Genomic DNA, 56,297 nt, shown 5'->3' with positions numbered 1-56,297 from the left:
ATGGCCAAGGAACTGACGGAAGCCGGCTTGAATGTCGTTGCCCTGGAACGTGGCCCTATGCAGGACACCTATCCGGACGGCAACTACCCGCAGGTCATCGATGAACTGACCTACAGCGTGCGCAAAAAGCTCTTCCAGGACATCTCCAAGGAAACCGTGACCATCCGCCATAGCGTCAACGACGTGGCCCTGCCGAACCGCCAACTGGGTGCGTTCTTGCCGGGCAAGGGCGTGGGCGGCGCAGGTTTGCACTGGTCGGGCGTGCACTTTCGGGTCGACCCCATCGAGTTGCGCATGCGCAGCCATTACGAAGAGCGCTACGGCAAGAAATTCATCCCCGAAGACATGACCATTCAGGACTTCGGCGTGACGTACGAAGAACTGGAGCCGTTTTTCGACTTTTCCGAGAAGGTATTCGGTACCTCCGGCCAAGCCTGGACCGTCAAGGGCCAACTGGTCGGCGATGGCAAGGGCGGCAACCCTTATGCGCCGGATCGCTCCAATCCGTTCCCGCTTGAGTCGCAGAAGAACACCTATTCCGCGCAGCTGTTTCAGAAAGCCGCCAACGAAGTCGGCTACAAGCCCTATAACCTGCCGTCGGCCAACACCTCGGGGCCTTACACCAACCCGTATGGCGCGCAGATGGGCCCTTGCAACTTCTGCGGCTTTTGCAGTGGCTATGTTTGCTACATGTATTCCAAGGCCTCGCCGAACGTGAACATTCTTCCGGCGCTGCGCCAGGAGCCCAAGTTTGAACTGCGCACCAACGCCCATGTGCTGCGCGTGAACCTGGACAGCACCAAGAAAAAAGCCACCGGCGTGAGCTACGTCGATGCCCAGGGCCGCGAGATCGAGCAACCGGCCGACCTGGTCATCCTGGGGGCGTTCCAGTTCAACAACGTGCGTTTGATGCTGCTGTCCGGCATCGGCAAACCCTACGATCCGAAAACCAATGAGGGCGTGGTGGGCCGCAACTTTGCCTACCAGAACATGGCGACCATTAAGGCGTTCTTCGACAAGGACGTGTTCACCAACAACTTCATCGGTGCCGGTGGCAACGGCGTGGCGATCGACGACTTCAACGCCGACAACTTCGACCATGGCCCCCATGGCTTCGTCGGTGGTTCGCCGATGTGGGTCAACCAGGCCGGCAGCCGGCCGATTGCCGGCACCTCCAACCCACCGGGCACGCCGGCCTGGGGCAGTGCCTGGAAGCGCGCCACAGCCGACTACTACACCCACCAGGTGTCGATGGACGCCCACGGCGCGCACCAGTCCTACCGCGGCAATTACCTGGACCTGGACCCCACCTACAAGGATGCCTACGGCTTGCCGCTGTTGCGGATGACGTTCGATTGGCAAGAAAACGACATCAAGATGAACCAGTTCATGGTCGACAAGTTGAGCAAAGTCGCCAAGGCCATGAACCCCAAGTCCATCGCCCTGCTCGGCAAGAAGGTTGGTGAGCACTTCAACACCTCGGCCTACCAGACCACCCACCTCAATGGTGGCGCGATCATGGGTACCGATCCGAAAACCAGTGCGCTGAACCGCTACCTGCAATGCTGGGACGTGCACAACGTGTTCGTGCCGGGTGCTTCCGCGTTCCCACAAGGCCTGGGCTACAACCCTACTGGCCTGGTGGCGGCGCTGACTTACTGGTCGGCCAAGGCCATCCGTGAGCAGTACCTGAAAAACCCAGGCCCGTTGGTACAGGCATAAGGAGCGGTGACCATGAAAAACCTGTTTATCGCTTCGCTGGCCGTGGCCAGCATGCCCCTGTTCGCCGCCCAGGCGCCCGACAACAGCCTGATCAAGCAAGGCGAATACCTGGCGCGCGCCGGCGACTGCGTGGCCTGCCACACCGCCAAGGGTGGCAAGCCTTTCGCCGGTGGCCTGCCGATGGAAACGCCGATCGGCACGATTTACTCCACTAACATCAGCCCGGACAAGCAAACCGGTATTGGTGACTACAGCTTTGAAGACTTCGACCAGGCCGTGCGCCATGGTGTCGGCAAAAGCGGTAGTACCTTGTACCCGGCCATGCCTTACCCTTCCTACGCACGTGTCAGCGACGACGACATGAAGGCGCTGTATGCCTACTTCATGAAAGGCGTGGAACCGGTTGCCCAGGAAAACAAGGCGGTGGATATCCATTGGCCACTGAGCATGCGCTGGCCCTTGGCGTTCTGGCGTGGCATGTTTGCGCCCAAGGTCGAGCCCTTCAAGGCGGCGGGTACGGACGAGGCCGTCAATCGCGGCGCCTACTTGGTTGAAGGCCTGGGCCACTGTGGCGCTTGCCACACGCCGCGTGCCCTCACCATGCAGGAAAAAGCCCTCAACCCGGCCGATGGCAAGGAGTTCCTGGCTGGCAGTGCGCCGCTGGAAGGCTGGATCGCCAAGAGCCTGCGCGGTGACCACAAGGACGGCTTGGGCAGTTGGAGCGAAGCCGACCTGGTGGCATTCCTGAAAACTGGCCGCAGTGACCGCAGCGCAGTGTTTGGCGGCATGAGCGATGTAGTCGAGCACAGCATGCAGTACATGAGCGATGCCGACCTCACGGCCATTGCCCGCTACCTGAAAACACTGCCGCCCACCGATCCGAACGACAAGCCCCAGGTGTACGACAAGCAAGTCGCCGACGCTTTGTGGAAAGGCGACGACAGCAAGCCGGGCGCCTCGGTGTACATCGACAACTGCGCCGCCTGCCACCGTACCGACGGCCATGGCTATACTCGCGTGTTCCCGGCCTTGGCCGGTAACCCTGTGCTGAACTCGGCCGATGCCACCTCGCTGATCCACATCGTACTCAAGGGCGGTACCTTGGTGGCGACGCACACTGCACCGTCCAACTTCACCATGCCGGGTTACGCCTGGCGGCTGTCGGACCAGGAAGTGGCAGATGTGGTGAACTTCATCCGCACCAGTTGGGGTAACCAGGGGTCCGAGGTCAAGGCGAGCGACGTGAAAAGCTTGCGTACCGACGACATGAAGAACACCTCCGGGGATGACTTGGGGCAGGTGACTTCGCATTGATCCAATAGAGCGCTGCGTATGATTCGCGGATCAATCCGCTCCTGCACGGGCTGCCTGTAGGAGCGGATTGATCCGCGAAAAGGCCGACGCGGTGATGGATGGTGCTCCTTTCTTCACGGCAGCCCCTATACTGTACATAGATACAGTATCGAGGTTTGCCTGATGTCTACCCCTATCCCCCCACGCGGTCGCGGCACTGCCACCAACCCCCACAACCGTTTCGCGCCCAACCGTTCGGTGGCTGAGGATGACGGCTGGTATCAGGAAGTACCGCTTACCCAAGGGACCGAGGTGCGTTTCGAAACCTCAAAAACTATCATCACCCGCAATACTTCTCCCGACCTGCCCTTCGACCGCTCGATCAACCCCTACCGCGGCTGTGAGCATGGCTGTATCTACTGCTATGCAAGGCCCAGCCATGCCTACTGGGACATGTCGCCGGGTCTGGATTTTGAAACCAAGTTGATTGCCAAGACCAACGCCGCCGAGTTGCTGGAGCAACAGCTAAGCAAGCGTGGCTATGTGTGTGCGCCCATCAACCTGGGGTCCAATACCGACCCTTACCAGCCCATCGAACGCGAACAACAGCTGACCCGCAGGTTGCTTGAGGTGTTGCTGCGCTATCGTCACCCGGTCACTATCGTGACCAAGGGCTCGCTGATATTGCGCGATTTGGACCTGCTCAAGGAGTTGGCCGAACAGCGTTTGGTGTCGGTAATGATCAGCCTGACCACGCTGGATGACGAGCTCAAGCGTATCCTTGAACCTCGCGCCGCCGCACCCAAGGCGCGTTTGCGAGCCATACGGGTGATGCGAGAGGCAGGTATACCCGTGGGGGTACTGTGTTCACCGATGATCCCGATGATCAATGACAGCGAGTTGGAAAGCCTGCTGCGCGAAGCCAAGGCGGCTGGTGCCTTGACGGCCAATTACATGATGCTGCGCCTGCCCCTGGAAGTGGCGCCGCTGTTCGAGGAGTGGCTGCATGCGCATTATCCGCAGCGAGCAGAGCATGTACTTAGCCTGATCCGGCAGAGCCGTGGTGGCGAACTTTACGACAGCCGGTTTGGCGCGCGCATGCGCGGTGAAGGTGTGTTTGCGGATCTGTTGGCGCAACGCTTCAGTGCCGGCATCAAGCGTTACGGGTTGGATCGTCGGGAAGGCTATTCACTAGATTGCACGGTATTTTGCCCACCAGGCGGCCAGCTGTCGCTGCTATGAGGTAGTGGCCAGTGATGCTTATTTGATATTGTTTTGATGGCCTTGTTTGGCTTGAAAGCTGCAGGCTAGAGCCTTCGATTCAGGTTCAGTTAAGTTTGGGCAGTTAACGTAGATCACGAATGACTGGATAGTCACTATCCTTCAGATGTCATCTCGCAAGGCATGCGTTATTGGAGCGTTTACCCGGTAAAATGGGAAATATCCTTAAACCGTCAAAGAGGATGCACCATGAGCGATAAGGATCAATCCCAGGATGGTTCGCCACCCGAGGCCGAGTCTGCCGAGCAGGCGTTGAAGACGCTGGTCGATGGGTTTTTGCATTTCCATCATGAGATCTTCCCCCAGCAGGAAGAGCTTTTCAAAAAGCTCGCCACGGCTCAGCGGCCGCGGGCGATGTTCATTACCTGCGCAGATTCGCGCATCGTGCCCGAATTGATTACCCACAGCTCGCCCGGCGACCTGTTCGTGACTCGCAACGTGGGTAACGTTGTGCCTCCTTACGGCCAGATGAACGGTGGCGTTTCAACCGCCATCGAGTACGCGATCCTGGCGCTGGGTGTGCACCACATCATTGTCTGTGGGCACTCGGACTGCGGCGCCATGCGCGCAGTACTCAACCCGCAAAGCCTGGAAAAAATGCCGACGGTCAAAGCCTGGTTGCGCCACGCCGAAGTGGCCAAGATCGTCGTGGAAGACAACTGCAACTGCGCTAATGAAGCCGAAAGCATGCAGGTGTTGACCGAAGAAAACGTCATCGCCCAACTTCAACATTTGCGCACGCACCCCTCGGTGGCTTCGCGCATGGCCAGCGGGCAGTTGTTTATCCATGGCTGGATCTACAGCATCGAAACCAGCGAAATCAGAGCTTACGACGCTGAACGCGACTGCTTCTTGCCTTTGGATGGGATTAATCCAACGCCAAGTGCCACGCCTAAAGGGCGCTTCTAGCGTTCTGTAGAGCACCTCAAAGGGCCTCGTAGCCGCCAGGATCAGGCGGCCGGGCCCGCGACCGTTTTGGAAAATGTGAACATCCGGGTGAGCTTTCGCCAGGCGGCTTCCGGCTGCCCGAAAAATGCCCGGGACGCAGTTTTTCCGGGGCGGCCACGGGCTGGGGCCTGACTTGTCATTCAGGAGAACCGACATGAATTTTGCGCAAATCAAAGCGGCGTTACCGCGGGAACTGCTCGCTTCGGTGGTGGTGTTTTTGGTGGCCTTGCCGTTGTGCATGGGCATTGCCATCGCTTCGGGCATGCCACCGGCCAAAGGTTTGATTACCGGGATTATTGGCGGTGTGGTGGTGGGCTTTCTGGCTGGCTCGCCGTTGCAGGTCAGCGGCCCTGCGGCAGGGCTTGCGGTGTTGGTGTTCGAGTTGGTGCGCCAGCATGGCATGGCCATGCTCGGGCCCATTTTATTGCTGGCCGGTTTCCTGCAATTACTGGCCGGGCGCTTCAAGCTGGGTTGCTGGTTCCGTGTCACGGCGCCAGCCGTGGTGTACGGGATGCTGGCCGGCATCGGCGTGCTGATCGTGCTGTCGCAGGTGCATGTGATGCTCGACAGCGCTCCGCAGCCGGCAGGGTTGGATAACTTGCTGGGCTTCCCTGCGGCGTTGGCCCAGGCCATGCCGAGCATCAGTGGCGGGGTAGGTTGGCAAGCTGGCCTTTTGGGCCTGCTGACCATCGCGATCATGTGGACCTGGGAGCATTACCGGCCCAAGTCATTGCGCTTCGTGCCAGGCGCGCTGCTGGGGGTGGGCGTTGCCACGGTGATCAGCCTGGTGCTGTCGTTATCCGTCAAGCGTGTGCAGGTGCCCGACAACCTGGCCGAGGCGATCGATTGGCTGCGCCCGGCGGACCTGCTCAACCTGGCAGACCCCGCGCTGTTGATCGCGGCGTTTGCCGTGGCCTTTATCGCCAGCGCCGAAACCCTGCTCTCGGCGGCAGCGGTCGACCGGATGCATAGCGGGGTACGTTCAGATTTTGACCGGGAACTGTCTGCCCAAGGTGTAGGCAACATGCTGTGTGGCTTGCTAGGTGCGCTGCCGATGACCGGGGTGATCGTGCGCAGTTCGGCCAACGTGCAGGCAGGTGCGCAAACCCGAATGTCGGCGATCTTCCATGGGATATGGCTGCTGGCATTTGTGGTGGCGTTGTCCAGCGTGCTGCAAAGTATTCCGGTCGCGAGCTTGGCGGGTGTGTTGGTGTACACCGGGGTGAAGCTGGTGGACATGAAAGCGTTTCGCGGCCTGGGGCGCTATGGGCGCATGCCTATGTTCACTTACGCGGCAACCGCATTGGCGATCATCTTCACGGACTTGCTGACTGGCGTTTTGCTGGGTTTTGCCCTGACCTTGCTAAAGCTTGCCCTGAAGGCGGCTCGATTGAAAATCAGCCTTGTCAGCCGTGAAGAAGAGAACGTGATGGAGTTGCGCCTGACCGGTGCGGCGACCTTTCTGAAGGTGCCGGCGTTGACCCAGGTGTTGGGCACTGTCCCGGCCGGTACCACGGTGCATGTACCGTTGGCAGGCCTGAGCTATATCGACCACTCCTGCCTGGAGTTGTTGGAGGAATGGGGCCGGGCGAACCAGGCCAAGGGCTCGCGGTTGATCATCGAGAGCCGAGGGCTGAAGCGGCGGACCGAGGGGCGCTTGCGTACCACCAATGGCTTTGGTACATAGGGAGAGATGTCTATGACATCTATCCCATACACGCCGCAGATATGCCTGTAGGAGCGGATTTATCCGCGAAGGCTGCACTGCGGTGTGCGTGATGCACCGTGTTGATTTTTTCGCGGATAAATCCGCTCCTACAAATTTAAGTCCACACCCAACTGCCGCGACATGCACGGCCACTTTTTCCAGGCCTCACCGGTCTCGGCACTGGTCAGCTTGTCACGGTACTGCTCGACCGACTCGCGGGCGAAGCTGTCTTCGTTGAGCAAACTGTCTACCGAATGATGCACCGCTTCGTCCAGTTGGTTGGCGAACGCTTCGCCAATCAATTGGTGGGCGATCAGGCTGGCCATGGTGGTGTCCAGCGGGATCAGCGGCTGCTTGAATTCGCGGATGTACAGGTCATTCACCTCCTCGACCAGCCGATGCGCCAGGTAGGCCTCATCCAGCAAGCTGTCCAGCCCCACGTGCCCTTCCATGACCTTGGGTGGCTGAATGAAGTATTGCTCGGCGATTTTCAGTACCGGTTTGATCTGCGACTCGATACCGGCCTTGATGGCGACGTCATTGGCGGCATCAAGCATGTCGGGTACTTGCTCGATGTAGGCAGTTACAAAACGAGTTAATACACCCTTGGCATCGCTGTCTGGCAGCTGGATGGCGGGGTGCAGGTGTGGCAGTTGTTTTTCCAGTAGCAACGTCAGATGGCCAGTCTCGGCCTCATGTTGGTGGGCACGCTGGATCTGCTCGCGCAATGCGGCGGTGTTCATGGAGTCTCCAGGGGAAGGGGCTGTATCGGGGAAAGTCTAAGATAGCTCGATTTGAACGTTTGCTAAGACGCATTTGTAATAATCGCGTAATCGTTTTATGCATCTAGCTATAAGACGAAATCAACTTCGGCTACAGGCCACGGATTGCGCTTAGCTCAAGAGCGCGGGCTGCGTGCAAAATTTCATTTTAAGCCCGCGCGTTGCGAGGTACAGGGTGCTGACTATACTCGGGTTTGTAACCGATTTAGCTGATGAGCCCGACTGCCTACGCAGCGAAGGCCCCGGCCGTTGAAGTTCGCAGTCTTGACGCCGCTCCCTTAGCCGCAGGCCTTGGCCTCCGGGATAACAAGAACGATAAGGGGAACCCGCAATGATGCGACATCCACACGTCTGGATGGGCCTTCTGTTGTGGTCGATATTCAGCCAGGCCAACGCCGCCTGGACTGTGAATATGACTCAGGGCGCGACTCAAATCAGTCACGACGTCTACGACCTGCACATGACCATTTTCTGGATCTGTGTGGTGATCGGCATCCTGGTGTTCGGCGCGATGTTCTGGTCGATGATCGTTCATCGTCGCTCCACCGGCCAGCAAGCGGCGCACTTTCACGAACACACTGGCGTGGAAATCCTCTGGACGGTCATCCCCCTGATCATCCTGGTGGTGATGTCGGTGCCGGCCACGCGCACCCTGATAAAGATCTACGACCCTAGTGAATCGGACCTGGATATCCAGATCACCGGCTACCAGTGGAAGTGGCACTACAAATACCTGGGGCAAGACGTCGAGTTCTTCAGCAACCTCGCCACCCCGCAAGAGCAGATCCATAACCAGGCGCCCAAGGACGAGCATTACTTGCTGGAGGTCGACCAGCCGCTGGTGTTACCGGTGGGCGCGAAGATCCGGTTTCTGGTGACCGCCGCCGACGTGATTCACTCCTGGTGGGTGCCGGCCTTCGCGGTCAAACGCGACGCCATACCCGGATTCGTCAACGAGGCCTGGACGCGCATCGACAAACCCGGCATCTACCGTGGCCAGTGCAGCGAGTTGTGCGGCAAGGACCATGGCTTCATGCCAATCGTGGTCGAGGCCAAGACCCAGGCCGACTTCGACACCTGGCTGGCCGAGCGCAAGGCCGAGAGTGCCAAGCTCAAGGAGCTCACCAGCAAGGAGTGGACGCTGCAAGAACTGTCCGACCGTGGCGACAAGATCTACCACACCACCTGCGTGGCCTGCCACCAGGCCGAGGGCCAGGGCCTGCCGCCAATGTTCCCGGCGCTCAAGGGCTCGAAAATCGCCACCGGCCCCAAGGAGGACCACCTGCACCGCGTGTACTTCGGCAAGCCAGGCACGGCGATGGCCGCGTTCGGCAAGCAGCTGTCGGAAGTCGATATCGCGGCCGTGGTCACCTATGAGCGCAATGCCTGGGGCAACAACAAAGGTGACATGGTCACGCCCAAGGAAGTGCTCGAGCTGAAACAGGCAGAAAGCAAATGAACCGGTTCAACCCCAGGGGAGACAGGACATGAGTGCAGTCGTCGATGATCATGGCCACGCCGGCGAGCACGCCCATGGCCCTGCCAAAGGGCTGATGCGCTGGGTGCTGACCACTAACCACAAGGACATCGGTACCCTGTACCTGTGGTTCAGCTTCTGCATGTTTTTGTTGGGCGGCTCGTTCGCCATGGTGATCCGCGCCGAGCTGTTCCAGCCTGGCCTGCAGATCGTGGAGCCGGCGTTCTTCAACCAGATGACCACCATGCACGGCCTGGTAATGGTGTTCGGCGCGGTCATGCCGGCCTTTGTCGGCCTGGCCAACTGGATGATCCCGCTGATGATCGGCGCGCCGGACATGGCCCTGCCGCGCATGAATAACTTCAGCTTCTGGCTGTTGCCCGCCGCCTTTCTGTTGCTGGTGTCGACGCTGTTCATGCCCGGCGGCGGCCCTAACTTCGGTTGGACGTTCTATGCGCCACTGTCGACCACCTATGCACCGCCCAGCGTGACGTTTTTTATCTTCGCCATCCACCTGATGGGTATCAGCTCGATCATGGGTGCGATCAACGTGATCGCCACCATCCTCAACCTGCGTGCGCCCGGCATGACGCTGATGAAAATGCCGCTGTTCGTCTGGACCTGGTTGATCACCGCATTCCTGTTGATTGCGGTGATGCCGGTGCTGGCCGGTTGCGTGACCATGATGTTGATGGACATTCACTTCGGCACCAGCTTCTTCAGCGCCGCCGGTGGCGGTGACCCCGTGCTGTTCCAGCATGTGTTCTGGTTTTTCGGGCACCCGGAGGTATACATCATGATTTTGCCGGCGTTCGGCGCCGTTAGCTCGATTATCCCCGCTTTTTCCCGCAAACCACTGTTTGGCTACACGTCGATGGTCTACGCCACCGCCAGTATCGCGTTCCTGTCATTTATCGTATGGGCGCACCACATGTTCGTGGTCGGCATCCCCTTGGTGGGCGAGCTGTTTTTCATGTATGCGACCATGCTGATCGCCGTGCCCACAGGGGTGAAGGTGTTCAATTGGGTGAGCACCATGTGGCAGGGCTCGCTGACGTTCGAAACGCCGATGCTGTTTGCCGTAGCCTTCGTGATCCTGTTCACCATCGGCGGCTTTTCCGGCCTGATGCTGGCGATCGCCCCGGCGGACTTCCAATACCAGGACACCTACTTCGTGGTCGCCCACTTTCACTACGTGCTGGTGCCTGGGGCGATCTTTGGCATCTTCGCCTCGGCCTACTACTGGTTGCCGAAGTGGACCGGGCACATGTACGACGAAACCCTCGGCAAGCTGCACTTCTGGCTGTCGTTCATCGGCATGAACATGGCTTTCTTCCCCATGCACTTCGTCGGCCTTGCCGGCATGCCGCGCAGGGTTCCGGACTACAACCTGCAGTTCGCCAACTTCAACATGGTTTCTTCCATCGGTGCCTTCACCTTTGGCGCCACGCAGATTTTCTTCCTGTTCATTGTGATCAAAACCATCCGCGGCGGCCCGCCTGCGCCGGCCAAGCCGTGGGATGGCGCTGAAGGGCTGGAGTGGACGATTCCTTCGCCCGCGCCTTACCACTCGTTCACCACGCCACCGGAAGTGAAATGAAATGAAAAGCAGCGAAGGCATGCCGCTCAAGCGCCTGGTCCGTTGGCTGTTATTGATCGTGGTGCTGATGTTTGCCTTTGGTTTCGCCCTGGTGCCGCTGTACGACGTGATGTGCAAGGCCTTCGGCATCAATGGCAAGACTGCCGGGCAGTACGAAGGCAGCCAGGTGATCGACCAGAACCGCCAGGTGCGCGTGCAGTTTTTGCCAACCAATGCCGTGGATATGGTCTGGGAATTCTATTCAAAGGCCGACGAGGTAGTGGTGCACCCCGGCGCCGTCACGGAGATGATCTTCGTGGCGCGTAACCCCAGTGACCATGCCATGAGCGCACAGGCTGTGCCGAGCATCGCGCCTTCCACGGCGGCGGCGTATTTCCATAAGACCGAATGCTTTTGTTTCACCCAGCAAGTGCTACAGCCGGGCGAACGCATCGAAATGCCGGTGCGTTTCATTGTTGATCGTGACCTGCCGCCGGATATCAAGCACCTGACGCTGGCTTACACGCTGTTCGATATCACGGCCCGCCACCCTCCGGTGGCCAAGGTTGGCGGTTAACGCACCCTGATCGTACCTGTGCGACAAGGAGAACAAGACCATGGCGACGCACGAACACTATTACGTCCCGGCGCAAAGCAAGTGGCCGATCATCGCGACCCTAGGGCTACTGACCACGGTATTCGGGCTGGGTACCTGGTTCAACGACATGAAGGCCGGGCACCCGGAATCCCACGGCCCGCTGATCTTTTTCGCCGGCGGTTTGATCGTCGCCTACATGATGTTCGGCTGGTTTGGCACCGTCATCAAGGAAAGCCGCGCAGGGCTCTATAGCCCGCAAATGGATCGCTCGTTTCGCTGGGGCATGTCCTGGTTCATCTTTTCCGAGGTGATGTTCTTCGTTGCCTTCTTCGGCACGTTGTTTTACGTGCGCCACATCTCCGGTCCAGCCTTGGGCGGGGAAGGCACCAAGGGTATCGCGCATATGCTGTGGCCGAACTTCCAGTTCACCTGGCCGCTGCTGCATACCCCGGACCCGAAATTATTTCCACCGCCCAAAGGCGTTATCGATCCGTGGCACCTGCCGCTGATCAACACGATTTTGTTGGTGAGCTCCAGCGTGACCATCACCATCGCGCACCACGCCCTGAAAAAGGGCCATCGCGGGGCACTGAAACTCTGGCTGGCGGCCACCATTTTATTGGGCGTGGCCTTTCTGTTCTTGCAGGCCCATGAATATGTCGAGGCCTACCACGAGTTGGGCCTGACCCTGGGCTCGGGCATCTACGGCGCAACGTTCTTCATGCTCACGGGGTTCCACGGTGCCCACGTGACCATGGGTACTTTGATACTCACGGTGATGCTGATCCGCATCATGCGCGGGCACTTCGATCAAGACCACCAGTTCGGTTTCGAGGCCGCCAGTTGGTATTGGCACTTCGTGGATGTGGTGTGGGTGGGGCTGTTTATCTTTGTTTACGTGCTTTAAGTCGGCTACCAGGGGGCTTGCGAGACCAGTTGGCCGCTGTAGAAGCCCCACGCCACCAGGCCCAAGGTGATGACCGCAAGGCCGACGCGCAGGGTCAGCGCCTTGACCAGGCGGTTGGAGCGGCCATCGTCCTTGACCAGAAAGAACAGACCACTGAACAGGCTGACCACCGTAGCCAGCAACATCAGGATGATCGCGGCTTTGAGCATGGCGAGACTCCGGGGGAACTGCGATGTATTTCAGTATAGCGACTGCACCAGGTAGCCAGCCTTGAAGCCCTTCCGGCCCGGCTTGTTGCCGACGCTAGTGGTACTTGTGCTGGTACCGGCCATGGTGTGGCTGGGTTTCTGGCAGTTGGACCGTGCCGATGAAAAACGTCAGTTGCTGGCGGTGTACGCGGCCCATCGCGCGGCCGAACCTATCGCCAGTGGCCAGTTGCAGGGCTTGGCTGATCCGGACTTTCGGCGTGTGCATTTGCGCGGGCAGTTCGACGCCGAGCACACCCTGCTGCTGGATAACCGCATGCGCGAGGGGCGCGCAGGTGTCGAGTTGTTACAGCCCTTCCATGACCAGGCCAGCGGCCTGTGGCTGTTGGTGAACCGGGGTTGGCTGCCTTGGCCCAATCGCCGGGTGGCGCCCGCCTACACGACACCCGAGCAAACCCTGAGCATCGATGCCTGGGTCTACGTGCCACCGGGGGCCACGTTCCAGCTGCAGGCCGACCCAGTGGTGGCTACTTGGCCCAAGCTGATCACCGCGTTCGAACCGCAAGCAGTCTGGGCGCAGCTTGGGCGCGAAGGCTTTGCCCATGAGGTGCGCCTTGAGCCGGGCCCGGCGGCTTATCAATTGGACTTCGCCGTGGTGTCCATGGGCCCGGAGAAGCACTTGGGCTATGCGGTGCAGTGGTTCGCCATGGCCCTGACCTTGTTTGGGCTTTATCTGTATTTCGGTTGGCATAACAAGAAAAAGGAGAAACGCCATGGGCGCGGCCATGAAGCCACTCAACATACCTGAAGCGACCAGCGCGCCGCGGCGCAAACGCGGGCGCCTGCAGTTGCTGTTGATACTGCTGGTGTCGGTGGGGCCAATGATCCTGGCGACCGGCATGTACAAGCTCAATTTCTGGGTGCCGGACGGCCGCAGTTACCACGGTGAGTTGATCGGCACCGGCGAAACTCGCGCCGACTTGGGTGTGCCGGCCGATGAAAGCCGTTGGCAGATGTTGGTGACCGAGCCTGGCGAATGCGCCGCCGATTGCCAGCAACTGGTGTACCTGGCGCGCCAGGTGCAGATCGGCCTGGGCCGCGATGCCTCGCGGGCCAGCCATGCCTTGGCCGTCAGCCAGCCGCAGGGCGCCGACTACGAGGCACGCCTGGCCCGCGAGTACCCGCGCTTGCAACGCTATGGGCTGGACACCGGCAAATACGCCAGGTGGAGCGAAGGCAAGCCCGGGCCGCAGCTGTGGATCATCGACCCGCACGGCAACCTGGTGCTGCGCTATGGCGCCGGGGTCAACGGCAAGGACCTGCTAAACGACCTTCGCCAACTGCTGAAGCTGTCCAACATTGGGTAGGACATTCTCATGGCCAGACCTGGTTTCCGCCTCGCCCTGCTCGCCACCGCACTGGCCTTGGTCGTCGTATTGCTCGGTGCCTATACCCGCCTGACTCATGCCGGCCTTGGCTGCCCGGATTGGCCGGGCTGCTACGGGTTCATGGCCGTGCCCAGCACCGATAGCCAATTGGCCCACGCCGAGCTGCACTTTCCCGATCACCCGGTGGAGGCGCAAAAAGGTTGGAGCGAAATGATCCACCGCTACTTCGCCGGTAGCCTGGGGTTGCTCATCGTCACGTTGGCGGTGCAGGCGCTGCGCCGACATGGCCGCGATGGCCAGCCGTTCAAACTGCCGCTGGTGCTGTTGGGGGTGGTGATCGCCCAAGCGGCCTTTGGCATGTGGACGGTGACCCTCAAGTTATGGCCGCAGGTGGTTACCTCGCACCTGCTGGGTGGCTTTGCCACGTTGAGCCTGTTGTTCATGCTGGCGGTGCGCCTGTCGGGGGCCTTCCCGGCGTCGCCTGCGGTGCCTGCGCGGTTGCGTGGCTGGGCGGGCGTAGGCCTGGCGTTGGTGATCGGCCAGATCGCCCTGGGCGGTTGGGTCAGTTCCAATTACGCGGCGATGGCCTGCGTAGACTTTCCCATGTGCCAGGGGCAATGGCTGCCCGATGCGGACTTTGCCAACGGCTTCAACCTGACCCAACACATTGGCCCCAATTACCTGGGTGGGCACTTGGACAGTGAAGCGCGCACGGCCATCCACCTCAGCCATCGTTTGGGCGCCGGGTTGGTCACGCTGGTGTTATTGGGCCTGGCCTGGCAGCTCAAGCACGCGGGCTTGCCCCGCCTTGGGCTGTTGGTGCTGCTGGCGCTTGGGCTGCAGGTTGGGTTGGGCATCAGCAATGTCGTGCTGCACCTGCCGCTGGCGGTTGCCGTGGCGCACAATGCCGGTGGCGCCACGCTGTTGCTGACCCTGCTGCTGGTCAATTACTGCACCCGCACCGTGCCCTTGCCGGCCGCTCAGCGTGACCGCTGGCACTGGCGCCCCCACCTGCCCGCCCTGTGGAATGGCAAATGAAAAGAGCCTTGAGCATCACCGCCGAACGCCCATTGTGGCGCGATTATTTGGAGCTGACCAAGCCCAAGGTGGTGGTCCTGATGCTGATCACTTCCCTGGTCGGCATGCTTCTCGCCACGCGCGGCCTGCCATCCATAACCTTGCTGCTGTTCGGTAACCTTGGCATTGCGCTTTGCGCGGGTGGGGCGGCGGCGGTCAACCATGTGGTGGATCGGCGTATCGACGCGATCATGGCCCGTACCCACAAGCGCCCCCTGGCTGAAGGCCGGGTCGGCCCGGTGGCGGCGCTGATGTTCGCCTTGCTGCTTTCGGTGCTTGGCATGGCGGTGCTGTTGTTGTTTACCAACCCCCTCACGGCTTGGCTGACCCTGGCCTCGTTGCTCGGTTACGCGGTGATCTACACGGGCTTTCTCAAGCGCGCCACGCCGCAGAACATCGTGATCGGCGGCCTGGCCGGGGCCGCGCCACCCTTATTGGGCTGGGTGGCGGTAACCGGGCATATCAGCGCCGAGCCGTTGCTGCTGGTACTGATCATCTTCACCTGGACCCCGCCGCATTTCTGGGCGCTGGCCATCCATCGCCGCGAAGAGTACGCCAAGGCCGACATCCCCATGCTGCCGGTGACCCACGGCGTGTACTACACCAAGGTGCATATCCTGCTCTACAGCAGTGCCTTGTTCGCAATCAGTTTGATGCCCTACGTGATCCGCATGAGCGGCCTGATCTACCTGGGGTGCGCCATTGCCCTCGGCGCGCGCTTCCTGCAGTGGGCCTGGCTGTTGTACCGTGACCGCCTGCCGCATGCGGCGATGAGCCTGTTCAAGTACTCGATCTGGTACCTGCTGCTGCTGTTCGTCGCCCTGCTCGTCGATCATTACCTGTTGCTGAGCCTATGACCCGCATCCAGAAAACCGTCTTCATCCTTGTCGCCCTGATCGCTGTGGTGCTGGGCCTGACCATCAACCGCGTGCTCAACGACAAGCACGACAACGCCTCCCCCGCCCTGATCGACGCGGGGATCCTCCTATTGCCGCAAAGCCGCCAGATCCCAGCGCTGGAGATGACCGACCAGAATGGCCAGGCCGTTGCCCTGGACCAGCTCAAGGGCAAGTGGACGTTGATGTTCTTTGGCTACACGTTTTGCCCGGACATCTGCCCCACCACCCTGGCGCAACTGCGCCAGGTCAAGGCAGACCTGCCCAAGGCCGCCGTGGAGCGCTTGCAGGTGGTATTGGTGAGCGTGGACCCGAACCGCGATACGCCGCAGCAGCTCAAGCAGTACCTGGGCTATTTCGACAAGGATTTCGTGGGCCTGACCGGCTCCGTGGAGACGCTGCAAAAGCTGGCCAACGCGGTCAGCGTGCCGTACATCCCGGCCGACACCAGCAAGCCGAACTACACGGTAGACCACAGCGGCAACCTGGCCCTGATAGGCCCGGACGGCACTCAGCGCGGGTTTATCCGTGCGCCGGTCAATGCACAGAAGCTGGTGGCGCAGTTGCCGGGTTTGGTGAAGCGGGATTAGCGGCGTTTGGTTCGCGGATGAATCCTACAGGGGCTCTCGTCGATCTGTAGGAGCGGATTCATCCGCGAAGAACGCGCCGCAGTTTGTCTGATACTCCACGGCGCCTGATTCGCGGATGAATCCGCTCCTACAAGAGCAGATTCATCTACGAGGCGGCCTCATCAGAACGCAGGCAGTACCGCGCCCTTGTACTTCTCGAGAATGAACGCCTTCAGCTCCGGGCTATGCAGCGCCGCCGCCAGCTTCTGCATGGCTGGCGAATCCTTGTTGTCCGGACGTGCGACCAGGATGTTCACGTAAGGCGAGTCGTTGCCTTCGATGATCAGGGCGTCCTTGGACGGGTCCAGCTTGGCTTCCAGCGCGTAGTTGGTGTTGATCAGCGCCAGGTCGACCTGGGTCAGCACGCGCGGCAGGGTGGCGGCTTCCAGCTCGCGAATCTTCAGGTCCTTGGTGTTCTCGACGATATCCTTGGGCGTCGACAGGATGTTGCTCGAATCCTTCAGCTTGATCAGCCCGGCCTTTTGCAAAAGCAGCAGCGCGCGGCCGCCGTTGGTGGCGTCGTTAGGGATCACTACGTTGGCACCGCCCGGGATCTCGGCCAGCGACTTCCACTTGCTGGAGTAAGCGCCCAAAGGCTCCAGGTGCACGCCGGTCACGGCGACCAGGTTGGTGCCCTTGCCCTTGTTGAACTCATCCAGGTACGGCTGGTGCTGGAAGAAGTTAGCGTCCAGGCGTTTTTCCGCCACTTGCACGTTCGGCTGGATGTAGTCGGTGAACACCTTGATGTTCAGGTCGACGCCTTCCTTGGCCAGCGCCGGTTTGACGAATTCGAGAATTTCCGCGTGCGGCACGGCGGTCGCGGCCACGGTCAGGGTCTCGTTGGCATGGGCAGACAGCGCGGCAACGGCGGCAAAGGCAGCCAATAGTTTTTTCATCGGTCAACTCCTTGTGAAGGCCTTGGGCCCTCAGCGCCGGCAATGGCCGGCACTTCGTTTACTTACGGGAAAAATGCACGACCAGCTTGTCGCCGATGGTCTGCAGCACTTGCACCAGCAACACCAGGATCACCACGGTGACGATCATCACGTCGGTCTGGAAGCGCTGGTAGCCGAAGCGGATCGACAGGTCGCCGAGGCCGCCAGCACCCACCACACCGGCCATGGCGGTGTAGGAAACCAGTGTAATCGCTGTCACGGTAATCGCCGCGATAATCCCTGGCATCGCCTCGGGCAACAGCGCGCTCATGATGATCTGCCGTGGCGTGGCCCCCATCGACTGGGTAGCCTCGATAATGCCGCGGTCCACTTCCCGCAGGGCGGTTTCCACCAGGCGGGCGAAGAACGGCGTGCAGCCGATTACCAGCGGTGGAATGGCCCCGGCCACACCCAGCGAAGTACCGGTGATCAGCACGGTGACCGGGATCAGTACGATCAAAAGGATGATGAAAGGCAGCGAGCGCAGCACGTTCACGCACAACGCCAGGATCGCGTACAAGCCCTTGGACTCGAACAGCTGGCGCGGGCCACAGACGAACAGCAGCACGCCCAGCGGCAGGCCCAGCAAAATGGTGAACAGCAGGGACGTGCCGAGCATCACCATGGTGTCACTGGTGGCCTCGAGGATCTCCATCCAGTCGACGTTGGCGAAGTAAGAGAGAAAATCCATCAGCGCAGCACCTCCATATGAACGTCTGCAGAGGTGAAGCGGGCAAAGGCGGCGTCCATGTCGCCGCCGGTGATGGCCAGCGTCAGTTGGCCGTAGGGCGTGTCTTTGATGCGGTCGATACGGCCGGCGAGGATGCTGTAGTCCACGCCGGTTTCCCGGGCGATGGTCCCCAGCAACGGCGCGTAGGTCGATTCACCTTGGAAGGTCAGGCGCACGATGCGGCCTGGCACGTGGGCAAAGTCGTCGCGCTGCTCGTTTTCGTCGACCTGCTCGTCTTCCTGCACGAAGCGCTTGGTGGTCGGGTGCTGCGGATGCAGGAACACGTCGGCCACCGAGCCTTGCTCGACAATCACGCCGCCATCCATCACGGCAACCTGGTCACAAACACGGCGAATCACGTCCATTTCGTGGGTGATCAACACGATTGTCAGCTTCAGCTCGCGGTTGATCTCGGCCAGCAATTGCAGCACCGAGGCCGTGGTTTGCGGGTCAAGGGCGCTGGTGGCCTCGTCGCACAGCAGTATTTTCGGGTTGGTCGACAGGGCGCGGGCAATGCCGACGCGCTGCTTTTGGCCACCGGACAGCTGCGCTGGGTACTTCTTGGCGTGATCGGACAGGCCCACGCGCTCGAGCAAGGCCGCCACGCGGTTGTTTATCTCGCTGCCCGACAGCTCACCCGCCAGCCGCAGCGGCAGGGCTACGTTGTCGGCGACGGTCTTGGACGCCAGCAGGTTGAAGTGCTGGAAGATCATCCCGACTTGTTGGCGGAAGCGTCGCAGATGGTCGGCATCGAAGGCCGTCACGTCCTCGCCGTCGACGATGATGCGGCCACCCGAAGGCGCCTCCAGGCGGTTGATCAGGCGCAACAGGGTGCTTTTGCCAGCACCGGAATGGCCGATCAGGCCAAACACCTGGCCGTTCTCGACGGTCAGGTTGGTGGGGTGCAGCGCGGGGATTTCCCTACCGGCCACGCGGTAGGTTTTATGGACATTTTGAAACTCGATCACGTAGCGAACCTTGTGGGGCGCATGGAAATGGGGGCAGCGGATAGCCGGTCGGGCATTTTAGCCTGTCTACATAGCTGTTCTTAGCATTTATTTCGCAAACTTCCTGCGATTTGGTGATAAGACGATCAAAGGTCACAAATTAAAAGGAACGGCAGAAAACCACCCCAGTCACTACCTAGTATCCCGCGCTTCCTTGCCCACGTGATCAGGGAAGGTTTGCTTGCACAGCCCCAGCAATAGGGGCCGTCGTCTATGAGGAGATTAGGCAAGATGAAAAAGAACAAGCCCGTTACCGGGCAAAGCCAGGCCGCCGGAACCGACACCCTGGACCGTGGCAACACCAACCCCAAGCTCGACAGCCTGGAACAGTTCCGTTCGGATGCGACCGGGCAGGCTTTGCGCACCAATCAAGGCGTCAAGGTCAGTGACAACCAGAACACCCTGAAAGTTGGCTCGCGCGGGCCTTCGCTGCTCGAAGACTTCATCATGCGCGAGAAGATCACCCACTTTGACCACGAACGCATTCCCGAGCGCATCGTGCATGCCCGTGGCACCGGCGCCCATGGCTACTTTCAAACCTACGAGGCGCATAGCGCGCTGACCAAGGCTGGCTTCCTGCAAGACCCGGCGAAAGTCACCCCGGTGTTCGTGCGCTTTTCCACCGTGCAGGGCCCCCGCGGTTCAGGCGACACAGTGCGTGACGTACGTGGCTTTGCCGTGAAGTTCTTTACCGAGGAAGGCAATTTCGACCTGGTAGGCAACAACATGCCGGTGTTTTTCATCCAGGATGCCATCAAGTTCCCCGACTTTGTCCACGCAGTTAAGCCTGAACCACACAACGAGATCCCCACCGGCGGCTCGGCCCATGACACCTTCTGGGACTTTGTTTCGCTGGTGCCGGAGTCGGCGCACATGGTGATCTGGACCATGTCGGACAGGGCCATTCCGAAAAGCTTGCGGGCCATGGAAGGGTTTGGCATCCACACCTTCCGCCTGATCAATGCCGAAGGTAAGTCCAGCTTCGTTAAATTCCACTGGAAACCCAAGCAGGGCGTGTGCTCGCTGGTGTGGGACGAAGCGCAGAAGCTTGCCGGCAAAGACACTGATTTCCACCGCCGCGACTTGTGGGAGTCCATCGAGATGGGCGATTACCCCGAGTGGGAGTTGGGCGTACAGATCATCCCCGAAGAGGACGAGCACAAGTTCGAATTCGATCTGCTCGACCCCACCAAACTGCTCCCCGAGGAGTTGGTGCCGGTGACGGTGCTGGGCAAGATGGTGCTCAACCGCAACCCGGACAACTACTTTGCCGAGACCGAACAAGTGGCGTTCTGCCCGGGGCATATCGTGCCGGGCATCGACTTTTCCAACGATCCGCTGCTGCAAGGTCGGCTGTTTTCCTACACCGACACCCAGATCAGCCGTCTCGGTGGGCCGAACTTCCATGAGATCCCGATCAACCGCCCAATCGCACCGAACCACAGTGGCCAGCGTGACGCGCAACATCGAGTAACCATCGACAAGGGGCGCGCTTCCTACGAGCCCAATTCGATCGATGGCGGTTGGCCGAAAGAAACGCCCGCGGCTGCTCAGGATGGCGGCTTCGAGAGCTATCCGGAGCGTATCGAGGCACACAAGGTACGCGAGCGTAGCCCTTCGTTTGGTGACCACTTCTCCCAGGCCCGGCTGTTTTTCCACAGCATGAGCAAGCCCGAGCAGGAGCACATCATCGCGGCCTACAGTTTCGAATTGGGCAAGGTCGAGCGTGAGCACATTCGCGCCCGCCAAGTGAACGAGATCCTCGCCAACATTGACCTGGACCTGGCAGCGCGGGTGGCCGCCAACCTTGGCCTGCCCGCGCCTAAAGCCGGCACCGTGGACACCAAGAGCATGACGCTCAAGGCATCACCGGCGCTGAGCCAGTTGAATCTGCTGTCGGGTGACATCAAGACGCGCAAGGTCGCCATCCTGGTAGCCGATGGGGTGGATGCAAAAGCCATCGATGCGCTGAAGGCGGCACTGGCTGCAGAGGGTGCGCATGCGAAGGTGTTGGGGCCAACCTCGGCGCCGGTGAAGACTGCCGATGGCAAGTCGCTGCCGGTCGATGCCTCGGCCGAGGGCCTGCCGTCGGTGGCGTTCGATGCCGTGTGGGTGCCGGGTGGCAAAGCTTCGGTACAAGCTTTGAGTGGTAACGGTGTGGCGTTGCATTTCCTGCTGGAGGCCTACAAGCATTTGAAGGCCATCGGCGCCAGCACTGATGCCAAGCCCTTGCTCGACAAGCTGCACCTGGACGCCGATGCAGGTTTGGTGATCGGCGACGATGATAAGACCCGCAAGGCCTTCATCGCTGCCATTGCCAAGCATCGGACCTGGGATCGCGAGGCCAAGGCCAAAGCGATCCCGGCCTGATATCAGGGCTTGCGCGGGCTCAGCACGACCTGTGCGTGCTGGTTACGGATGATCTGGTGCTCGAACTGCCATTGCAGGTCGGGCGCCAGTTTCGTTACGCGCTTTTTCAACAAGGTGGTCAACCACGCCACGTCCTGAGTGCGCGGCACCTGAAGGCTGACATCGCACTGGTAATTGACGATATCGGTGGCGATATCGTCCAGTTGCCTGCGTAACTTGCCAATATCCGTGACGTTAAGCGTCACCGGCGTACTCTCGGCGGAGGGGTCGATGACCTTGGCGGCTGGCCGTGCTTCTGCCTCTTTCAAGGCCGCTTCGGCTTTGTCCAATTCCGCCTTGCGCGCATCGCTGACCGTATTGTTGCCTGCACCACCCAGGGCCGGAGCCTTTGGCATGAGTGCGCGGGCGCGCGCCAAGGCGGTCGCCGCAGCGTTCACGTCACCCTTCTGCAACACGATCTGGCTGCGTTGCAGGTATGCCTCGGCCAGTTGGCGCTGGTAGGGTTCGAGGCGTGGATCATCGGGTGCCTGCTTTTGCAGGGTGGCCAACTGATCTTCGGCGGTGGCCAGTTCTCCGCTGGCGATATTTTGCTGTACCTGCAGGTAGGCATCCGGTACCGGCGCTGTGGGCGGCTCGGTCGGTTTGCTCTGACAGGCAGCCAACACCAGGGAAAATGCGGCGAGGAGCAGATAACGGGAGGCGAACGGCTTCATTCCTGCGACTCTCTATTTGCGCAAAAAACGAGCAAGTCTACACCTTGGCCGGCGCGTCGAAAATAACCTGTGGCCAAACACCGCTATTGGCGGCGCGGTAGGACAAAGCTCAACAAGAACAGTGTAGCGGCGCAGACCACGATTGAGGGGCCTGCAGGGGTATCCTTGAACCAGGACATGGCCAGGCCGCCACACACTGCGACGACCCCTAGGATACTGGCGCCCAAGGCCATTTGCTCAGGTGAGCGCGCGTGGCGTTGGGCGGCGGCGGCCGGGATGATCAGCAAGGAGGTGATCAGCAGCACGCCGACAATTTTCATCGCCACCGCGATCACGATGGCAATCAACAGCATCAGGGTCATGCGCAGCGCAGCCACCGGCAAGCCTTCGACGCGGGCCAGTTCTTCGTGCACGGTCACCGCCAGCAAGGGCCGCCACAGCACTGTAATCAACACCAGCACCGCCGCACTGCCGCCGATGATCCAGGCAAGGTCGGTGGGGCTGATGGCAAGCAGGTCGCCAAACAGGTAGCTCATCAGGTCGATGCGCACATCGTGCATGAAGCTCAGCACTACCAGGCCCAGGGACAGCGTGCTGGGGGCCAGAATCCCCAGCAGGGTGTCAGAGGCCAGCGGTTGGCGCTGCTGCAAGGTCACCAACAGGATGGCCAGCAGCAGGCAACCCACCGTGACTGCCAGGGCCGGGCTGACATCCAGCACAAAGCCCAGGGCCACGCCAAGCAAGGCGGCGTGGCTGAGGGTGTCGCCAAAGTAGGCCATGCGCCGCCACACCACGAATGAGCCCAGGGGGCCGGCGACCACAGCCAATGAAAGACCCGCCAGCAGGGCGTAAAGCAGAAAATCAGCCATGCGTGCAGTCGTCTCCATGGACATGAGGGGTATAGGGCGTGAGTTTTTTCGGGGCGTCGGCCACCACCTCGCCGTGCAGGTCGTGGGCGTGGTCGTGATGGTGGTGGTACACCGCCAGGCTCGGCGCATGGGAGCCGAACAGTTCGACGAAGGCCGGGTCACCGCTGACCTGCTCTGGGTGCCCCGAGCAGCATACGTGGCGGTTCAGGCACACCACCTGGTCGGTGGTGCTCATCACCAGGTGCAGGTCGTGGGACACCATCAGCACGCCGCAGCCATGGCGATCGCGCAGGCGGGTGATCAGGCTGTACAGCTCGGCCTGGCCGGCCACATCGACACCCTGCACCGGTTCGTCGAGCACCAGCAACTCTGGCTCGCGCAACAGCGCCCGGGCCAGCAGCACACGCTGCATTTCACCCCCGGAAATCGTCTGGATAGGGCTGTCGATGACCTGTACCGCGCCCACTTCGTCCAATGCCGCCATGGCTGCCTTGCGATCCACCCCCGGCACCAGGCGCAAGAAACGAAATACCGAAAGTGGCAGGGTCGGGTCTACGTGCAATTTTTGCGGCATGTAGCCAATGCGCAGCTTGGGTTTGCGCCACACGCTGCCGCTGTCGGGCTTGAGCAGGCCGAGTACCGCGCGCACCAGGGTGGTTTTGCCGGCGCCGTTGGGGCCGATCAAGGTGACGATTTCGCCAGGTTTGACGCTCAGGTGAATGCTGTCGAGGATGTTTTGCCCGGCAAAGGTCACCCCCACCTGCTCCAGGCGGATCAGCGAGTTGTCCATCAGGCTGCCCGGCAGGCCGAGCACACCCCGACCACTTCGACCGTTTGGGCCTCTACCACGAAGCCCACGTCGCGAGCGCTCTTGACGATGGCTTCGCTGATGGTCTTTTGTTCCAGCTCGACCGCCACGTGGCACTCGCGGCAGATCAGGAACTGGCCCTGGTGCGCATGCTCGGGGTGGTTGCAGCCGATGAAGGCGTTGAGCGAGGCAATGCGATGCACCAAGCCGTTTTCCAGCAGGAAATCCAGCGCGCGGTACACCGTGGGCGGTGCCGCGCGGCGGCCGTCTTGCTCGCTGAGCACGGCCAGGATGTCGTAGGCACCCAGTGGCTTGTGGCTCTGCCAGACCAGTTCGAGAACGCGACGGCGCAGGGCGGTAAGGCGCAAGCCCAGGCGCGCGCAGATGGTGTCGGCCTCGGACAAGGCGCTGTGCACGCAATGCGAGTGGTCGTGTGGGAGGCTGGCCAGCGGTGTTTTAGGCATGAGCGGCGACGATTTCTGTTGGAGACGTTATTATATTACCTGTTCCCGCCCCCTTGAGTGGTCATTGTGTCCCGACTTTTTGCCCTTTCTGTCGCTTTTTTCGCCAGCGTTGTCATTGCGCTGCCTGCCCAGGCCGAGGTTCGGGTGCTCACCAGCATCAAGCCGCTGCAGTTGATTGCTGCTGCCGTGCAGGAAGGTTCCGGGAGCGCTCCAGAGGTGCTGTTGCCGCCTGGCGCCTCACCTCACCACTATGCCCTGCGCCCCTCTGACGTGCGCCGCGTGGGCGATGCAGACCTGGTGTACTGGATCGGCCCGGACATGGAAGGGTTTTTGCCCCAGGTGCTGAAAAATCGCAGCAAGCCGACGGTCAAGGTCGAGGAGCTGCCGGGCCTGCATCTGCGCCGTTTCGCCGCCGACAGCGCCTCCCACGCCGAAGACCCGGACGAACATGACCATGACCACCGCCCAGGCAGCTTGGACTCGCACCTGTGGCTGTCCACCGTCAACGCAAGGGTGATCGCGGCGCGCATGGCTGCCGACCTGAGCCAGGCCGACCCGACCAATGCCGCGCGCTATCAGAGCAATGCCAAGCTGTTCGATGAGCGTATGGACGCGTTGGATGGCCGGATCAAGGCCCGTGTCGCGGGCGTGGCCGGCAAGCCCTATTTCGTGTTCCACGAGGGTTTTGATTATTTCGAAGACGCCTACGGCCTGAAGCACACCGGTGTATTCAGCGTGGCCGCCGAAGTGCAGCCCGGCGCCCAACACGTGGCAGCGATGCGCGCGCGTCTGCAGGAAGCGGGCAAGTCGTGCGTGTTCAGCGAGCCGCCTGCCCGCCCGCGGTTGGCCGAAACGCTGACCGCCGGCTTGCCGGTGCGCCTGGCCGAACTGGATGGCCTGGGTGGCTTCAACGAAGCCAGCCCGCGTGGCTATGAGCAGTTGATGGAAAAGCTGGGTAATGATTTTGCCGGGTGCCTGGAGCAGCTTTAGAGGCTTTTCGCGGATGAATCCGCTCCTACTGGAGCGGATTCATCCGCGCACCAAGCGATCGGGCCTTACAAGGCAAACGGCAAAGCAATCTCTACCTTCTGGCGCAACGCCAGACGGTGCTTGAACTCACCCGGGTCGTGAATCAACACGTCCATGCCGGCAAAGGCCTGGGCTGCCACCAGCCGCGACAGCCAGAAGCGTACGCACGCCACCCGCAGCATCACCGGCCACAGCTCGGCTTCGGCAGCGGTGAACGGGCGCAGCGCAGCATAGGCGCCGAGCATTGCACGGGCGCGAACGGCGTCGATCTTGCCGCTATCGTCCGAGCACCAGTCGTTCAGCGAGATCGCCAAGTCATACAGCATCGGCCCCGAGCAGGCGTTGTAGAAGTCGATCACACCGGTCAGGTGCGTGCCTTCGAACATTGCGTTGTCGCGAAACAGGTCGGCATGCAGGTTGGCCCGTGGCAGGGCCAGGATGCGTTCCTTGTAGTGGCCGATCTCGGCCAGGGCATCGCGCAGTAACTGCCCGGCACCACTGTCGAGCATCGCCAGTTGGCGGTCGCCCTCTTCGAGCATCCAGTCCAGGCCCCGGTCAGTCTTGCGCGTCAGCACGTGGCCACGGGTAGCCAAGTGGATATGGCCGAGAAACTCACCCATTTGCACGCAATGCTGGGCATTGGGTTCCTTGATGTGCTTGCCCGGCAGGCGCGGCTGCAGCAGTGCTGGCTTGCCGGCCAATTCGCGCAGGGCTACGCCGTCGGTGGTGCGCAGGGCATAGGGCACCGGCAGGTCGGCTTCGTGCAGCACGTCGAGCAGTTCGATGAAAAACGGCAAATCCTGGACCGGGCCGCGCTCGACCAGGGTCAGAACGAACTCGCCTTTTTCCAGGCTGATAAAGAAATTGCTGTTTTCGGTTCCGGCGGCAATCCCCTGGAAGTCACGCAGACGGCCAAGGCCATAAGGTGCGAGAAAGGTTTCAAGCTCTGGCCGAGACAGGGGTGTAAACACTGACATGTGAAAATGTGCCCATACTGGCCCCGCCTTGGCGGGGCCCGGTTGAAGTTAAGGGTGCAGCCTTACCACTCGAATATCGTCCATGCCGGGATCAGCATGTCCGGTTGGTCGGAGCGGATGAAGTTGGCATCGGTGCCATCCGCTCGCACCAGGAAATACGGTTTGCCATGCTTCGGCGTGACCTTGATCGCATACAGGAAGCCGTTTTGTCGATATTCCTGAATGAATTTGTCGCCGTCCTGGCGAATAGTGACATCCGGATCGGCTGATGGCGCGTCGTCAGCTGCCAATGCGGCAATCGGACAGGCAACCAACAGGCTGGACAGCAACAGGCGATTGGGTATTCGCATGATAACCTTGTCCCTTTGTCGTCAACGTTCCGGCCATTCTAACGCCGGACCCGTCGAAAAGGTTGATTCAACTCATGAGCCAAGCGCCTCTCGTCCTGGTGGACGGTTCTTCCTACCTGTACCGCGCCTTTCACGCGCTGCCGCCACTGACTACGTCGAAGGGCCTGCCGACCGGCGCGGTAAAGGGCGTGTTGAACATGCTCAAGAGCCTGCGCAAGCAGTATCCGGATAGCCCCTTCGCCGTCGTGTTCGACGCCAAGGGTGGCACGTTCCGCGATGAAATGTACGCCGACTACAAGGCGAACCGCCCGAGCATGCCCGACGACCTGCGCGTGCAGGTCGAGCCGCTGCATGCCAGCGTTCGCGCGCTGGGCTACCCGTTGCTGTGCGTGGACAACGTCGAGGCCGACGATGTGATCGGCACCCTGGCGCGCAGCAGTGCGGCCGCCAGCCGCCCGGTGGTGATCTCCACCGGCGACAAGGACATGGCGCAACTGGTGGATGGCCATGTGACCCTGGTCAATACCATGACCGGCAGTGTCATGGACATCGAGGGCGTGAAGGAAAAATTCGGCGTGGGGCCCGAGCACATCATCGACTACCTGGCGCTGATGGGCGACAAGGTCGATAACATTCCTGGCGTGCCTGGCGTGGGTGAAAAGACCGCCGTAGGCCTGCTGGTAGGTATTGGTGGTGGCCTGGCCGAGTTGTACGCCAACCTGGACAAGGTCGCGGCCCTGCCGATCCGCGGCGCCAAGACGCTGGCGGCCAAGCTTGAAGAACACCGGGACATGGCATTTCTGTCGTACCAGCTGGCAACCATCAAGTGCGACGTGCCGCTGGACGTCGAAGTGGATGCGCTGATGTGTGGTGAGCCTGACCGTGAGGCCTTGCTGGCGCTGTACAGTGAGCTTGAGTTCAAAAGCTGGGTCGATGAAGTGCAGCGCGATGCCAAGCGTGCCGGTGACGCGGTGGTCGCCGCCCCTGTCGCCGAAGAGCCTGTGGCGCTGGTCGAGACCCTGTACGAAACTATCCTCGACCAGGCCCGTTTCGACGTCTGGCTGGAAAAGCTGAAAAACGCCGAGCTGTTTGCCTTCGACACCGAAACCACCGGCCTGGATGCGCAACAAGCGCAATTGGTGGGGCTGTCGTTTGCGGTCAAGCCGTTCGAGGCTGCGTATCTCCCGCTGACCCATTCCTACATGGGCGTGCCGGAACAACTGGACCGCGATAGTGTGTTGCGGGCACTCAAGCCGCTGCTGGAAGACCCGAGCAAGCTCAAGGTCGGCCAGCATGCCAAGTACGACATGAACATCCTGGCCAACTGTGCCATCGGTGGTGATCAGACGAACGGTATCAATGTGCAGGGTGTTGCCTACGACACCATGCTGGAATCCTACGTGCTGGATTCCACCGCCACCCGCCATGACATGGACAGCCTGGCGCTCAAATACCTGAGCCACACCACCATCGGTTTCCAGGACATCGCCGGCAAAGGTGCCAAGCAGTTGACCTTCGACCAGATCGCCTTGGAGCAGGCCGGCCCTTACGCCGCGGAAGACGCTGACATTACCCTGCGCCTGCACCTGCACCTGCAGAAAAAGCTGGCGGCCATCCCGACCCTCGAAACCGTACTCAAGGACATCGAAATACCCCTGGTGCCGGTGCTGGCCAAGATCGAGCGCCAGGGCGCGCTGGTCGATGCCAAGCTGCTGGGCATCCAGAGCGTCGAGTTGGGCGATAAAATGGTCGCCCTGGAGCGTGAGGCTTTCGAGATCGCCGGCGAGGAGTTCAACCTGGGCTCGCCCAAGCAGTTAGGCGCGATCCTTTACGAAAAACTCGGCATGCCGGTGCTCAATAAAACGGCCAAGGGCCAGGCTTCGACCGCCGAGGCCGTGCTGGCGGAACTGGCCGAACTGGACTTCCCGCTGCCCAAGGTGCTGATGCAGTACCGCTCCATGAGCAAGCTGAAAAGTACCTACACCGACCGCTTGCCCGAACAGATCAACCCACGCACCGGGCGTATCCATACCTCATACCACCAGGCCGTGGCGGCAACTGGGCGTTTGTCGTCCAGCGACCCTAACCTGCAGAACATCCCGATCCGCACCGCCGAAGGGCGCAGGATCCGCCAGGCGTTCGTGGCGCCGGCCGGCTACAAGCTGCTGGCGGCGGACTACTCGCAAATCGAGCTGCGGATCATGGCCCACCTGGCCAAGGACGAAGGCTTGCTGCACGCCTTCCGCAATGACCTAGACGTGCACCGCGCGACAGCCGCCGAAGTGTTTGGCGTGGAGCTTTCAGGCGTTACCACCGACCAGCGTCGCAGCGCCAAGGCCATCAACTTCGGCCTGATCTACGGCATGAGCGCCTTCGGCCTGGCCAAGCAGATCGGCGTGGACCGCAAACAGTCCCAGGCCTACATCGACCGATACTTCACCCGCTACCCTGGCGTGCTCGAGTACATGGAGCGCACCCGCGCCCAGGCGGCCGAACAAGGCTACGTGGAAACCCTGTTTGGCCGGCGCCTGTACCTGCCGGAAATCAATGCCAAGAACCCGGCCTTGCGCAAAGGCGCCGAACGCACTGCGATCAACGCTCCGATGCAAGGCACCGCGGCTGACATCATCAAGCGCGCGATGGTGGCGGTCGACCAATGGCTGACTGATTCCGGGCTGGATGCCCGCGTCATTTTGCAGGTGCACGATGAATTGGTGCTGGAGGTTCGCGAGGACCTGGTCGAGCAGATCAGCGCTGAGATTCGGCCGCACATGAGCGGTGCCGCGCAACTGGATGTACCGCTGCTGGTGGAGGTAGGCGTGGGTAATAACTGGGATGAGGCTCACTGATCGAGTGACGCCTTCGCGGATGAATAAGCTCCTGTAGGAGCGGATTCATCCGCGAACCAGACACCTCGGTTCTGAAAATCGACACATTTAGACCAAACTGATTTGAACCTTTTGCGGAACTAAACCCGTGAACCACGACTCAGAGTAACTGAATGGCTGGTGAAGCCGTTCGATGCTCCTATGTTGTGTTAAGTGTTGGCAGATAAATCTGGACCCCGCCCTAGCGGTCCGGACCTTGAACCCCGAACTTCCCCCTCCCCATACGAAGTCCGGGGTTTTTTTTGCCTGCCGTTTGAGCGAACGGCAGGCGCTTGCGTTATTCCTCGACCTTGTCCGGCAGTTCCATCCAGCGTGCCAATACAGCATAGGCGTCTTCCAGGCCCATGCGCTTGGGCGCGGAGAACAACTGGATGCTCACGGCATCACCCCAGCCCTTGCGGATTTCCGACTGCACCTTGAGCAAGGTGTTCTTGGCCGCGCCGTAGGTCAGCTTGTCGGCCTTGGTCAGCAGGATATGCATGGGCATCTTGCTGGCGATCGACCAGTCCAGCATCAGTTGGTCGAAGTCGGTCATTGGATGACGGATGTCCATCATCAAAATCAGGCCCTTCAGGCTTTCACGGCTGCCCAGGTAGGCTTCCAGGTGGCGCTGCCAGTGCTGCTTGAGCGGGATCGGCACCTTGGCATAGCCGTAACCTGGCAGGTCGACCAGGCGGCGGTCGTCGTCCAGGGTAAAGAAGTTCAGCAGTTGGGTACGCCCCGGGGTTTTCGAGGTGCGGGCCAGGCTGGCGTGGGTCAGGGTGTTCAGGGCGCTGGATTTGCCGGCGTTGGAGCGGCCGGCGAAGGCCACTTCAAAGCCCAGGTCGTCAGGGCACTGATCGACTTTGGCGGCACTGAGCGCGAAGGTAGCCTGTTGGCACAGACCGAGGATGGGGTTTTTGACTTGCATGTGATTTCCGGTGTGGGCGGTGCCAGGCTCGGGGCTGGCAGGCGGTTCGTTTCCGTTTCTTGGGCGTAAGTATATAATGCCGTAGATTTAGTGTGTGCTTTGTCCCAGCGTAGGGTGAAGCATACAGGGGGCTCTTGCAGATTGCTGCGAATGCTGTTCCTGGCCCTGATGCACGTCGTTTTATGACGAAACGGCTGGCAGGTGCTAGCGTCTTCATAACGAAACCCGCCGCGTGGGTGCCAAGGCTCGCGCGGGGAGTGAGTTCGCGTTTGCAGCACGTTGTTCAGGGTTACAAGGCTATGCCGCCGCGTGGATTGTGCATGGACTGCAGTGCCGAACACTACCAAGCCGTCATTCACTGGATGAGCGGCACGAGGCTTCGGCGCCGATCTTTCACCCTTAGCCGTAGTTGGATTAGCTGATGACTAAAATAATAGTGAGTCTGCTGTTGACACTGGGCCTGGCTGGAGCGGCCCACGCGGCCGGGGATGCCGCTGCCGGGCAAGCCAAGGCCGCTGTCTGTGGTGCCTGCCACGGGCCCGATGGCAATAGCATGGCGCCCAATTTTCCCAAGCTGGCTGGCCAGGGTGAACGCTACCTGGACAAACAGCTTCACGACATCAAGTCGGGCAAGCGCCAAGTGCTGGAAATGACTGGCCTTTTGACCAACCTCAGTGATCAGGATCTGGATGATCTTGCCGCCTACTTCGCCAGCCAAAAAGGCAGCGTGGGCGCCGCCGACCCCAACCTGGTAGCCAAGGGCGAAGCGCTGTTTCGCGGTGGCAAGCTCGACCAGGGCATGCCGGCCTGCACCGGTTGCCATTCGCCCAATGGCGCGGGCAACGCTGCTGCCGGCTTCCCGCACCTCAGTGGCCAGCACGCGCAGTACGTTGCCAAGCAACTGACGGACTTTCGCGAAGGCAACCGTACCAACGACGGCGACACCATGGTGATGCGCAGCATTGCTGCCAAATTGAGCAATAAAGACATGGAAGCCATTGCCTCCTACGTGCAGGGGCTGCACTGAGTCTTCGTCGCATCTCGAAATGAAACATTCAAAAAGGGTGGCGGCGGCCGCCCTTTTTCGTCATATCTGCCGTTACACTAGCGAACTGAATCTTGTTACGACCTGTCTCAGTGGCAGTCGCAACAAGGCGATTATTTTTTGCTCAGGAGTAAAGCATGCGTAATCTGATTCTCGGCGTCGCCCTGGTCGCTGCCAGCCTGTTTGGCATCACCGCCCAGGCCGCCGACGTGCCGCTGGAAGCTGGCAAGCAATATGTCGAGCTGTCGAGCGCCGTGCCGGTTTCCGAGCCGGGCAAGATCGAAGTGGTCGAGTTGTTCTGGTATGGCTGCCCGCACTGCTACGCCTTTGAACCGACCATCAACCCGTGGATCGAGAAACTGCCATCCGACGTGCACTTCGTGCGTATCCCGGCCATGTTCGGCGGCATCTGGGACGTACACGGGCAAATGTTCGTGACCCTGGAAGCCATGGGTGTGGAGCACAAGGTCCACACCGCCGTGTTCGACGCTATCCACAAAGAACACAAGATGTTCAAGACCCCTGAAGAGATGGCGGACTTCCTCGTCACCCAGGGCGTGGACAAGAACAAGTTCCTGGAAACCTACAACTCCTTCGCCGTGGCCGGCATGGTCAAGAAGGACAAGGCGCTGGCCCAGGCTTACCAGGTATCAGGCGTACCGACCATGATCGTCAACGGCAAATACCGTTTCGACCTGGGCACCTCCGGTGGTCCAGAGCAGACGCTGCAAGTGGCTGACCAGTTGATCGCCAAGGAACGCGCTGCCATGAAGAGCGCGTCCAAGTAAGCAGGCAGGGCGGCCATCGTGCCTCGCTGGAGAACTGAACGTGGGGTTGGCCTGCCGGATGCGCAGGTCAACGAACACCATCTATTGGCCAGCGGCCTTCCCGAAGACGGCCGCCTGCGTCTGCTCAGCTTCAATATCCAGGTCGGCAACAGCACCGAGCGCTTTCGTCACTACCTGACCCGCAGTTGGCAGCACGTGCTGCCCCATGTGGGCCGCGCCAACAACCTGCAAAAGATCGGCGCCCTGCTCGGTGACTTCGACCTGGTAGCGCTGCAGGAAGTGGACGGCGGCAGCCTGCGCTCGGGCTACGTCAATCAAGTCGAGTACCTGGCCCAGCTCGGGGCTTTCCCCTACTGGTACCAGCAGCTCAACCGCAACCTTGGCAAGCTGGCCCAGCACAGCAATGGCGTGCTCAGCCGCCTGCGCCCCGCGAGCCTTGAAGACCACCCCCTGCCCGGCCCGGCTGGCCGTGGCGCTATCCTGGCGCGCTTCGGCGAAGGGCCAGACGCCCTGGTGGTGGTCATGATGCACTTGGCGCTGGGTGCCAAGGTGCGTACCCGGCAATTGGCCTACATTCGTGAGTTGATCGGCGGCTACCGCCATCAGGTCCTGATGGGCGACATGAACACCCACGCCAATGACCTGCTGCTGAGCTCGCCCCTGCGTGACCTGGGCCTGCTGGCACCGCAGATCGAGGCGACGTTCCCCAGCTGGCGACCAAAGCGTTGCCTTGATCACATACTCCTGAGCCCTACCCTGACCCTTGAACGGGTGCAGGTGCTGGCCCAACCGATTTCCGATCATCTGCCCGTCGCGGTAGAGATCCGCTTGCCCGACTCCTTGAGGGCTGACGCATTTCCCGTGCTGAGCCCGCCACCACGCAGACCCCTTGCATGACCGACGAAGCTCAGCGCTGGAAAGAAAAATACCTCAAGAGCATCGAGCAGCAAGACAAGCTCGAACGGCGCTGGAACGCCCGTCTCGACCTGTTACGTCGCGGTCTGGTGCGCAGCACTCTGGCTGCCGAAGGCAGTGACAAGGCTGTCGACCTGTGCATGAAGGAAATGCGCGAGATCGTGCGCACCGATGACATGGACGCCGGGCTTGCCGGCTTGATCCCGCGCCTGGAAAAGGCCGTGCTCGATTCCGAGCAGCGTCGCGAGACCCGCGTCGGTCAGATCAGCACGGCATTGACCGCGCTGGCGGCGCAGTTGCAAACCCTGCCCTTGCACAAGGACGTGAGCCGGCCGCTGAAGAAGTTCGCCAAGCAGGTCGAGGACCGTGCCAGCCAAAGCCGCGAGATCCCTTTGCTGCTCAGTGAGCTCAGCAATCTGCAGGGGCAGGCGCTGGCGCAACTGGAACCCAGCGAGGGCGAGGACCGCCCAGGGTTGTTCCAGCGCCTGTTTGGCCACCGCGAGGTTGCTGCCGAGCCGGCGGCGATGACGGATGCAGACGGCAACTTGCCGCCCATGGTGCAGGCTTCGCCTGAGCTTGAGGTGGCCGCCGAGTTGCCCGCTGCCAGCGCCCCGGTGCTGGTGGTCGCTCCCGCCGAGTTGCTGCCGACGCCTGCGGTTGAGCCACTGCAGGAGCCTGCACAGGAACCGGCCCCCATTATCACGCTGACGCCTGAGGGGCCGGCGGTGATAGAGGCGGCGCAAACGCCAGCACCGCCGGCAACGCCCGAGCCACACGCCGAGCCCGTCGAGCCCCAAGCCGCGCCCCAGGCGACCGCTACCCCGGTATTTCTCGACAGCCTGCCGCTGCCAAGCGTGATGGCCGAGGCGATTGCCGCCATGGACCCGCAAGCTTCGGACGAGGAGCTGCACTACGCCCTGCCCGATTCCCCGGAGCCTTCCTACAGCTCGGTCGCCGCGCATATCGAAGACACCCTGCTCGGGTTGCTCGATGACCTGACCCTGCCCGAGCGCCACCGGCCCCAGGCCGAGGCCATGCAGGCGCGGCTCAAGCACGGTTTGAACTGGTACGAGTTGCTGCCGATCCTCGATGACCTGGCAACTCTGATGCTGGCGATCAACGACAGCGGCCAGCATGATTTCGAGGTTTACCTCAAGCAGCTCAACGAGCGACTCGACTCTTTTCAGAGTCACCTGCAAGCGGCCAGCGAGGGTCACGCTGATAGCCGCCTGGCGGCCCGCGACATGGACAGCCAGTTGCGCGAACACGTCGATGACCTGCAAAGCAGCGTGCAGCAGGCCACCGACGTCGACAGCCTCAAGCACATCCTGGATAACCGCCTGGAGGGCCTGCTGGGTACCATGGACACCCACCAGCGCGAGCGCGATGCCCGCGAGCAAGAGATTGCCACGCGCCTGCAAGGCTTGGCCGAACGGGTGGCAAGCATGGAGCAGGAAGCCCAAGGTTACCGTGAACACCTCGAGGAGCAGCGCCAGAAGGCCCTGATCGACCCGCTGACCGGCCTGCCCAACCGCGCTGCCTGGTCCGAGCGGCTGGACCAGGAGGTAGAGCGCTGGCAACAGGGCGGTGGCGACTTGCTGCTGGCCATGCTCGACCTGGATCATTTCAAGCGCATCAACGACAGTTATGGTCACCTGGCCGGCGACAAGGTGCTGAAGATCATCGCTAACGAATTGCGCAAGCGCCTGCGCCCTGGCGACTTCATTGCGCGCTTTGGCGGCGAGGAGTTCGTCATGATGATCCCCGCCACCCAACTACCAGACGGCGTGCGCCTGGCTGACCTGATGCGCGCTGCCATCGAGGCCTGTCCCTTCCACTTCAAGGGCCAGCGCGTCACCATCACCGTATCGATCGGGATCGCCGCGTTTCGCGCCGGTGAACGCAGTGAATGGGTGCTCAAACGTGCCGACGAGGCGTTGTACCGGGCCAAGAGCAGCGGCCGTAACCGCATCGAACCCGGCTGATTATCGGCGCTCAGCGGCGTTTGGCTGACATTTTTTGCCGCTGTTTAATCCACAGGGCGGCCGGGCAGTACGTTATGCTATTGCATTACTGCCCATCAGGTTATCGTCGTTTTTTTATGAAACTGCTTACCAGTGCCTTGCTGCTGTTGCTGTTGGCGGGCTGCTCGACCGGCCTGCAAATCGACCGCAGCCACCCTTCGGTGAACCACGACAACCGCGTCCAGTTCGTGGTGATGCACTATACCTCTGCGTCCGAACAACGCTCCTTGGCCTTGCTGACCCATGGCGAGGTCAGCGCCCATTACCTGGTTGGGGTAAACCCGCCCACGGTGTACCAACTGGTGGATGAAAACTTGCGCGCCTGGCATGCCGGCGAAAGTGAGTGGGAGGGCCGCACCTGGCTGAACTCCAGCTCCATCGGCATCGAAATCGTCAACCCGGGTTTCAGTGACACTCCCACGGGCCGTGTGTGGTATCCGTATACCGAAGGGCAGATAGAGGCTGTCGAGGCGTTGCTCGCCGATATCGTCAAGCGCAACCACATCGAGCCGCGTCATGTGATCGGCCACAGTGACATCGCGCCGCTGCGCAAGCAGGACCCAGGCCCGATGTTCCCGTGGAAGCGGTTGGCGGCAAAAGGCTTCGGCATCTGGCCGGATGAGCGTGCGGTGGCCCAGCAAAAGGCTCGTTTTGACGTGAACCTGCCGAGTATTACCTGGTTTCAACAGGAACTGGCCCGTTTTGGCTATAGCGGCACCCCGCAGACCGGCGAGCTGGACGTTGCGACTCGCCATGCGCTGGCGGCTTTCCAGATGCACTTTCGCCCAAGCCGTTTCGATGGCGAGCCCGATGCGCAAACAGCGGCGATCCTGCAGGTACTGAACACGATGAAGTGAGGATGTCTGCCCAACGGGGCAGGCTAATTCCCAGCCAGTTGCTATACCTTTGGTATTCAATTGGATATTCATCATGCCTTCCGCCTCCGTGCGTTTTCGCAGCGCTTTGCATCGCCCCTGGCTGTTGGCGATGATCGCTGTCGTGGTCAGTGCGGCATTGTTGCTTGGCGCGAGTTTCGGGCTGGTCTGGCATCAATTGGAACAGGCCGAAAGCGAGCAGATGAATGCCCGCGGCGAACGCTTTCTGGAGCGCCTTGAACAGATATTTGGCCAGCTGCGCGAGGGCGTCGATGAGCTCGACGAGCAGCCGCTTCGCCGTTGCGACGCCAAGATGAAAAGCGTGCTGCAGCAAGTGGGTTTCGATTACCGATTCATCTTCGAAGCCTCGTTTATCGACGGCGAGCAGTCCTGCTCCAATCGCCCGGGCGAGCGCGCCGAAACAGTCCGGTCACCGGATATCAAGGGCCCTACCTACAGCTACTGGCTCAACACTACCACCCAGCCCAACGACAACCTGGCCGCCCTGATGCTGGGCCGCGGCAAGTTTCGCGTCTCGACTTCACGCGGGCACCTTACCGATGTGGTCGATCTGCCGCCCAATGGCAGCCTGTTGGTGGTGCTTGATAAAGGCCGCCGTGCCGTACCGGTGCTGGGCCCGGAACAGCCCTGGCCTCCCACGCGGGATTGGCCGCCGGCCTCCAGCGAGGCCCTGCTGGTGACCCACGACAAGCTTATTTACCGCATGTCGACCAAGTCGCCGGATTACCAACTGGTGTTGATTACCCCCCGGACCAGTTTGCTGCCAAAGATGAACCTGGGGTTATGGCTGCTGTTTCCCGCCAGCTTGTTGATAGCGGCGTTCGTCGGTTGGCTGGTGCTGCAACTGGCGCGCCAGCGCAGCTCCTTGAGTGGTGAGCTGCAAGGCGCCCTGCGTCGTGGTGAGTTGAAGGTGTTGTACCAGCCGATCTTCGATCTCAATAGCCGACGATGCGTGGGTGCCGAAGCGTTGGTGCGATGGCGTCGCCCGGATGGCACGCTGACCAGCCCCGACCTGTTCATACCGTTGGCGGAAAATACCGGGCAGATTCGTGAAATCACTGACTTTGTCTTGCAGCAATTGCTTGAACAACTGGGGCAATTGCTGCGCTCCAACCCACAACTCTATATCTCGGTAAACCTGGCCGCCTGCGATGTGATGATCCCGCGCATCGGCTTGGTGGTGGCGCGCCTGCTGGCGTTGCATCGGGTGAGTGCCCGGCAGATAGCCTTTGAGGTGACCGAGCGAGGGCTGATCGATGTGGTGGTGGCGCGGGATAACCTGCAAGCCTTGCGCGATGTCGGGCACCAGGTGCTGATCGATGATTTTGGCACGGGGTATTGCAGCCTGGCTTACTTGCAGACTTTGCCGGTGGATTGCCTGAAGATCGACAAGGCATTTATCGATGCCCTGGGCCATGACGCTGCCAGCAGTGGCGTCGCGCCGCATATCATTCGCATGGCCCATGCCTTGCAATTGCGGGTGATCGCCGAAGGGATCGAGTACGAGGCCCAAGCGCTGTTGCTCAATAGCGAAGGGGTGAATTTCGGCCAAGGTTGGCTGTTTGCTCACCCGCTTAACGCCCGTCAGTTCACCGAACTGGTCACCCGAGGTCGGCGCCTGGCCAGCCGAAGGATTGACGATGAGGCCTGATCACATCGGCAGCGTCATGTAGAACTGGGTGCCCTGCCCTGGCCGCGAATACACGCCCATGCGCCCACCGTGCAGTTGCACGATTTCCTTGCACAGGGCCAGCCCCAAGCCTGCCCCACCTTTTTTGCGACCCACCTGCACGAACGGCTCGAAGATCCGCCCTTGCTGGCCATAGGCAATGCCCTCGCCATTGTCTTCGACACTGATGATGACCCGTTCGGCGTGGCGCCTGGCCTGCAAGCGAATGCGGCCATTTTCCGGGGTATGGCGCAAGGCGTTGTCGATCAGGTTATCCAGTACCCTGTCCAGTTGGGCCTGGTCGGCAAACAGGCGCGGCAGGTTGTCCGGATGCTCGATCAGCAGTTCGATACCCAGCGCCTGTGCCTGATGGATGAAGCGCGCGTGAGCCCGCTCCAGCAGCTCGGGAATATTGCACGGCGCCTGGGTGAGCTTCTGCAGGCCGTTCTGGTAGCGTGAGAAGTTAAGCAGGTCGTTGATCAACTGCATCAGGCGCTGCATTTCTTCGTTGACGGTGCTCAGCAGGTCGGCCTCGCGCGATTCCGGCGCGAAGTGCACGCGCTCCTGGAGCAGGCCAAACGCCATGTGCATACCCGTCACCGGGGTCCGCAGCTCGTGGGAGGCACGCAGGACGAACTCACTGCGCACCCGTTCGAATGCACGCTGTTCGGTGACGTCGTGCAATACCATCACCGCACCGAGGATTTGCCCTTCTACATGGCTGACGGGGGTCAGGCTGTAGGACAGCAAGCGCGCCTCGCCGTCGACTTCAAAGCTCAAGTCTTCCAGTGCACGCTCCAGGCTGCCGCCGCGCAGGATCAGTGTCAGTTGGTCGTTCAGTTCCGGGCGGCCCAGCGCTTCGCCAAGGCTCATGCCCAAGCGGTCGTCTTCCCAGCCCAACTGGCGCTGGGCAACGGGGTTGAGATGCTCCAGGCGGCCTTGGCGGTCGATCATCAGCAGGCCATCGTCGATGCTGTCGAGCACCGCCTGCAAGCGCTGCTGCCCAGCGAGCAACTCGTCGACATTGGTTTCCTGATGCTTGCGCAGCGCCTCGGCCATGCTGCCGAAACGGCGGGTGAGCTGGTTCAGCTCGGCGGTGCCAGACACCGGCAGTATCACTTCGAAATTGCCTTCGCTGATATTGTCGGCCGCCATGGCCAGCGCTTCGATCGGTTGGCCGAAGCGCCGGGCAATGCCGTGGGCGGTGATGAAGCCGATGATCAACACCGCCAGGCCAACCAGCCCCAGCACGCCGGAGATCACCAAGGCATGCTCGCGTGCCTCGCTCTCGGTGGCATTGATGTTGTTCAAGGCACGCTTGTGGGCATCTATCAGGCCATTGCGCAGTACATTGAACGCATCACTCAGGCGCTCGTTGTCGTTGAGCTTGGTGGCCGGTAACTGGGTCTCGTTGTAGGCCTGCAGAAATTTATCGTAGTCGCTGCTGGTCTGGGTAAAGGCATCGGTCTGGCCATGGTGATCGTCGTGGTGGATGCCCTGAGTCAGTAGGTCTTGGAACTGCTTTTGAGCGGTGGCCAAGGCATCCCGGTTGGGTGTGTCGTCGAGCATCATGATCAACTGGTCGCCCAGGCTCTGCCGCAGCTTGAGGCCCAGGTCCAGGGTGATGAAGTTGTCGGCGATCAGCGATTCCTGGGTCTTGGCCATCTGGATGACGCTGATTAAACCGAGCAGCAAACCCAGCAGCGCCACGGTGATCAGCGCCGAAATGCTCAGGAACAACCGAGTGCGCAGCTTCATCGCAAGCTTCATAGGTTGTATTGCTTACGTTTGCGGTAAAGGGTGGAAGCATCGATGCCCAGCGTCTTGGCCGCCTGGTCAAGGGTGTCGCTGGTGGCGAGCACGGCGCCGATGTGGGCTTTTTCCAATTCGTCCAGGCTTAGCGCGGCGCCAATGCGTGGTGCGTTGTTGACCGGTTGTTCGGCCATGCCCAAGTGGCTGATCTCAACGCGCTCCTGGTTGCAGATGATGCTTGCCCGCTCGATCACGTTGCGCAGCTCGCGGATATTACCCGGCCAGCGGTAATTGAGCAGTGCCGCCCGGGCTTCGTCACTGAAGCCGCGGGCCGGTCGGGCGTATTCCTTGACGAAGCGCGCCAAGAACCGATCGGCCAAGGCTAAAACGTCTTCGCTGCGCTCACGCAAAGGCGGCAGGTGCAGGGTGATGACGTTCAGGCGGTACAGCAAGTCTTCGCGGAAGCGGCCGTCGCGCACCATGTCTTCCAGGTTCAGGTTGGTGGCGGCGAGGATGCGCACGTCGGCGCGGCGAGTGACCGGGTCGCCCACGCGCTCGTATTCTTTGTCCTGAATGAATCGAAGCAACTTTGGCTGTAACGTGAGCGGAAAATCGCCAATTTCGTCGAGAAAGAGCGTGCCGCCGTCGGCCTGGTTAACTCGGCCCAGGGTGCTTTCGCTGGCACCCGTGAATGCGCCGCGGCTATGGCCGAACAGTTCGCTTTCCATCAGTTCTGCGGTCAGCGAAGGGCAGTTAATGGTCACGCAGGCTTTCTTGGCGCGCTTGCTCCAGCCGTGGATGGCGCGGGCCAGTTCGCCTTTGCCGGTACCTGACTCGCCCAGGATGAGAATGTTGGCGTCGGTATTGGCCACTTGCCGAGCGGTTTCCAGCACCACCATCATGGCCGGGCTGTGGGAGTCCAGGCCATCCTTGGGTTTGCGCACCTCGCCTTCCAGCGCTTCCAGGCGCGCCGACAGTTGGCGTACTTCCAGTTGCTTGGCGGTGGCCAGGCGCAGTTGATCGGGGCTGCACGGCTTGACCAGGTAGTCGGCTGCGCCTGCCTGGATGGCATCCACGGCTGTGTCTACAGCAGAGTGCGCGGTCACGATCACCACCCGCATCCAAGGTGCCTGGATACGCATCTGGGCCAGTACGTCCAGGCCGTTGTCTTCGCCCAGGCGCAGGTCCAGGAAGCACAGGTCGAACACTTGCCGCTGCAACAGCGCATCGGCTTGCGCCGCACTGTTGGCGGTCGCCACGTTATACCCTTCGTCTTCCAGGCAATAGCGGAAGGTGCGAAGGATGGCGGACTCGTCGTCGACCAAGAGAATGCGCCCTTGGTGTTCCGTGCCAGATTCCATTTTCCTACGCTCCTGTGAGATTTGTCTTCTTTAGTCCCGGAATAATCGGGCAAGTTGCATGGTCGATTCTGATTGATTCGGCAGGGTGCATGGTAGCTATCTGCACCCATTAAATCTAACTGACTGAAAAACCTGCGTTTATTTTTTATAGACGCTGCTGGCACAGCCCTTGCGACCGTTACTTCACGCTTAAGAATCGTGGAGAACAGTCATGCACCCTTTCAAAAAGCTCGCACTGGCCTGCGCCGTCACTTTGCCAATGGGCTTGGTTTCGTGCGGCGTGCAGGCGGCCCAGGCCGATCAGGGCAGTGTTGCCAGCCAACTGGATGCTGCCCGCCAGGAGGGTTCGATCTGGACCTCCTTCGCCCTGAACAAGCATTTGAGCCCCTTCAAGATTCAGGTGGGCGTGCATGACGGCACGGCCGTGCTCAAAGGCCAGGTGGAAACCCAGGTGGACCGCGAGCTGGCCGAGCAGATTGCCCTGGATACTTCCGGCATCAACAAAGTCGACAACCAATTGGTCATCGACCCGGCACTGGCCGAGCAGAACCCTGCCCCGCAGACAATTTCCCGCCGCGTGGAAGACGCCACGCTGACGGCCACCATCAAGTCCAAGTTGTTGTGGAACAGCATGACCCAAGCGTTGGACACCACCGTCGATACCAAGGACGGCGTGGTCACCCTCAAAGGCCACGCGCAAACAGCTGATGCCAAGCTGTTGGCCGGTGACCTGGCCACCAACACCGACGGCGTGACCGAGGTCAATAACCTGATCAGCCTGGGCGCGGCCGATGCCAATACCACCAAAGCCGAGGCTGCCGCCAAGAGTACCGAGGATTCAATCAGTGATGCCTGGATCACCAGCAAGGTCAAGGCCAGCCTTCTATATAGCCGCAACCTGGATGGCCTGAGCATCAACGTCGATACCAAGGGCGGCATGGTCAACCTGGACGGCGTGGTGGCCACCAGCGAGGAGAAAACCTTGGCAGTGGATATCGCCCGCAATATTCGCGGCGTACGTGGCGTGGACGCCGACTTGCTGAAGGTTGCCAACAAGACCACCAGCTGATCGTGCAAATCGCCCGAGCCGGGCGGGGCGATCGTGCGGTTTGCGCGCCAAGTGATTTTTCATTCATTTATAAGTAATTGATTTTATTGATTTTTAAAGTGTTTTTGATTTTGGCACGCAGCCTGCAATACCTATTGCAAGAACAACGAATACCACCGCAGTGGGAGGAGTTACCGGATGAACCGTCAATCTGTCGCAACCGCATCGATTTCCTCCCAGCATGTGCAGCAGGGCTTGTTTCTGCTGTTTGCAGTGCTGATCACCTTGTTATGCGGTCAGCAGTACCAGCGGTGGAGCGACAGTCATGAAGCGGCGCAAATCCAGCACCGCACCTTGATCGGTTCAACGTTTCATTCGACAGGGGCCAAGGTTGCAGGCCTGGCCACTGTCAGCCGGCCTACGCTGGAACGGGCCGACACTGTAGGCGAGATGCCAGCGCAGCAGCGCTGGGTGTTTTAAGCCGGCAACACCACAAAAATTTCGAAAACGGTAAGGAGATCCACCATGCTTAGTTGGGCAATCACATTCCTGATCATCGCCATTGTCGCTGCAGTCCTTGGCTTCGGTGGTATCGCTGGCGCCGCGACAGGTATCGCCAAGATCCTGTTCATTGTTTTCCTGGTGCTGTTTGTGGCCTCGTTCTTCTTCGGCCGTCGCGGTAGAGGCTGAATATGGCGAGCTTAACCTTCAAGGCTGTGGCCGCTGCCCTGCTGTTGGGCAGCTGCGCCACGGCGATGGCGGCCAATGACGGCCAGGCGCGGGCCAGTCAGTTGTTGAGCTCTGACCCGCAGTATCGCGAGACGTGGCAAGGTGTAGTGAAGAAAGAGGAGCGCTTGCCCGATTGGGTGATCAACCTCACTGGCTACTCCGAGCAGATGTCTGGCGTTGAAGAAGACAAGGCCAAGTATCTGGTTGGCCAGCTATGCGAAACCCAGCAAAGCTGCACCACCCAGCGTCTGATCGTCGCCTTTAGTTGGGACAAGAAAGACGCCTACGCCTTGTTGGTGCAGGTACCTGCTGGCCTACCGGCCGACAAGTCACCCACGCGCCACGCCGACTATCGTTGGCTGGGCAAGCCTGACAAGGGCATGCAGCAGGTGCTGGATGAGCAATTGAAGAAAGATCCGAACTGGTATTGATCGGATAATTTGAAAGAAGCTGAACCTTTTCAATGATTTGGCTTCTATTCCCTGCGCAAGCCCGAGGAGGGCCGGCGCATGATCAAGGGGCCGGGACGTTCTGATTGCTACAGGATCGGAGTGACCTAGGGGTACAGGGAGTGCCTCCGCTGAGGGCCAGGTCAGGTAAAAGCTGCGAGGGAGGCCCGTGAGCCGGAATCGGCCGGGCTTCCCGAGAGCTTTTTATCGAGAAAACAATCGTTTAGCTCGAAATGACGATCCAGCTTGGGTCGCGTCCTATTATTCACTTTTTTTCTGATGAAACCTTTCTGGCGTTTACGCCATTTCGCTTGGCGGATCTGACCGTACATCGATATTTTTCGCCGACGCCCACCTTGCCCATTCCTCGAATTTGCCCATTCGGATTGTCGAACACCGTGCTTTTGGCTCCGTGTTTATTGGACTTGCGTGGGCGAAACACGCCGCTTCAAGCATTTTCGATTTTCCGAACGCGTGCAAGGCAACCCGTTGTGACGCTGCTTTCGAACAATAAATATCATGCCGATTCGGCATAGGGTAGGCGTTTACGGCATTAGACGGGGGGAGGCTGCATCGGAATAGTTGCGCCTTTTTTCGTTGGCACAAGCATCCAAACGGGTGTCGACGAAGACCTTCTACGGGGACACCTTCAGACGCTCGCCAACGCTTTGACTGCTCTAGATCGAGTGTTTGGCAAGATTCAGAAGTGTGCTCGAGTTCACTTGAAGTAAGGGTAACAATATGAAGAAGGCAAAACTCAGCCTCGCCTGGCAGATCCTCATCGGTCTGGTACTCGGGATTGCAATCGGCGCATTGCTCAACCACTTCAGTGCCGAAAAGGCCTGGTGGATCGGCAACGTCTTGCAACCTGCTGGTGATATCTTCATTCGCCTGATCAAGATGATCGTTATCCCGATCGTGATTTCCTCGCTGATCGTCGGGATCGCGGGTGTGGGCGATGCGAAGAAGCTCGGCCGCATTGGCCTGAAAACCATTCTCTATTTCGAGATCGTGACCACCATCGCTATCGTGGTGGGCTTGGTGCTGGCCAACGTGTTCCACCCTGGCAGCGGCATCGACATGAGTACGCTGGGTACCGTCGACATCTCCAAGTACCAGGCCACGGCTGCCGAAGTCCAGCACGAACACGCCTTTATCGAAACCATTCTGAACCTGATCCCATCGAACATCTTCGCGGCCATGGCGCGTGGCGAGATGCTGCCGATCATTTTCTTCTCGGTGCTGTTCGGCCTGGGCCTGTCGAGCCTCAAGCCGGACCTGCGTGAACCCTTGGTAAAGATGTTCCAGGGCGTTTCGGAAAGCATGTTCAAGGTCACCCACATGATCATGAACTACGCGCCGATCGGTGTGTTTGCCTTGATCGCCGTGACCGTCGCCAACTTTGGTTTTGCCTCGCTGCTGCCATTGGCCAAGCTGGTGATTTTGGTTTACGTGGCCATCGCCTTCTTCGCCTTCGTGGTGCTTGGCCTGATCGCCCGCCTGTTCGGCTTTTCGGTGATCAAGCTGATGCGCATCTTCAAGGATGAGCTGGTGCTGGCTTACTCCACTGCAAGCTCCGAAACCGTGCTGCCGCGCGTGATCGAGAAGATGGAAGCCTACGGTGCGCCCAAGGCCATCTGCAGCTTCGTGGTGCCTACCGGTTACTCGTTCAACCTCGACGGTTCGACCTTGTACCAGAGCATCGCGGCCATCTTCATTGCCCAGTTGTACGGCATCGATCTGTCGATCAGCCAGCAACTGCTGCTGGTACTGACCCTGATGGTCACGTCCAAGGGTATCGCCGGCGTTCCGGGCGTTTCCTTCGTGGTGCTGCTGGCCACCCTGGGCAGCGTAGGGATTCCGTTGGAAGGGCTGGCCTTTATCGCCGGTGTCGACCGTGTGATGGACATGGCCCGTACCGCACTGAACGTGATCGGCAACGCCCTGGCCGTGCTGGTAGTCTCGCGCTGGGAAGGCATGTACGACGATGCCAAGGGCGAGCGCTACTGGAATTCGCTGCCGCACTGGCGCAGTAAGCCAGCTGACGTTGCGGGTGAAACCGTAGCGAAGTAGCGTACCCAGGATGTATCAGACCAACCCCGACCCGTCGGGGTTTGTCGTTTCTGGACTTGCCGCTATCATTCGCCCCAACTTGTGGGGGAATACTGATGCTCAATGGCCTATGGCTCGGCTTTTTCGTGGTGGCGGCGATTTCCGCCCTGGCCCAATGGCTGGTGGGGGGCAATGCCGGGATCTTTGCCGCGATGGTCGAAAGCATCTTCGCCATGGCCAAGCTGTCGGTGGATGTCATGGTGCTGCTGTTCGGCACCCTGACCTTGTGGCTGGGTTTTCTACGCATCGCCGAGAAGGCCGGTATCGTCGACTGGCTGGCCAAGGTGCTGGGGCCGCTGTTTGCCCGGTTGATGCCGGAAGTGCCACGCGGGCACCCGGCGCTTGGGCTGATTACCATGAACTTCGCCGCCAACGCTCTGGGCCTGGATAACGCGGCCACCCCGATTGGCCTGAAGGCCATGCGCGCTTTGCAGGAGCTGAACCCCAGCCGCGATACGGCCAGTAACGCGCAGATTTTGTTCCTGGTGCTCAACGCCTCGTCGTTGACCCTGCTGCCGGTGACCATCTTCATGTACCGCGCCCAGCAAGGCGCCACCGACCCCACCCTGATCTTTTTGCCGATCCTGCTGGCCACCAGCGCCTCGACCTTGGTGGGCCTGCTCTCGGTGGCTGTGATGCAGCGTCTGCGGCTTTGGGACCCCGTGGTGCTCGCCTACCTGATCCCTGGCGCATTGCTGCTGGGTGGCTTCATGGCGCTGCTGGCGGGGCTGTCTGCGACTGCATTGGCAAGCCTTTCGTCAATCCTGGGCAACCTGACGTTGTTCGGCCTGATCATGTTGTTCTTGCTGATCGGCGCCTTGCGCAAGGTGAAGGTCTACGAGGCGTTTGTCGAAGGCGCCAAGGAAGGCTTCGACGTGGCCAAGAACCTGCTGCCCTACCTAGTGGCCATGCTCTGTGCCGTCGGTGTGCTGCGCGCCTCCGGGGCATTGGAATTTGCGCTGGAGGGCATCCGTCATGCAGTGCAGTGGGCGGGGTTGGACACGCGCTTCGTCGATGCGCTGCCCACTGCGCTGGTCAAGCCGTTTTCTGGTAGCGCTGCGCGCGCGATGCTGATCGAGACCATGCAGAGCAAGGGCGTGGACAGCTTCCCGGCCTTGGTGGCGGCTACCATCCAAGGCAGCACCGAAACCACCTTCTACGTACTGGCGGTGTACTTCGGCGCGGTCGGCATCCAGCGCGCCCGCCATGCCGTGGGTTGCGCCTTGCTGGCTGAGTTCAGCGGCGTGGTGGCGGCGGTTGCCGTGTGCTACTGGTTCTTCGGCTGATACTGCTGCCCTGCCTGGGCCACGGTCCAGTCGATCACCTGTTTGATCAGTTGATCGCTGGCCTGGCCGAACCCGGCCACCACCGACGGTACTTTCGGGTCATTCAACGGCTGGTGCACTTCAAAGCGCCGGCTGGCCAGTATCCGGTGCGTGCTGCTGACCAGCAGCGCGTCAAAGCGAATCACCGCCTGCGGTCCGCTTGCCGCGTATTCGGTCTGGAACGCCTGTAACTGCCCGCCCAGCTCGAAGTCCCCATACAGATTGGCGTCATCGCTGCTCAGGCGCTGCACGCGGCCGTCCTGGGCAAAGGCGTCGAGCAGGCGATTGCGCAACAGCACGGGGGCCGGATCGCTCCAGCGGGCGCCTTTGTAGCTGCTGATCACATCGCCCTGTGGGATAACCGCGATGCGTGGGGTATTCAAGGCACCGCTGGCCTCGGGCTTGGCAATGCGCAGTGACCACGGCACGGCATTGGCGTTACGCGCTGGCGCTGCGGCAGCCGGCAGGCGATAGACATCCGCAGGCTCGGCCTGGGGCAAAATCGAGCAAGCGCTCAACAGGCCAAGCGAGGCAACCAGGGGCAACAGGATCGGTTTCATGGCTCAAACTCCTTGTTCTTGTCCCTTCCCAGCAGATAGCCGCTGGGGTTGGCTTCCAGGCGTTGGGAAATGCCCTTGAGCGAAGACAGCGTGTCGCGCAGTTCGCGGATGGCCGGTGACAGTTCGTTAAGACCTTGCAGGCCGCCATTGAGGGATTCGCGGTTGTTTTGCAGCAGGCCATTGATGGTCGCGGCGCTCTGCTCCAGCGACTGCATGGCCTTGTCGGCGCTGGCAAAGACCTGTTTGCCCTGGTTGTCGATCAGCCCGTTGGCGTTGCGCATCAGCGTGGTGGTCTGCTCCAGGGCGGCGCCCGCCTGTTTGCTGACCAATGCCAATTGCTTGATGGCCTGGCGGATGTCATCGCGCTGGTCGGCCACCACACTGGTGGTTTGCTCGAGGTTTTTCAGGGTTTTGCCCAGGCTTTCGACGTTTTCTTCAGAAATCAGCCGGTTGGCGTTGTACAGCAGGTGATTGACCCCGGCCAGCAGGTCATTGCTGTTATTGAGCAGCCGTGCGATGGGCGACGGCGCGGCCACGATGGTTGGCAGTTTGCCCTTCTCACCTTTGAGCTCGGGGCTTTCGGGCGTGCCGCCACTGAGCTGGATGATCGAGGTGCCGGTGATGCCGTTCAGTGCGAGCTTGGCCACGGTGTCCTGCTTGATCGGGGTTTCGCCGGTCAGGCGGATGCGCGCCAGCACCCGGCGCGGGTCTTCCGGGTCCAGGCGCAACTGCGACACGTCGCCCACCTTGATGCCGCTGTATTGCACGGCGCTGCCTTTGGACAGGCCGGTCACGGCCTCGTTGAATACCACTTCGTAGTCCTTGAAGGCGGTGTCGACGCTGGACTTGGCCAGCCACAGCCCGAACAGCAGGGCACCGACCACCACCAGCACGGTGAACAGCCCGATCAATACATGATGAGCACGGGTTTCCATCTCAGACCTCCTTTTGCCGGGTGGCGGCTTGATAGGCCGCACGGCCGCGCGGGCCGTGGAAATATTCGTGAATCCAGGGGTCGTTGGTTTCGGCCACCTTGTCGATGTGATCAACCACCAGCACGTGCTTTTGCGCCAGTACCGCCACGCGATCGGTGATGGTGTAGAGCGTATCCAAGTCATGGGTGACCAGGAACACGCTCAGCCCCAGGGCATCGCGCAGGGTCAGGATGAGCTGGTCGAAGGCTGCCGCGCCGATGGGGTCCAGGCCTGCGGTGGGCTCATCGAGAAACAGGATGTCCGGGTCCAGCGCCAGGGCCCGTGCCAGGGCGGCGCGCTTGATCATGCCGCCCGACAGTTGCGAGGGGTATTTATTGGCCGATGACAACGGCAGGCCTGCCAGAGCCAGCTTCACGTACGCCAGGTGTTCGGCATCGATGCGCGATAGGCCGGCGTGTTCGATCAGGGGCAGCGCGACGTTCTCGGTGACAGTCAGCGAGGAAAACAGCGCGCCCTGCTGGAACAGCACGCCAAAGCGCCGTTCGACCATCGAACGGTCCGTCTCCGAGAGGCTGTTCAGTTCTTGGCCGAAGACTTTCACCGAGCCTTCATTGGGCCGGCGCAGGCCAATGATGCTGCGCAGCAAGACCGACTTGCCACTGCCCGAGCCACCGACCACGGCCAGGATCTCGCCCCGGCGCAGGTCTAGGTCCAGGTGCTCGTGCACGCTCTGGCTGGCGAAGCGGTTGCACAACCCGCGCACTTCGATCACTGCTTCATGCGGCACCGCCACTCGCCAATTCACCAGCCTAGCTCCATGAAAAACATCGCCGCGGCGGCATCCAGCACAATCACCACGAAGATCGATTGCACCACGCTTGAGGTGGTGTGGGCGCCCACCGACTCGGCGCTGCCCTCCACTTTGAAACCTTCCAGGCAACCGATGGCGGCGATGATGAATGCAAACACCGGTGCCTTGATCATGCCAACGATAAAGTGCTGCACGCCGATGTCCGCTTGCAGCAGCGAGAGGAACATCGCCGGCGAGATACCCAGCGATGCGGCGCACACCACGCCGCCGCCGATAAGGCCGCAAAGCATGGCCAGGAACGTCAGCGCCGGCAGCGAGATCAGCAGGGCCAATACGCGGGGCAGCACCAGCAGTTCGATGGGGTCCAGGCCCAGGGTACGGATCGCGTCGATCTCTTCGTTGGCCTTCATCGAGCCGATCTGCGCGGTGAAGGCGCTGGCCGTGCGCCCGGCCATCAGGATGGCGGTCAGCAACACGGCGAACTCACGCAGGAAGGAAAACGCCACCAGGTCGACGGTGAAGATCGTCGCGCCAAAGGCGGCCAGCACCGTGGCACCGAGAAAGGCCACCACCGCGCCCACCAAAAAGGTCAGCAGCGCAACAATGGGGGCTGCGTCCAAGCCGGTTTGCTCGATGTGCGCGATGACCGCAGTGGTGCGCCAGCGCCAAGGGCGAAATAGCCCCATGGCCAGCGTCTGCAGGACCAGGCCGATGAAGCCGAGCAATTGCAGGGTGTCTTTCCAGACCGTGTCCACGGCCTTGCCAATGCGGGTCAGCAGCAACAAGCCAACGGCAACCTCGGGCTCCTTGACCGGCTCGCAGAAGTCTTGCAGCGAGCAGTACACGGTTTGCAGCAGCGCGCGGCTGGCCGCTGGCAAGTGCGTGGCGGTATCGGCCAGCTTGCCCAGCCGATCAGCCCCCAGCAGCTCAACCAGCAGCGAAGCGCCCGCGGTGTCCACGGCGCCCAACTGGTCGAGATCAATCTGGGTGGCCTGGTCGTATTGCCCGTGGAGTTGTTCGGTTTGCCGGCGCAGGTTTTTATAGTGCGCGAGCGTCCAGTCGCCAGCGATGTGCAGGCGTGCCGGGTGGCTCGAAGTGTCCAGGTGGGCGTTGCCGTCGAGTGCTTGGGTGGTCATAAGCTCCGAGCTTAGTTGCCTTTGCCATATCGGCGAGTAATAGCACATTCACCTGGTTAATTTCATTGGGCTGGCGCAGGTGTTCCATCATCCGTGACTTCAAAGCGCAGCACGCCGATCATTTGGCCGTCCTCGGTCATCACCCGCACCTGCCACTTGCCCACCGGGCTGCCGGGGAAGTTCTGTTTGTGGGTCCAGGCGCGGTAGCCTTCCTTGCGCCCACCGTGGATGTCCAGCGGGATGCGGTCGACTTCCTGGCCGTTGAAGCGCCACACGTGGTAGATGCGTTCGTCCAGGCCCCGGGGTGCGTTGATCGCGGTGTAGGCATACACGCCGGTGCCGCGCATCTGGCTGGCGGTGAGGGTCTTGATGTCGTCGCCGGGGGTGCGGTTCTGGTTGTCCAGGTTGGTGGCAATGGCCGACTCGGTCATCCACAGCGTCGCCGGGGGTACCCAGGAGCGCAGCAGCCAGCCGGCGCCGCCGACGGCCAGGGTCATCACCACCAGCATCACGCCGCGCTTCCAGCTGTTGATCGGGAAGCTGGTGGCAAGGCTGGGGAACGACAACAGCATGGCCGTGCCCAGCGCCAGCTTGAAGCTTTCGGCGGTGGTCAGGTGCAGGATGATCGGCAGTGCCGTCAGCATCGCGGCAAACAGCGTGAGGGTGTGCATGGTCATGAACAGCCAGCGCCGCGGCGCCACCCACTTGTAATACAGCGGGTCGATGATCGAGATCAGGCCCGCCACGGTGAGGATGCCGGTGAACACCAGCTGGCCGCTGTTCCAGGTGGTGGTGATATAGAAGAACGGCAAAACGAAGAACAGGCTTTCCTGGTGGATCATCTGCGTGGCGTAGCGCAGCAACCCTTCGGGGATGTTCCGTTTGAAGGCGCGGCTGAACCACTGGGTGAAGGTGTTCTCCAGCATCAGCCAAACCCAGCTCACCAGCATGATCACGGCGATCCAGCTGGCGAGGCTGGCTTGGCGATCGACCATGATGAAGCTGCCGATCCCGGAAGCGAAACCGCCGATGGCGATCACCCCGGGGTAGCGTTTGATGAGTTCGATGATGCGCTGGAGGTAGTAAGGCATTCGGCAGATTCTTGGTGGTTGTCAGAAAACGCCCACAGGATACCGGCTTGGTGCCTTCATTGCCCGCCCCTAATGGTGGCGTCGCCAGAAGCCCCAACCCAGTGCGCCCAGGCCCAATAGCACCAGTAGCGAGACCCCCAGTTCGTAGAGTTCATCGTAGCTGAGCAACGGTTCTTCGATACGGATATAGGGCGCCTGGGCAAACAGTTTGCGCATGGCGTCATCGGTTTGCTTGAGGGTGACCTTGCTCAGTTGGCGTGCGGGGTCGCTGAAATGCCCGTCGGAATAATCCGTCAGGGCGCTCCAGTAGTAATCCGCCAGCGCGCTATTGCCTTGCACGGCCCAACCCTGGCGGGCAATGGCCGCCTGCTTGAGGCGGGCGAAGGTGGCCGGGTCAAGGCCGTCTTTTTGCAGGCGTTGCACTAGCTGCACGACGATCGTGCGGGCCTGGTCGACGTCTTTGCGGTCCAGGTCGGCATTCAGGCTGAGCATGCCGGTATCGCCAAAGGCTTCGCGCTGGCTCCAGGGCCCGTACGACAGGCTGTGCTTGAGCCGTAGCTCTTTGTAGATTGCCCATTCCATATAGCTTTGCAGCAGGTCCAGGGCCACGTCCTGTTCGCCTTCCAGGGAAGGCTCCTGGTAAAACCAATGCATTTTCGCGCCGTCGCCTACCCAGCCGCTGGTCAAGGTACGTTCCTGATCGGGGGTGTGCAGGGTGACGGGAATGTCGGGGTGTTCGGTAGGCTCGCTGGCCTTCAGTTCGCCGAAGGTGCGTTCCAGATAGGCCGGCAGCACTTTGTCCAGGCCGCCGACCATGATCAGGGTCATGTTGTTGGGGGCGTACCAGCTTTTACGCACGGCTTCGACCTGCTCCAGGGTCATGTCCTGGACGGAGGAGCGCTCGGTGCATTTGGTGCCCATTTCCACGGCGAGTTGGTCACTGGCCGGGTGGCCGACGTCCTGCTTGTCGAGCCAGCGTTGCAGGTGCGAGTAATGCCCGCCCGCCTCGCGCTCCACGATGTTGCGCGAGATGGTCAGGGCTTTCTCGTCGAGTTGGGTCTTGGTCAGCACGGCCAGCAGCAGGTCGAGCACCTTGCGCTCGTTACGTGCCGGGGCTTCGATCACGAAGGTGGTGTCGGTGGCGCTGGTGAAGGCATTCCAGTCGCCGCCCAGTGCTTGCATGCGCTCTTCCAGGTCGCCTTCGCCGCCGCCGTCCACGCCGCTGAACAGCAAGTGCTCCAGCAGGTGCGGCAGTTCCTGGTCGGCGCAGCTGAAATCATCGAAGCCTACGCCCACCACCAAGCGGATGGCCACGTGGTTGCGGTCATCACCGGGTTTGAGCAGTACTTGCAGGCCGTTGTCCAGCAGGTAGCCTTCGACCTGGAAGCGATCCAAAGCCTGGCTTGAGTTGGCGCCCACCAGCAGGCACAGGGAAAGCACGCAACGCAGGCCCAGCTTGCGGGTGATCACGTTGCAGACTCTACCGACAGGCTTGATAAAAGGCCGCCCCCAGCCTTCGGCGATGACAGAGCCGACGGTTTCCTGCATCACTACCTCATCCAAATCAGCTCAGCCTGCAAGAACAGACTTCGGTGGCGCGTGGTCGTTCAAGGCGAATGCGCGTTGTCCGGCACACTGTCGAATTCTAGCGCCCCGGTTTCCGAGGTTTCCAGCACCACGTAGGCGCTACCGCAGAACAGCGAGTTGAGCCGCTTCATGTCGGCGATCAGTTCCAGGTGCAGCGAGCTGGTTTCAATGCTCTGCACCACTTTACGCTGCAATCGGCTGACGTGGGCGTGAGCCAGGCGACGTTCCTGAGCGCGGAAACGACGCTTTTCGCGCAGCAGTTGCCGGGCGCTTTCGGGGTCACCACTGAGGAATACCGACAGGCCCAGGCGCAGGTTGGACATCAACTGGGTGTGCAGCCCAGCCAGTTCTTCCAGGCCAACTTCAGAGAACTGCCGGCGTTGCGAGGTTTTCTGTTGCTGGACCTTGCGCAGCATGCGCTCGATCAGGTCGCTGGCCAGCTTGAGGTTGATCGCAAGCTCAATGATTTCGGCCCAACGCCGGCTGTCCTGATCGCTGAGGTCTTCGCGGGGCATTTGTGCAAGGTACAGCTTGATTGCGCTGTAAAGGGCTTCGACATCGTCGCTTTGGCGGCGCATTTCCTGGGTCATCGCGGTTTGCGTGCCGCGCAGTACGTTAAGCATGGCACCAAGCATGCTGTCGATCAGGTCGCCGATGCGCAGGGTCTCGCGCACGGCGTTGGCCAAGGCCAGGCTGGGCGTGTCCAGTGCCGACAGGTCCAGGTGGCGCGGGCGTGCCAGGCCATTGGTTTCTTCACGCTCGGGCAGCAGCCAGGTGCACAGCCTGGACATCGGGCCCACGGTGGGCAGCATGATCAGGCAGCGCAGGGTGTTGTACAGCAGGTGAAAGCCGATCACCAGGCCCTGCACGTTGAAGTCCAGGCCGTCCATCCAGTGCACCAGCGGGTCGAGCACCGGAATTATCAGCACCAGGCCGATCAGCTTGTACAGCAGGCTCCCCAAGGCTACTTGGCGCCCGGCGGTGTTCTGCATGCTGGTGGAAATGAAGGCCAGCAGGCCGCTGCCGACGTTGGCACCGATTACCAGGCCGATGGCCACCGGCAGGCTGATCACGCCGGCCTCGGCCAGGGTGGCTGTAAGCAGAACGGCTGCCAGGCTTGAGTAGGAGATCATCGCGAACATCGCGCCCACCAAGGCGTCGAGTAAGATGTCGCCGGTCAATGAGGCAAACAGCACCTTCACGCCCTGGGCGTGGGTGATGGGGGCGGCGGCTTCGACGATCAGTTGCAGCGCCAGGACGATCAGGCCCAGGCCGATCCCGACACGGCCCATCTGGCCGACGCGGGTTTGCTTGCGCGAGAGGAAAAAAATCACCCCCAGGAAGATCAGCAGCGGCGACAGCCACGACAGGTCGAGGGTCAGCACCCGCGACATCAGCGCGGTACCGACGTCGGCACCCAGCATGATCGCCAACGCTGGCGTCAGGGTCATCAGGCCCTGGCCGACGAAGGAGGTGGTGAGCATGGCGGTGGCGTTACTGCTCTGCACCACGGCCGTGACCAGGATGCCGGCGATAAAGGCCAGCGGTCGCTTGGACATGTTGTGGCTCAGCAGGCGACGCAAGCTGGAACCGTAAACCCGCAGGATGCCGGTGCGAACTATGTGAGTGCCCCAGATCAGCAAGGCGACTGCCGAAAGCAGATTGAGCAGGGTCAGCATACAAAGGCCCCCTGAGAAGTTGTGCTCCGCGTGGGGAGCCAGTGAGTGTGCAGCGAGGCTGATGCTGGAGTTGGTTTTTGTTCAGCGCTCACTTATAGCTTTAGTCGGCCTTGGGCCTGACCGCCAGCATCGCACAGGAAAAGCCGTGTTGAAACAAAAGTGTCACAATTTCATGGGGCTGCAAAACAGCAAAGGAGCCGCAGAGGGCTCCTTGCTGGCGAGCTTGATGCGCGGCTATTGACCCGGAACATCCTTGCGTAGTTTCACGGGGTCCGTGAGTTTTTTCTTTTTCGCCATTGCAGTGCGCATCTTGATGTTGATGGCCTCGACCGCCAGCGAGAAAGCCATGGCGAAGTAGACGTAGCCCTTTGGCACGTGCACTTCGAAGGATTCGGCGATCAGCACGGTACCCACCACGATCAAGAACGACAGGGCCAGCATCTTCAGCGAAGGGTGCTTGTCGATGAAATTGCTGATGGTGCCCGCACACAGCATCATCACCAGCACTGCGACGACAATGGCGGCGATCATGACGGGAACGTGCGACACCATGCCGACTGCGGTAATCACCGAGTCCAGCGAGAACACGATGTCGATGATCGCGATCTGGATGATGGTGTACAAGAAATTGCCGCCCTTGCCAGAGGGCTCATCAGTGGTTTCTTCCTCACCTTCCAGGCCGTGGTAGATTTCCTGGGAGCTTTTCCACAGCAGGAACAGGCCGCCGAAGAACAGGATCAGGTCGCGCCCGGAAATACCCTGGCCGAACACCACGAACAGGTCGGCGGTGAGGCGCATCACCCAAGTGATCGACAGCAGCAACAGGATCCGGGTGACCATGGCCAGCGCCAGGCCGAACAGCCGCGTGCGTGGCTGCATGTGCTTGGGCATGCGGCTGACCAAAATCGAGATCATGATGATGTTGTCGATGCCCAGCACGATCTCGAGTGCGGTGAGGGTAAAAAAGGCAACCCAGATTTCCGGGTTGGTCAGCCATTCCATGTGTATTCCTTCGAGCGTTTAACGGGGCACGCTTGAGCGGCGCGCCCGGGTTGGGATGAATCGCTTGCCTTACAGGCTGCTGAACAACGGGAACGTGCCCAGCAGCAGCGCGGCGAACATTATGCACAGGCATACCAGCACTGCCCACTTCAGGGTGAAGCGCTGGTGATCGCCAAATTCGATACCGGCCAATGCCACCAACAGGTACGTCGAGGGTACCAGTGGGCTGAGCAGGTGCACCGGCTGGCCGACGATCGAGGCGCGGGCCATTTCCACGGCGCTGATGCCGTAGTGGCTGGCCGCCTCCGCCAACACCGGCAACACGCCGTAGTAGAAGGCATCGTTGGACATGAAGAAGGTGAACGGCATGCTAACCAGCGCAGTGATGACTGCCAGGTACGGGCCGAGGGCTTCGGGGATGACCGCCAACAGGCTTTTGGACATGGCGTCGACCATGCCGGTGCCCGACAGGATACCGGTAAAGATACCGGCCGCGAAAATCAGCCCGACTACCGCCAGCACGCTGCCGGAGTGGGCGGCGATGCGGTCCTTTTGCATTTGCAGGCAAGGATAGTTGACGATCATCGCGATGCTGAAGGCAATCATGAACAGCACCGGCAGCGGCAGCAGGCCGGCGATCAGGGCGGCCATCAGTGCCAGGGTCAGGGCGCCGTTGAACCAGATCAGTTTAGGCCGACGCGCCTCGGGGAACTGCGACACGCTGATCTCGTTGTGGTCGACTTCATCGCCGGCCAAGTGCAGTTCGCCCAGGCGGGCCCGCTCGCGTTTGCCGTAGAAGTAGGCGATGGCCAGGATGGCGACGACGCCGGCGAGCATGGCCG

The 56,297-nt window shown here is 61.0% G+C and carries 53 protein-coding genes and 1 pseudogene (2 of these 54 running past the window's edge); 31 read left to right on the top strand and 23 right to left on the bottom strand.

Annotated elements, in window-relative coordinates; translation table 11 throughout:
- The 5 genes from L9B60_RS11420 to L9B60_RS11400 all read left to right on the top strand — a co-directional run.
- A protein-coding gene (locus L9B60_RS11420) for a GMC family oxidoreductase (protein WP_249678662.1) crosses the window boundary here: on the top strand, window positions 1-1,722 show its 3' portion. The gene continues 63 nt to the left of window position 1, outside the view; only the last 1,722 of its 1,785 coding nucleotides appear in the window; its start codon lies beyond the left edge, outside the window; the stop codon is at window positions 1,720-1,722.
- A 12-nt stretch (window positions 1,723-1,734) separates the two neighbouring features.
- A complete protein-coding gene (locus L9B60_RS11415) occupies window positions 1,735-3,036 on the top strand; it encodes a c-type cytochrome (RefSeq protein WP_249678659.1) in 1,302 nt (433 codons plus the stop codon).
- Window positions 3,037-3,198: 162 nt separating this feature from the next.
- Entirely contained in the window at window positions 3,199-4,257 is a 1,059-nt protein-coding gene (locus L9B60_RS11410; protein ID WP_249678658.1) for a PA0069 family radical SAM protein, read from the top strand.
- Window positions 4,258-4,485: 228 nt separating this feature from the next.
- Window positions 4,486-5,205 carry a carbonic anhydrase gene (locus L9B60_RS11405; RefSeq protein ID WP_249678657.1) on the top strand — a complete coding sequence of 240 codons (720 nt, stop codon included), beginning with the start codon at window positions 4,486-4,488 and terminating at the stop codon, window positions 5,203-5,205.
- A 193-nt stretch (window positions 5,206-5,398) separates the two neighbouring features.
- A complete protein-coding gene (locus L9B60_RS11400) occupies window positions 5,399-6,931 on the top strand; it encodes a SulP family inorganic anion transporter (protein ID WP_249678656.1) in 1,533 nt (510 codons plus the stop codon).
- A gap of 128 nt (window positions 6,932-7,059) precedes the next feature.
- On the opposite strand, the gene L9B60_RS11395 is transcribed toward L9B60_RS11400, so the two are convergent.
- Window positions 7,060-7,695 carry a hypothetical protein gene (locus tag L9B60_RS11395; RefSeq protein WP_249678653.1) on the bottom strand — a complete coding sequence of 212 codons (636 nt, stop codon included), beginning with the start codon at window positions 7,693-7,695 and terminating at the stop codon, window positions 7,060-7,062.
- A 370-nt stretch (window positions 7,696-8,065) separates the two neighbouring features.
- Between L9B60_RS11395 and coxB the strand changes: the two genes are divergently transcribed.
- Genes coxB through L9B60_RS11375 form a run of 4 tightly spaced genes read left to right on the top strand, consistent with a single transcriptional unit; the run spans window position 8,066 to window position 12,295 of the window.
- The gene (coxB, locus tag L9B60_RS11390) at window positions 8,066-9,193 is read left to right on the top strand and encodes a cytochrome c oxidase subunit II (protein ID WP_249678651.1); all 1,128 of its coding nucleotides are present in this window, start codon (window positions 8,066-8,068) and stop codon (window positions 9,191-9,193) included.
- Window positions 9,194-9,221: 28 nt separating this feature from the next.
- On the top strand, window positions 9,222-10,811 hold the full coding sequence (ctaD, locus tag L9B60_RS11385) for a cytochrome c oxidase subunit I (protein ID WP_249678649.1): 1,590 nt from the start codon (window positions 9,222-9,224) through the stop codon (window positions 10,809-10,811).
- 1 nt (window position 10,812) lies between these two features.
- Window positions 10,813-11,367 (top strand): cytochrome c oxidase assembly protein, encoded by a 555-nt coding sequence (locus L9B60_RS11380; protein ID WP_249678647.1) that lies wholly within the window; start codon window positions 10,813-10,815, stop codon window positions 11,365-11,367.
- Window positions 11,368-11,407: 40 nt separating this feature from the next.
- Complete coding sequence (locus L9B60_RS11375) at window positions 11,408-12,295, top strand: cytochrome c oxidase subunit 3 (RefSeq protein WP_249678645.1); 888 nt, start codon at window positions 11,408-11,410, stop codon at window positions 12,293-12,295.
- Between the two features lie 5 nt (window positions 12,296-12,300).
- On the opposite strand, the gene L9B60_RS11370 is transcribed toward L9B60_RS11375, so the two are convergent.
- Entirely contained in the window at window positions 12,301-12,504 is a 204-nt protein-coding gene (locus L9B60_RS11370) for a twin transmembrane helix small protein (RefSeq protein ID WP_249678643.1), read from the bottom strand.
- A gap of 61 nt (window positions 12,505-12,565) precedes the next feature.
- Between L9B60_RS11370 and L9B60_RS11365 the strand changes: the two genes are divergently transcribed.
- Genes L9B60_RS11365 through L9B60_RS11345 form a run of 5 tightly spaced genes read left to right on the top strand, consistent with a single transcriptional unit; the run spans window position 12,566 to window position 16,452 of the window.
- Window positions 12,566-13,309: an SURF1 family protein gene (locus L9B60_RS11365; RefSeq protein WP_249678635.1), complete on the top strand. Its 744-nt coding sequence runs from the start codon at window positions 12,566-12,568 to the stop codon at window positions 13,307-13,309.
- A complete protein-coding gene (locus L9B60_RS11360; RefSeq protein WP_249678633.1) occupies window positions 13,275-13,868 on the top strand; it encodes a PA_0111/PP_0108 family redox-active disulfide protein in 594 nt (197 codons plus the stop codon). Before L9B60_RS11365 ends, L9B60_RS11360 begins: the two co-directional genes overlap by 35 nt.
- Before the next feature lie 9 nt (window positions 13,869-13,877).
- Window positions 13,878-14,927 carry a COX15/CtaA family protein gene (locus tag L9B60_RS11355; RefSeq protein WP_249678632.1) on the top strand — a complete coding sequence of 350 codons (1,050 nt, stop codon included), beginning with the start codon at window positions 13,878-13,880 and terminating at the stop codon, window positions 14,925-14,927.
- Window positions 14,924-15,823, top strand: a complete 900-nt coding sequence (cyoE, locus tag L9B60_RS11350) for a heme o synthase (protein ID WP_249678631.1) — start codon at window positions 14,924-14,926, stop codon at window positions 15,821-15,823. The genes L9B60_RS11355 and cyoE overlap by 4 nt, the downstream gene beginning before the upstream one ends.
- Window positions 15,820-16,452 (top strand): SCO family protein, encoded by a 633-nt coding sequence (locus L9B60_RS11345; protein ID WP_249678630.1) that lies wholly within the window; start codon window positions 15,820-15,822, stop codon window positions 16,450-16,452. Before cyoE ends, L9B60_RS11345 begins: the two co-directional genes overlap by 4 nt.
- A 161-nt stretch (window positions 16,453-16,613) precedes the next feature.
- Here the strand turns inward: L9B60_RS11345 and L9B60_RS11340 are convergent, their stop codons facing one another.
- From L9B60_RS11340 to L9B60_RS11330, 3 genes are read right to left on the bottom strand one after another with little or no spacing between them, the layout of a single operon-like run.
- Window positions 16,614-17,387: a MetQ/NlpA family ABC transporter substrate-binding protein gene (locus tag L9B60_RS11340; protein WP_249678628.1), complete on the bottom strand. Its 774-nt coding sequence runs from the start codon at window positions 17,385-17,387 to the stop codon at window positions 16,614-16,616.
- A 58-nt stretch (window positions 17,388-17,445) separates the two neighbouring features.
- Window positions 17,446-18,117: a methionine ABC transporter permease gene (locus L9B60_RS11335; RefSeq protein ID WP_249678626.1), complete on the bottom strand. Its 672-nt coding sequence runs from the start codon at window positions 18,115-18,117 to the stop codon at window positions 17,446-17,448.
- A complete protein-coding gene (locus L9B60_RS11330; protein WP_249678624.1) occupies window positions 18,117-19,124 on the bottom strand; it encodes a methionine ABC transporter ATP-binding protein in 1,008 nt (335 codons plus the stop codon). Before L9B60_RS11330 ends, L9B60_RS11335 begins: the two co-directional genes overlap by 1 nt.
- Before the next feature lie 270 nt (window positions 19,125-19,394).
- Between L9B60_RS11330 and katE the strand changes: the two genes are divergently transcribed.
- Entirely contained in the window at window positions 19,395-21,533 is a 2,139-nt protein-coding gene (gene katE, locus L9B60_RS11325) for a catalase HPII (protein WP_249678622.1), read from the top strand.
- Window positions 21,534-21,535: 2 nt separating this feature from the next.
- On the opposite strand, the gene L9B60_RS11320 is transcribed toward katE, so the two are convergent.
- The 4 genes from L9B60_RS11320 to zur all read right to left on the bottom strand — a co-directional run bounded on the left by L9B60_RS11320 (window position 21,536) and on the right by zur (window position 24,387).
- A complete protein-coding gene (locus L9B60_RS11320; protein ID WP_249678620.1) occupies window positions 21,536-22,246 on the bottom strand; it encodes a PA5502 family lipoprotein in 711 nt (236 codons plus the stop codon).
- An 83-nt stretch (window positions 22,247-22,329) separates the two neighbouring features.
- Complete coding sequence (gene znuB, locus L9B60_RS11315) at window positions 22,330-23,115, bottom strand: zinc ABC transporter permease subunit ZnuB (RefSeq protein ID WP_249678618.1); 786 nt, start codon at window positions 23,113-23,115, stop codon at window positions 22,330-22,332.
- Complete coding sequence (znuC, locus tag L9B60_RS11310) at window positions 23,108-23,905, bottom strand: zinc ABC transporter ATP-binding protein ZnuC (RefSeq protein WP_249679714.1); 798 nt, start codon at window positions 23,903-23,905, stop codon at window positions 23,108-23,110. Before znuC ends, znuB begins: the two co-directional genes overlap by 8 nt.
- Window positions 23,905-24,387, bottom strand: a complete 483-nt coding sequence (gene zur, locus L9B60_RS11305) for a zinc uptake transcriptional repressor Zur (RefSeq protein ID WP_249678616.1) — start codon at window positions 24,385-24,387, stop codon at window positions 23,905-23,907. The genes znuC and zur overlap by 1 nt, the downstream gene beginning before the upstream one ends.
- Before the next feature lie 66 nt (window positions 24,388-24,453).
- Here zur and L9B60_RS11300 point away from each other — a divergent pair, with 66 nt between their 5' ends.
- Entirely contained in the window at window positions 24,454-25,377 is a 924-nt protein-coding gene (locus L9B60_RS11300) for a zinc ABC transporter substrate-binding protein (protein ID WP_249678614.1), read from the top strand.
- Window positions 25,378-25,442: 65 nt separating this feature from the next.
- Here the strand turns inward: L9B60_RS11300 and L9B60_RS11295 are convergent, their stop codons facing one another.
- Together L9B60_RS11295 and L9B60_RS11290 are read right to left on the bottom strand one after the other, a co-directional pair.
- Window positions 25,443-26,393, bottom strand: coding sequence for a homoserine kinase (locus tag L9B60_RS11295; protein ID WP_249678613.1), 951 nt, complete (start codon window positions 26,391-26,393; stop codon window positions 25,443-25,445).
- 62 nt (window positions 26,394-26,455) lie between these two features.
- On the bottom strand, window positions 26,456-26,743 hold the full coding sequence (locus tag L9B60_RS11290; protein ID WP_249678611.1) for a DUF2782 domain-containing protein: 288 nt from the start codon (window positions 26,741-26,743) through the stop codon (window positions 26,456-26,458).
- Window positions 26,744-26,817: 74 nt separating this feature from the next.
- Between L9B60_RS11290 and polA the strand changes: the two genes are divergently transcribed.
- A complete protein-coding gene (polA, locus tag L9B60_RS11285; RefSeq protein WP_249678609.1) occupies window positions 26,818-29,592 on the top strand; it encodes a DNA polymerase I in 2,775 nt (924 codons plus the stop codon).
- A gap of 316 nt (window positions 29,593-29,908) precedes the next feature.
- Here polA and yihA read toward each other — a convergent pair whose 3' ends face one another.
- Window positions 29,909-30,541, bottom strand: coding sequence for a ribosome biogenesis GTP-binding protein YihA/YsxC (yihA, locus tag L9B60_RS11280; protein ID WP_249678607.1), 633 nt, complete (start codon window positions 30,539-30,541; stop codon window positions 29,909-29,911).
- Between the two features lie 227 nt (window positions 30,542-30,768).
- Between yihA and L9B60_RS11275 the strand changes: the two are divergent.
- The 7 genes and pseudogenes from L9B60_RS11275 to L9B60_RS11245 all read left to right on the top strand — a co-directional run.
- Window positions 30,769-30,963 (top strand): annotated as a pseudogene (locus L9B60_RS11275) (c-type cytochrome); the annotation flags it as partial.
- Window positions 30,963-31,568 (top strand): c-type cytochrome, encoded by a 606-nt coding sequence (locus tag L9B60_RS11270; RefSeq protein WP_249678605.1) that lies wholly within the window; start codon window positions 30,963-30,965, stop codon window positions 31,566-31,568. The pseudogene L9B60_RS11275 and the gene L9B60_RS11270, both read left to right, overlap by 1 nt.
- Before the next feature lie 155 nt (window positions 31,569-31,723).
- The gene (locus L9B60_RS11265) at window positions 31,724-32,374 is read left to right on the top strand and encodes a thiol:disulfide interchange protein DsbA/DsbL (protein WP_249678603.1); all 651 of its coding nucleotides are present in this window, start codon (window positions 31,724-31,726) and stop codon (window positions 32,372-32,374) included.
- A gap of 18 nt (window positions 32,375-32,392) precedes the next feature.
- Complete coding sequence (locus L9B60_RS11260) at window positions 32,393-33,271, top strand: endonuclease/exonuclease/phosphatase family protein (RefSeq protein WP_438866095.1); 879 nt, start codon at window positions 32,393-32,395, stop codon at window positions 33,269-33,271.
- Entirely contained in the window at window positions 33,268-35,274 is a 2,007-nt protein-coding gene (locus L9B60_RS11255; RefSeq protein ID WP_249678602.1) for a GGDEF domain-containing protein, read from the top strand. The genes L9B60_RS11260 and L9B60_RS11255 overlap by 4 nt, the downstream gene beginning before the upstream one ends.
- Before the next feature lie 116 nt (window positions 35,275-35,390).
- On the top strand, window positions 35,391-36,170 hold the full coding sequence (locus tag L9B60_RS11250) for an N-acetylmuramoyl-L-alanine amidase (RefSeq protein WP_249678600.1): 780 nt from the start codon (window positions 35,391-35,393) through the stop codon (window positions 36,168-36,170).
- A 73-nt stretch (window positions 36,171-36,243) separates the two neighbouring features.
- Entirely contained in the window at window positions 36,244-37,860 is a 1,617-nt protein-coding gene (locus L9B60_RS11245; protein ID WP_249678599.1) for an EAL domain-containing protein, read from the top strand.
- Here the strand turns inward: L9B60_RS11245 and L9B60_RS11240 are convergent, their stop codons facing one another.
- Window positions 37,861-39,648 carry a KinB sensor domain-containing domain gene (locus L9B60_RS11240; protein WP_249678581.1) on the bottom strand — a complete coding sequence of 596 codons (1,788 nt, stop codon included), beginning with the start codon at window positions 39,646-39,648 and terminating at the stop codon, window positions 37,861-37,863.
- Window positions 39,645-40,991, bottom strand: coding sequence for a sigma-54-dependent response regulator transcription factor AlgB (gene algB / locus L9B60_RS11235; protein WP_249678580.1), 1,347 nt, complete (start codon window positions 40,989-40,991; stop codon window positions 39,645-39,647). Before algB ends, L9B60_RS11240 begins: the two co-directional genes overlap by 4 nt.
- Window positions 40,992-41,202: 211 nt before the next feature.
- On the opposite strand from algB, the gene L9B60_RS11230 reads away from it, so the two are divergent.
- The 6 genes from L9B60_RS11230 to L9B60_RS11205 all read left to right on the top strand — a co-directional run bounded on the left by L9B60_RS11230 (window position 41,203) and on the right by L9B60_RS11205 (window position 46,615).
- Window positions 41,203-42,060, top strand: coding sequence for a BON domain-containing protein (locus L9B60_RS11230; RefSeq protein WP_438866094.1), 858 nt, complete (start codon window positions 41,203-41,205; stop codon window positions 42,058-42,060).
- Between the two features lie 177 nt (window positions 42,061-42,237).
- Window positions 42,238-42,519, top strand: coding sequence for a hypothetical protein (locus L9B60_RS11225; RefSeq protein ID WP_249678578.1), 282 nt, complete (start codon window positions 42,238-42,240; stop codon window positions 42,517-42,519).
- 45 nt (window positions 42,520-42,564) lie between these two features.
- Window positions 42,565-42,729, top strand: coding sequence for a DUF1328 domain-containing protein (locus L9B60_RS11220; protein ID WP_009401691.1), 165 nt, complete (start codon window positions 42,565-42,567; stop codon window positions 42,727-42,729).
- A gap of 2 nt (window positions 42,730-42,731) precedes the next feature.
- Window positions 42,732-43,199 (top strand): inhibitor of vertebrate lysozyme family protein, encoded by a 468-nt coding sequence (locus tag L9B60_RS11215; RefSeq protein WP_249678576.1) that lies wholly within the window; start codon window positions 42,732-42,734, stop codon window positions 43,197-43,199.
- A gap of 759 nt (window positions 43,200-43,958) precedes the next feature.
- Window positions 43,959-45,290, top strand: coding sequence for a glutamate/aspartate:proton symporter GltP (gltP, locus tag L9B60_RS11210; protein ID WP_249678575.1), 1,332 nt, complete (start codon window positions 43,959-43,961; stop codon window positions 45,288-45,290).
- 95 nt (window positions 45,291-45,385) lie between these two features.
- On the top strand, window positions 45,386-46,615 hold the full coding sequence (locus tag L9B60_RS11205) for a nucleoside recognition domain-containing protein (RefSeq protein ID WP_249678574.1): 1,230 nt from the start codon (window positions 45,386-45,388) through the stop codon (window positions 46,613-46,615).
- On the opposite strand, the gene L9B60_RS11200 is transcribed toward L9B60_RS11205, so the two are convergent.
- The 7 genes from L9B60_RS11200 to L9B60_RS11170 all read right to left on the bottom strand — a co-directional run bounded on the left by L9B60_RS11200 (window position 46,597) and on the right by L9B60_RS11170 (window position 54,453).
- Window positions 46,597-47,214 carry an ABC-type transport auxiliary lipoprotein family protein gene (locus L9B60_RS11200; protein ID WP_249678573.1) on the bottom strand — a complete coding sequence of 206 codons (618 nt, stop codon included), beginning with the start codon at window positions 47,212-47,214 and terminating at the stop codon, window positions 46,597-46,599. The two genes, L9B60_RS11205 and L9B60_RS11200, sit on opposite strands and share 19 nt — an antisense overlap.
- Window positions 47,211-48,149, bottom strand: coding sequence for an MlaD family protein (locus L9B60_RS11195; RefSeq protein WP_249678571.1), 939 nt, complete (start codon window positions 48,147-48,149; stop codon window positions 47,211-47,213). The genes L9B60_RS11200 and L9B60_RS11195 overlap by 4 nt, the downstream gene beginning before the upstream one ends.
- 1 nt (window position 48,150) lies before the next feature.
- Window positions 48,151-48,942 carry an ABC transporter ATP-binding protein gene (locus L9B60_RS11190; protein WP_249679711.1) on the bottom strand — a complete coding sequence of 264 codons (792 nt, stop codon included), beginning with the start codon at window positions 48,940-48,942 and terminating at the stop codon, window positions 48,151-48,153.
- Between the two features lie 8 nt (window positions 48,943-48,950).
- On the bottom strand, window positions 48,951-50,096 hold the full coding sequence (locus L9B60_RS11185) for an ABC transporter permease (RefSeq protein ID WP_249678570.1): 1,146 nt from the start codon (window positions 50,094-50,096) through the stop codon (window positions 48,951-48,953).
- 62 nt (window positions 50,097-50,158) lie between these two features.
- Window positions 50,159-51,187 carry a DUF5924 family protein gene (locus L9B60_RS11180; protein WP_438866093.1) on the bottom strand — a complete coding sequence of 343 codons (1,029 nt, stop codon included), beginning with the start codon at window positions 51,185-51,187 and terminating at the stop codon, window positions 50,159-50,161.
- A 69-nt stretch (window positions 51,188-51,256) separates the two neighbouring features.
- Window positions 51,257-52,636, bottom strand: coding sequence for a M16 family metallopeptidase (locus L9B60_RS11175; protein ID WP_249679709.1), 1,380 nt, complete (start codon window positions 52,634-52,636; stop codon window positions 51,257-51,259).
- Between the two features lie 158 nt (window positions 52,637-52,794).
- Window positions 52,795-54,453 carry a Na/Pi cotransporter family protein gene (locus tag L9B60_RS11170; RefSeq protein ID WP_249678569.1) on the bottom strand — a complete coding sequence of 553 codons (1,659 nt, stop codon included), beginning with the start codon at window positions 54,451-54,453 and terminating at the stop codon, window positions 52,795-52,797.
- Between the two features lie 61 nt (window positions 54,454-54,514).
- Here L9B60_RS11170 and L9B60_RS11165 point away from each other — a divergent pair, with 61 nt between their 5' ends.
- Window positions 54,515-54,694 (top strand): hypothetical protein, encoded by a 180-nt coding sequence (locus L9B60_RS11165; protein ID WP_249678568.1) that lies wholly within the window; start codon window positions 54,515-54,517, stop codon window positions 54,692-54,694.
- On the opposite strand, the gene L9B60_RS11160 is transcribed toward L9B60_RS11165, so the two are convergent.
- Both L9B60_RS11160 and L9B60_RS11155 read right to left on the bottom strand, forming a co-directional pair.
- The gene (locus L9B60_RS11160) at window positions 54,688-55,455 is read right to left on the bottom strand and encodes a TerC family protein (protein ID WP_249678567.1); all 768 of its coding nucleotides are present in this window, start codon (window positions 55,453-55,455) and stop codon (window positions 54,688-54,690) included. The two genes, L9B60_RS11165 and L9B60_RS11160, sit on opposite strands and share 7 nt — an antisense overlap.
- Window positions 55,456-55,524: 69 nt before the next feature.
- Window positions 55,525-56,297, bottom strand: partial view of a CitMHS family transporter gene (locus tag L9B60_RS11155; protein WP_249678565.1) — the 3' portion only. 535 nt of this gene lie beyond the right edge of the window; the window shows 773 of its 1,308 coding nt (coding positions 536-1,308); its start codon lies off the right edge, out of view — the gene reads right to left on this strand; it ends in the stop codon at window positions 55,525-55,527.

Source organism: Pseudomonas abieticivorans (assembly GCF_023509015.1).
In the GTDB taxonomy this organism is placed as follows: Bacteria; Pseudomonadota; Gammaproteobacteria; order Pseudomonadales; family Pseudomonadaceae; genus Aquipseudomonas; species Aquipseudomonas abieticivorans.
This window is presented reverse-complemented; position numbering and strand designations above follow the sequence as displayed.

Bases quoted from the DNA above. Each gene is read 5' to 3' on its own strand.
- L9B60_RS11200 (WP_249678573.1), bottom strand. From the start codon at position 47,214: ATGAAACCGATCCTGTTGCCCCTGGTTGCCTCGCTTGGCCTGTTGAGC.
- L9B60_RS11320 (WP_249678620.1), bottom strand. From the start codon at position 22,246: ATGAAGCCGTTCGCCTCCCGTTATCTGCTCCTCGCCGCATTTTCCCTG.
- L9B60_RS11355 (WP_249678632.1), top strand. From the start codon at position 13,878: ATGGCCAGACCTGGTTTCCGCCTCGCCCTGCTCGCCACCGCACTGGCC.
- L9B60_RS11220 (WP_009401691.1), top strand. From the start codon at position 42,565: ATGCTTAGTTGGGCAATCACATTCCTGATCATCGCCATTGTCGCTGCA.
- L9B60_RS11165 (WP_249678568.1), top strand. From the start codon at position 54,515: ATGCTGGAGTTGGTTTTTGTTCAGCGCTCACTTATAGCTTTAGTCGGC.
- L9B60_RS11375 (WP_249678645.1), top strand. From the start codon at position 11,408: ATGGCGACGCACGAACACTATTACGTCCCGGCGCAAAGCAAGTGGCCG.
- L9B60_RS11415 (WP_249678659.1), top strand. From the start codon at position 1,735: ATGAAAAACCTGTTTATCGCTTCGCTGGCCGTGGCCAGCATGCCCCTG.
- L9B60_RS11295 (WP_249678613.1), bottom strand. From the start codon at position 26,393: ATGTCAGTGTTTACACCCCTGTCTCGGCCAGAGCTTGAAACCTTTCTC.
- L9B60_RS11270 (WP_249678605.1), top strand. From the start codon at position 30,963: ATGACTAAAATAATAGTGAGTCTGCTGTTGACACTGGGCCTGGCTGGA.
- L9B60_RS11160 (WP_249678567.1), bottom strand. From the start codon at position 55,455: ATGGAATGGCTGACCAACCCGGAAATCTGGGTTGCCTTTTTTACCCTC.
- ctaD (WP_249678649.1), top strand. From the start codon at position 9,222: ATGAGTGCAGTCGTCGATGATCATGGCCACGCCGGCGAGCACGCCCAT.
- cyoE (WP_249678631.1), top strand. From the start codon at position 14,924: ATGAAAAGAGCCTTGAGCATCACCGCCGAACGCCCATTGTGGCGCGAT.
- L9B60_RS11230 (WP_438866094.1), top strand. From the start codon at position 41,203: ATGCACCCTTTCAAAAAGCTCGCACTGGCCTGCGCCGTCACTTTGCCA.
- polA (WP_249678609.1), top strand. From the start codon at position 26,818: ATGAGCCAAGCGCCTCTCGTCCTGGTGGACGGTTCTTCCTACCTGTAC.
- L9B60_RS11245 (WP_249678599.1), top strand. From the start codon at position 36,244: ATGCCTTCCGCCTCCGTGCGTTTTCGCAGCGCTTTGCATCGCCCCTGG.
- L9B60_RS11360 (WP_249678633.1), top strand. From the start codon at position 13,275: ATGGGCGCGGCCATGAAGCCACTCAACATACCTGAAGCGACCAGCGCG.
- L9B60_RS11290 (WP_249678611.1), bottom strand. From the start codon at position 26,743: ATGCGAATACCCAATCGCCTGTTGCTGTCCAGCCTGTTGGTTGCCTGT.
- gltP (WP_249678575.1), top strand. From the start codon at position 43,959: ATGAAGAAGGCAAAACTCAGCCTCGCCTGGCAGATCCTCATCGGTCTG.
- L9B60_RS11380 (WP_249678647.1), top strand. From the start codon at position 10,813: ATGAAAAGCAGCGAAGGCATGCCGCTCAAGCGCCTGGTCCGTTGGCTG.
- L9B60_RS11240 (WP_249678581.1), bottom strand. From the start codon at position 39,648: ATGAAGCTTGCGATGAAGCTGCGCACTCGGTTGTTCCTGAGCATTTCG.
- L9B60_RS11250 (WP_249678600.1), top strand. From the start codon at position 35,391: ATGAAACTGCTTACCAGTGCCTTGCTGCTGTTGCTGTTGGCGGGCTGC.
- yihA (WP_249678607.1), bottom strand. From the start codon at position 30,541: ATGCAAGTCAAAAACCCCATCCTCGGTCTGTGCCAACAGGCTACCTTC.
- coxB (WP_249678651.1), top strand. From the start codon at position 8,066: ATGATGCGACATCCACACGTCTGGATGGGCCTTCTGTTGTGGTCGATA.
- L9B60_RS11170 (WP_249678569.1), bottom strand. From the start codon at position 54,453: ATGCTGACCCTGCTCAATCTGCTTTCGGCAGTCGCCTTGCTGATCTGG.
- L9B60_RS11215 (WP_249678576.1), top strand. From the start codon at position 42,732: ATGGCGAGCTTAACCTTCAAGGCTGTGGCCGCTGCCCTGCTGTTGGGC.
- L9B60_RS11185 (WP_249678570.1), bottom strand. From the start codon at position 50,096: ATGACCACCCAAGCACTCGACGGCAACGCCCACCTGGACACTTCGAGC.
- L9B60_RS11195 (WP_249678571.1), bottom strand. From the start codon at position 48,149: ATGGAAACCCGTGCTCATCATGTATTGATCGGGCTGTTCACCGTGCTG.
- L9B60_RS11255 (WP_249678602.1), top strand. From the start codon at position 33,268: ATGACCGACGAAGCTCAGCGCTGGAAAGAAAAATACCTCAAGAGCATC.
- znuC (WP_249679714.1), bottom strand. From the start codon at position 23,905: ATGGACAACTCGCTGATCCGCCTGGAGCAGGTGGGGGTGACCTTTGCC.
- L9B60_RS11205 (WP_249678574.1), top strand. From the start codon at position 45,386: ATGCTCAATGGCCTATGGCTCGGCTTTTTCGTGGTGGCGGCGATTTCC.
- L9B60_RS11395 (WP_249678653.1), bottom strand. From the start codon at position 7,695: ATGAACACCGCCGCATTGCGCGAGCAGATCCAGCGTGCCCACCAACAT.
- znuB (WP_249678618.1), bottom strand. From the start codon at position 23,115: ATGGCTGATTTTCTGCTTTACGCCCTGCTGGCGGGTCTTTCATTGGCT.
- L9B60_RS11405 (WP_249678657.1), top strand. From the start codon at position 4,486: ATGAGCGATAAGGATCAATCCCAGGATGGTTCGCCACCCGAGGCCGAG.
- L9B60_RS11370 (WP_249678643.1), bottom strand. From the start codon at position 12,504: ATGCTCAAAGCCGCGATCATCCTGATGTTGCTGGCTACGGTGGTCAGC.
- zur (WP_249678616.1), bottom strand. From the start codon at position 24,387: ATGCCTAAAACACCGCTGGCCAGCCTCCCACACGACCACTCGCATTGC.
- L9B60_RS11180 (WP_438866093.1), bottom strand. From the start codon at position 51,187: ATGCCTTACTACCTCCAGCGCATCATCGAACTCATCAAACGCTACCCC.
- L9B60_RS11265 (WP_249678603.1), top strand. From the start codon at position 31,724: ATGCGTAATCTGATTCTCGGCGTCGCCCTGGTCGCTGCCAGCCTGTTT.
- L9B60_RS11345 (WP_249678630.1), top strand. From the start codon at position 15,820: ATGACCCGCATCCAGAAAACCGTCTTCATCCTTGTCGCCCTGATCGCT.
- L9B60_RS11410 (WP_249678658.1), top strand. From the start codon at position 3,199: ATGTCTACCCCTATCCCCCCACGCGGTCGCGGCACTGCCACCAACCCC.
- algB (WP_249678580.1), bottom strand. From the start codon at position 40,991: ATGGAATCTGGCACGGAACACCAAGGGCGCATTCTCTTGGTCGACGAC.
- L9B60_RS11335 (WP_249678626.1), bottom strand. From the start codon at position 18,117: ATGGATTTTCTCTCTTACTTCGCCAACGTCGACTGGATGGAGATCCTC.
- L9B60_RS11400 (WP_249678656.1), top strand. From the start codon at position 5,399: ATGAATTTTGCGCAAATCAAAGCGGCGTTACCGCGGGAACTGCTCGCT.
- katE (WP_249678622.1), top strand. From the start codon at position 19,395: ATGAAAAAGAACAAGCCCGTTACCGGGCAAAGCCAGGCCGCCGGAACC.
- L9B60_RS11225 (WP_249678578.1), top strand. From the start codon at position 42,238: ATGAACCGTCAATCTGTCGCAACCGCATCGATTTCCTCCCAGCATGTG.
- L9B60_RS11340 (WP_249678628.1), bottom strand. From the start codon at position 17,387: ATGAAAAAACTATTGGCTGCCTTTGCCGCCGTTGCCGCGCTGTCTGCC.